53 protein-coding genes (1 of these 53 running past the window's edge) are annotated in these 57671 nt (G+C 65.3%); 30 read left to right on the top strand and 23 right to left on the bottom strand.

Features of this window, described 5'->3' with window-relative positions:
- Positions 1-2079: the 3' portion of a hypothetical protein gene (locus tag C457_RS16130; RefSeq protein ID WP_008096339.1), read on the top strand. It extends 228 nt beyond the left edge of the window; only the last 2079 of its 2307 coding nucleotides appear in the window; its start codon lies beyond the left edge, outside the window; its stop codon occupies positions 2077-2079.
- A gap of 119 nt (positions 2080-2198) precedes the next feature.
- Here C457_RS16130 and C457_RS16125 read toward each other — a convergent pair whose 3' ends face one another.
- Entirely contained in the window at positions 2199-2393 is a 195-nt protein-coding gene (locus C457_RS16125) for a cold-shock protein (protein ID WP_004041873.1), read from the bottom strand.
- A 253-nt stretch (positions 2394-2646) separates the two neighbouring features.
- Between C457_RS16125 and C457_RS16120 the strand changes: the two genes are divergently transcribed.
- Positions 2647-3264 carry a class I SAM-dependent methyltransferase gene (locus tag C457_RS16120; protein ID WP_008096338.1) on the top strand — a complete coding sequence of 206 codons (618 nt, stop codon included), beginning with the start codon at positions 2647-2649 and terminating at the stop codon, positions 3262-3264.
- A gap of 12 nt (positions 3265-3276) precedes the next feature.
- Here C457_RS16120 and C457_RS16115 read toward each other — a convergent pair whose 3' ends face one another.
- On the bottom strand, positions 3277-3993 hold the full coding sequence (locus C457_RS16115) for a hypothetical protein (protein ID WP_008096336.1): 717 nt from the start codon (positions 3991-3993) through the stop codon (positions 3277-3279).
- 156 nt (positions 3994-4149) lie between these two features.
- Here C457_RS16115 and C457_RS16110 point away from each other — a divergent pair, with 156 nt between their 5' ends.
- Both C457_RS16110 and C457_RS16105 read left to right on the top strand, forming a co-directional pair.
- The gene (locus C457_RS16110; RefSeq protein WP_008096334.1) at positions 4150-4575 is read left to right on the top strand and encodes a DUF2178 domain-containing protein; all 426 of its coding nucleotides are present in this window, start codon (positions 4150-4152) and stop codon (positions 4573-4575) included.
- Positions 4572-4793 (top strand): helix-turn-helix transcriptional regulator, encoded by a 222-nt coding sequence (locus C457_RS16105; protein WP_008096333.1) that lies wholly within the window; start codon positions 4572-4574, stop codon positions 4791-4793. Before C457_RS16110 ends, C457_RS16105 begins: the two co-directional genes overlap by 4 nt.
- Positions 4794-4795: 2 nt before the next feature.
- On the opposite strand, the gene C457_RS16100 is transcribed toward C457_RS16105, so the two are convergent.
- Entirely contained in the window at positions 4796-5605 is an 810-nt protein-coding gene (locus C457_RS16100; RefSeq protein ID WP_008096332.1) for a hypothetical protein, read from the bottom strand.
- 162 nt (positions 5606-5767) lie between these two features.
- Between C457_RS16100 and C457_RS16095 the strand changes: the two genes are divergently transcribed.
- Positions 5768-6727, top strand: coding sequence for a hypothetical protein (locus C457_RS16095; protein ID WP_008096331.1), 960 nt, complete (start codon positions 5768-5770; stop codon positions 6725-6727).
- A 33-nt stretch (positions 6728-6760) separates the two neighbouring features.
- Here C457_RS16095 and C457_RS16090 read toward each other — a convergent pair whose 3' ends face one another.
- Positions 6761-7582, bottom strand: coding sequence for a helix-turn-helix transcriptional regulator (locus tag C457_RS16090; protein WP_161611454.1), 822 nt, complete (start codon positions 7580-7582; stop codon positions 6761-6763).
- A gap of 228 nt (positions 7583-7810) precedes the next feature.
- Between C457_RS16090 and C457_RS16085 the strand changes: the two genes are divergently transcribed.
- The 7 genes from C457_RS16085 (at position 7811) to C457_RS16055 (ending at position 15138) form a co-directional block, all read left to right on the top strand.
- Entirely contained in the window at positions 7811-8725 is a 915-nt protein-coding gene (locus C457_RS16085) for a UbiA family prenyltransferase (RefSeq protein ID WP_083864315.1), read from the top strand.
- Between the two features lie 70 nt (positions 8726-8795).
- Positions 8796-9587 carry a helix-turn-helix transcriptional regulator gene (locus C457_RS16080; RefSeq protein WP_152420036.1) on the top strand — a complete coding sequence of 264 codons (792 nt, stop codon included), beginning with the start codon at positions 8796-8798 and terminating at the stop codon, positions 9585-9587.
- Entirely contained in the window at positions 9587-10933 is a 1347-nt protein-coding gene (locus C457_RS16075; RefSeq protein ID WP_083864314.1) for a cytochrome P450, read from the top strand. The genes C457_RS16080 and C457_RS16075 overlap by 1 nt, the downstream gene beginning before the upstream one ends.
- Before the next feature lie 77 nt (positions 10934-11010).
- A complete protein-coding gene (locus C457_RS16070; RefSeq protein ID WP_008096325.1) occupies positions 11011-11742 on the top strand; it encodes a hypothetical protein in 732 nt (243 codons plus the stop codon).
- A 45-nt stretch (positions 11743-11787) separates the two neighbouring features.
- Complete coding sequence (locus C457_RS16065) at positions 11788-12354, top strand: NUDIX domain-containing protein (protein ID WP_008096323.1); 567 nt, start codon at positions 11788-11790, stop codon at positions 12352-12354.
- Positions 12355-12444: 90 nt separating this feature from the next.
- Positions 12445-13218 (top strand): CPBP family intramembrane glutamic endopeptidase, encoded by a 774-nt coding sequence (locus tag C457_RS16060; protein ID WP_008096322.1) that lies wholly within the window; start codon positions 12445-12447, stop codon positions 13216-13218.
- A gap of 48 nt (positions 13219-13266) precedes the next feature.
- The gene (locus C457_RS16055; protein ID WP_008096320.1) at positions 13267-15138 is read left to right on the top strand and encodes an SLC13 family permease; all 1872 of its coding nucleotides are present in this window, start codon (positions 13267-13269) and stop codon (positions 15136-15138) included.
- A 36-nt stretch (positions 15139-15174) separates the two neighbouring features.
- Here C457_RS16055 and C457_RS16050 read toward each other — a convergent pair whose 3' ends face one another.
- The 3 genes from C457_RS16050 to C457_RS16040 form a co-directional block, all read right to left on the bottom strand.
- Complete coding sequence (locus C457_RS16050) at positions 15175-15642, bottom strand: cupin domain-containing protein (RefSeq protein ID WP_008096318.1); 468 nt, start codon at positions 15640-15642, stop codon at positions 15175-15177.
- 70 nt (positions 15643-15712) lie between these two features.
- The gene (locus tag C457_RS16045; protein ID WP_008096316.1) at positions 15713-17233 is read right to left on the bottom strand and encodes a methyl-accepting chemotaxis protein; all 1521 of its coding nucleotides are present in this window, start codon (positions 17231-17233) and stop codon (positions 15713-15715) included.
- On the bottom strand, positions 17230-17511 hold the full coding sequence (locus tag C457_RS16040; RefSeq protein WP_008096314.1) for a hypothetical protein: 282 nt from the start codon (positions 17509-17511) through the stop codon (positions 17230-17232). Before C457_RS16040 ends, C457_RS16045 begins: the two co-directional genes overlap by 4 nt.
- A 186-nt stretch (positions 17512-17697) precedes the next feature.
- Here C457_RS16040 and tgtA point away from each other — a divergent pair, with 186 nt between their 5' ends.
- The 3 genes from tgtA to C457_RS16025 all read left to right on the top strand — a co-directional run bounded on the left by tgtA (position 17698) and on the right by C457_RS16025 (position 20006).
- Positions 17698-19272 (top strand): tRNA guanosine(15) transglycosylase TgtA, encoded by a 1575-nt coding sequence (tgtA, locus tag C457_RS16035; protein ID WP_008096312.1) that lies wholly within the window; start codon positions 17698-17700, stop codon positions 19270-19272.
- Positions 19273-19345: 73 nt separating this feature from the next.
- Positions 19346-19621: a winged helix-turn-helix domain-containing protein gene (locus C457_RS16030; RefSeq protein WP_004041883.1), complete on the top strand. Its 276-nt coding sequence runs from the start codon at positions 19346-19348 to the stop codon at positions 19619-19621.
- 79 nt (positions 19622-19700) lie between these two features.
- Complete coding sequence (locus C457_RS16025; protein WP_042662634.1) at positions 19701-20006, top strand: hypothetical protein; 306 nt, start codon at positions 19701-19703, stop codon at positions 20004-20006.
- A 49-nt stretch (positions 20007-20055) separates the two neighbouring features.
- Here C457_RS16025 and epsC read toward each other — a convergent pair whose 3' ends face one another.
- Complete coding sequence (gene epsC, locus C457_RS16020; protein WP_008096310.1) at positions 20056-20919, bottom strand: serine O-acetyltransferase EpsC; 864 nt, start codon at positions 20917-20919, stop codon at positions 20056-20058.
- A gap of 276 nt (positions 20920-21195) precedes the next feature.
- On the opposite strand from epsC, the gene C457_RS16015 reads away from it, so the two are divergent.
- On the top strand, positions 21196-23175 hold the full coding sequence (locus C457_RS16015) for a DUF7282 domain-containing protein (protein WP_008096307.1): 1980 nt from the start codon (positions 21196-21198) through the stop codon (positions 23173-23175).
- A 133-nt stretch (positions 23176-23308) separates the two neighbouring features.
- On the opposite strand, the gene C457_RS16010 is transcribed toward C457_RS16015, so the two are convergent.
- Complete coding sequence (locus C457_RS16010; protein WP_008096306.1) at positions 23309-23770, bottom strand: hypothetical protein; 462 nt, start codon at positions 23768-23770, stop codon at positions 23309-23311.
- A 133-nt stretch (positions 23771-23903) separates the two neighbouring features.
- On the opposite strand from C457_RS16010, the gene C457_RS16005 reads away from it, so the two are divergent.
- From C457_RS16005 to C457_RS15975, 7 genes are all read left to right on the top strand, one after another.
- Positions 23904-24263: a hypothetical protein gene (locus C457_RS16005; protein WP_049913663.1), complete on the top strand. Its 360-nt coding sequence runs from the start codon at positions 23904-23906 to the stop codon at positions 24261-24263.
- Positions 24264-24387: 124 nt separating this feature from the next.
- Positions 24388-26145, top strand: a complete 1758-nt coding sequence (gene arcS, locus C457_RS16000) for an archaeosine synthase (protein WP_008096302.1) — start codon at positions 24388-24390, stop codon at positions 26143-26145.
- Between the two features lie 313 nt (positions 26146-26458).
- Positions 26459-27343 carry an IS1595 family transposase gene (locus C457_RS15995; protein WP_008096299.1) on the top strand — a complete coding sequence of 295 codons (885 nt, stop codon included), beginning with the start codon at positions 26459-26461 and terminating at the stop codon, positions 27341-27343.
- 128 nt (positions 27344-27471) lie between these two features.
- Positions 27472-27741: a hypothetical protein gene (locus C457_RS15990; protein ID WP_008096297.1), complete on the top strand. Its 270-nt coding sequence runs from the start codon at positions 27472-27474 to the stop codon at positions 27739-27741.
- A gap of 98 nt (positions 27742-27839) precedes the next feature.
- Positions 27840-28148 carry a hypothetical protein gene (locus C457_RS15985; protein ID WP_004976186.1) on the top strand — a complete coding sequence of 103 codons (309 nt, stop codon included), beginning with the start codon at positions 27840-27842 and terminating at the stop codon, positions 28146-28148.
- 184 nt (positions 28149-28332) lie between these two features.
- Positions 28333-28722, top strand: coding sequence for a hypothetical protein (locus C457_RS15980; protein WP_008096295.1), 390 nt, complete (start codon positions 28333-28335; stop codon positions 28720-28722).
- Positions 28723-29318: 596 nt separating this feature from the next.
- Complete coding sequence (locus C457_RS15975; RefSeq protein ID WP_008096293.1) at positions 29319-30221, top strand: DUF7504 family protein; 903 nt, start codon at positions 29319-29321, stop codon at positions 30219-30221.
- A gap of 15 nt (positions 30222-30236) precedes the next feature.
- Here C457_RS15975 and C457_RS15970 read toward each other — a convergent pair whose 3' ends face one another.
- Positions 30237-31280 carry a hypothetical protein gene (locus C457_RS15970; protein ID WP_239640768.1) on the bottom strand — a complete coding sequence of 348 codons (1044 nt, stop codon included), beginning with the start codon at positions 31278-31280 and terminating at the stop codon, positions 30237-30239.
- Positions 31281-31465: 185 nt separating this feature from the next.
- Here C457_RS15970 and C457_RS15965 point away from each other — a divergent pair, with 185 nt between their 5' ends.
- Complete coding sequence (locus C457_RS15965) at positions 31466-32488, top strand: DUF5305 domain-containing protein (RefSeq protein WP_008096289.1); 1023 nt, start codon at positions 31466-31468, stop codon at positions 32486-32488.
- Between the two features lie 33 nt (positions 32489-32521).
- On the opposite strand, the gene C457_RS15960 is transcribed toward C457_RS15965, so the two are convergent.
- From C457_RS15960 to C457_RS15945, 4 genes are all read right to left on the bottom strand, one after another.
- Positions 32522-33133 carry a DUF7344 domain-containing protein gene (locus C457_RS15960; protein ID WP_008096286.1) on the bottom strand — a complete coding sequence of 204 codons (612 nt, stop codon included), beginning with the start codon at positions 33131-33133 and terminating at the stop codon, positions 32522-32524.
- 95 nt (positions 33134-33228) lie between these two features.
- Entirely contained in the window at positions 33229-33849 is a 621-nt protein-coding gene (locus C457_RS15955) for a hypothetical protein (protein ID WP_008096285.1), read from the bottom strand.
- Between the two features lie 42 nt (positions 33850-33891).
- Positions 33892-34623: a hypothetical protein gene (locus tag C457_RS15950; protein ID WP_008096283.1), complete on the bottom strand. Its 732-nt coding sequence runs from the start codon at positions 34621-34623 to the stop codon at positions 33892-33894.
- A gap of 9 nt (positions 34624-34632) precedes the next feature.
- Positions 34633-35325: a hypothetical protein gene (locus tag C457_RS15945; protein WP_239640767.1), complete on the bottom strand. Its 693-nt coding sequence runs from the start codon at positions 35323-35325 to the stop codon at positions 34633-34635.
- A 340-nt stretch (positions 35326-35665) separates the two neighbouring features.
- Here C457_RS15945 and C457_RS15940 point away from each other — a divergent pair, with 340 nt between their 5' ends.
- The gene (locus C457_RS15940; RefSeq protein WP_008096279.1) at positions 35666-36826 is read left to right on the top strand and encodes a signal peptidase I; all 1161 of its coding nucleotides are present in this window, start codon (positions 35666-35668) and stop codon (positions 36824-36826) included.
- Positions 36827-39212: 2386 nt separating this feature from the next.
- Positions 39213-39470: a hypothetical protein gene (locus tag C457_RS15930; protein WP_008096274.1), complete on the top strand. Its 258-nt coding sequence runs from the start codon at positions 39213-39215 to the stop codon at positions 39468-39470.
- A gap of 23 nt (positions 39471-39493) precedes the next feature.
- On the opposite strand, the gene C457_RS15925 is transcribed toward C457_RS15930, so the two are convergent.
- Together C457_RS15925 and C457_RS15920 are read right to left on the bottom strand one after the other, a co-directional pair.
- Positions 39494-39889, bottom strand: a complete 396-nt coding sequence (locus C457_RS15925; protein ID WP_008096273.1) for a response regulator — start codon at positions 39887-39889, stop codon at positions 39494-39496.
- A gap of 99 nt (positions 39890-39988) precedes the next feature.
- Positions 39989-41176 carry a tubulin/FtsZ family protein gene (locus C457_RS15920; RefSeq protein ID WP_049913689.1) on the bottom strand — a complete coding sequence of 396 codons (1188 nt, stop codon included), beginning with the start codon at positions 41174-41176 and terminating at the stop codon, positions 39989-39991.
- 121 nt (positions 41177-41297) lie between these two features.
- On the opposite strand from C457_RS15920, the gene C457_RS20965 reads away from it, so the two are divergent.
- A complete protein-coding gene (locus C457_RS20965) occupies positions 41298-41759 on the top strand; it encodes a zinc finger domain-containing protein (protein ID WP_008096269.1) in 462 nt (153 codons plus the stop codon).
- A gap of 84 nt (positions 41760-41843) precedes the next feature.
- Here the strand turns inward: C457_RS20965 and C457_RS15910 are convergent, their stop codons facing one another.
- The 5 genes from C457_RS15910 to C457_RS15890 form a co-directional block, all read right to left on the bottom strand.
- Positions 41844-42866 (bottom strand): cell division protein FtsA, encoded by a 1023-nt coding sequence (locus tag C457_RS15910; protein ID WP_008096267.1) that lies wholly within the window; start codon positions 42864-42866, stop codon positions 41844-41846.
- Between the two features lie 132 nt (positions 42867-42998).
- The gene (locus C457_RS15905; protein WP_008096265.1) at positions 42999-43901 is read right to left on the bottom strand and encodes a DUF7139 domain-containing protein; all 903 of its coding nucleotides are present in this window, start codon (positions 43899-43901) and stop codon (positions 42999-43001) included.
- Between the two features lie 105 nt (positions 43902-44006).
- A complete protein-coding gene (locus C457_RS15900; protein WP_049913688.1) occupies positions 44007-45389 on the bottom strand; it encodes a pentapeptide repeat-containing protein in 1383 nt (460 codons plus the stop codon).
- Between the two features lie 96 nt (positions 45390-45485).
- On the bottom strand, positions 45486-45845 hold the full coding sequence (locus C457_RS15895) for a hypothetical protein (protein WP_008096261.1): 360 nt from the start codon (positions 45843-45845) through the stop codon (positions 45486-45488).
- A gap of 278 nt (positions 45846-46123) precedes the next feature.
- Positions 46124-46396 carry a PRC-barrel domain-containing protein gene (locus C457_RS15890; RefSeq protein ID WP_008096259.1) on the bottom strand — a complete coding sequence of 91 codons (273 nt, stop codon included), beginning with the start codon at positions 46394-46396 and terminating at the stop codon, positions 46124-46126.
- A 402-nt stretch (positions 46397-46798) separates the two neighbouring features.
- Here C457_RS15890 and C457_RS15885 point away from each other — a divergent pair, with 402 nt between their 5' ends.
- Entirely contained in the window at positions 46799-47029 is a 231-nt protein-coding gene (locus C457_RS15885) for a hypothetical protein (protein ID WP_008096255.1), read from the top strand.
- 489 nt (positions 47030-47518) lie between these two features.
- Here the strand turns inward: C457_RS15885 and C457_RS20400 are convergent, their stop codons facing one another.
- A complete protein-coding gene (locus C457_RS20400; RefSeq protein ID WP_161611453.1) occupies positions 47519-47914 on the bottom strand; it encodes a hypothetical protein in 396 nt (131 codons plus the stop codon).
- Between the two features lie 10 nt (positions 47915-47924).
- On the opposite strand from C457_RS20400, the gene C457_RS15880 reads away from it, so the two are divergent.
- On the top strand, positions 47925-51608 hold the full coding sequence (locus C457_RS15880; RefSeq protein WP_161611452.1) for a PKD domain-containing protein: 3684 nt from the start codon (positions 47925-47927) through the stop codon (positions 51606-51608).
- Positions 51609-51617: 9 nt separating this feature from the next.
- Positions 51618-53048 carry a PKD domain-containing protein gene (locus C457_RS15875; protein WP_008096252.1) on the top strand — a complete coding sequence of 477 codons (1431 nt, stop codon included), beginning with the start codon at positions 51618-51620 and terminating at the stop codon, positions 53046-53048.
- A 267-nt stretch (positions 53049-53315) separates the two neighbouring features.
- On the opposite strand, the gene C457_RS15870 is transcribed toward C457_RS15875, so the two are convergent.
- Positions 53316-57653, bottom strand: coding sequence for a DUF7382 domain-containing protein (locus tag C457_RS15870; protein ID WP_008096250.1), 4338 nt, complete (start codon positions 57651-57653; stop codon positions 53316-53318).
- Between the last annotated feature and the right edge of the window lie 18 nt (positions 57654-57671).

Below are 57671 nucleotides of genomic sequence, written 5' to 3'. Positions count from 1 at the left end.
CGGTCGTACGCGAGCGACCGGGACGGCGAGACGGTCGTCGACGGCTTCGACGCCTTCGACGGCTACCACGCGACACAGGGGGAAACGGACGAGCGAGCGCCGGAGCCGACGGTGTTCTACAACGTGGTCCGATACGAGGACTCGTCGCTGACGGCCGTGCAGTACTGGTTCTACTCGGTGTTCGACCAGTTCACGACGAACTTCCACTGGCACGACTGGGAGGTGCTGCACGTCTTCGTCGACACGGCGGACGACGAGCCGGTCCCCCAACTGTACGTCGCGAGTTCGCACTCGCGGTCGGTCCCGAACAACGAGTTCCTCGACCCGGACCCCGCGCGTCCGCCGCGGGTGCTCTCCGAACTCGGGTCGCACTCCAGCGCGCTGTCGCTCAACGACCGCGCCGACCGGTTCCAGCGGCTCCCGGCGGGCGGGACGTTCGCGGACATCACCAACCGGGCGTTCGACCGCATCGAGGACGCCGCGGAGATACCTATCGCCTACGGCCTCCCGCGGGATGAGGGCGCGCGCCTCCCCTACGTCGTTCCGGAACTCGACGGCGCGCCGGTGTACGAAGACGAGCGACTCCCGTCGGTCACCCGCGACTCTCTCGTCAGCGAGGCGCTCACGGTGCGGTCGTTCGACGCGCTGTCGTCGCCGCCGACGGACCTCCCGGCGCGGTCGACGGGACTGGTGTTCGGGCCCGAGACGGCAGACGACGACCGCGACGCGGACACGGACGCCGACATCGAGTACGCGCTCGTCCCGGCGGGCGAGGTCGAGCACATCACCGAGTTCACCGGGCCGCAACTGAGCTTCGAGTTCGCGGTCCCCGGCTTCGTCGAGGACGCGATTGCGAGCCACCTCACGACGACGAGCACGCCGTGGAGCCAGCCGCGCTACGCCGACCCCGCGGCGGACATCACCGACCCGACCCACCGGAGCGCCCTCGCCGAGCGGTACGACGTCGTCGACGAGCCCTCGGCGCTCAACACGCTTTTCGTCCGGGTGACGGAGGCCGTCACCGACGCAGACGCGCCGGACGGCGAGGGCGTGACGACCCGCGAATCGGGCGTCGAGTCCGTCCTTCTCTTGGAGAGTGACCCGGAGGCCGCGCCGACGTTCGGCGGTCTCGGCGTCCTCCGGGATGTCCCCGCGGGCGAGCATCGGCTCACGGTGAACGGCGCAGGCTCGGCACCCCACAGCGAGACGGTCCGGGTCGGCGACGCGGGGTCCGGGTCGGAGTCCGCGTCGGAGACGGACTCGTCGTCCGGCGACGCCGAGACGCTCACCACGGCCGGCGTGGACGGCGAAATCCCGCTCGTCGCGCGGGAGTCCGCGACGAAGGTCGAGGTGGACGCCGACGGGACGGACCGCGACCTGACGGCGCTCGCGCTCGAAGACGACTTCGCCGGGCGACTGTACGACGCGCCGCTGTCCGGGCCGGACGCCGTCTACGTCCACCGCGGCGGCGCGTACACCGTCGAAGTCCGCGACAGCGACGACGAAATCGGCGCGTTCCGCGTGAACCCCGACCCGAGCGCGAGCGCCGCGGGCGACGACTCCGAGTCTGACTCCGGGTCCGCGCCGGCGTCGATTCCGAGCGTCCGAATCGACGAGCCGCGAACGGGGAAGGCGTCGCTCGCGACCTTCCTCGCCGACATCGCCGCCGAGACGGCCGCGGCGGTCGCGGCGGTCGACGAGAGAGACGGCGGCGACAACGACAACTCGGACGACTCGGACGACTCGGGTACTTCGGGCGACTCGTCGAGCACGGCCACCTCGAACGGCGCGACCCAAACGGCGACGAGCGACGGACAGGCGAACGCGGTCCGCGGGCTGGCGCAGGCGCTCGAATCGGTCGCCGAGGCCGCGAACCGGGCCGCAGAACGCGCCGAAGCCGGCGAGCGCGGCCGGGCGGACGAGAGCCTCGACACCGTCGCGTCGCGGCTCGAACGCGTGGCTGAGCGGTTAGCCGAGGCGCGCGGGGAGCTTCCGGGGTCGCTCTCTCGGGCGACCGACCGGCGACTCGAACAGGCGCGCCGTCGCTCGGAGCAGGCCCGTGCGGCCGACACGCTCTGAGTCAGTCGTTCGTGTCGTAGCTCGCGTGGACGACCGGCCGCGAACGCGTCGCTCGCCGGTCGAATATACGCAAAATGTGAGTTATCGTTCTGCCGCGAAACGCGGCGTACTAAATTAGTTTAAAGGCGCGTGAGGTTCGTCGCGCGCGGGCCCTTGGGGGCCTGCTCGATGTCGAACTCAACATCCGTGCCTTCTTCGAGGTCCGGGCCGCCGATGTCTTCCATGTGGAAGAACACGTCGTCGTCAGCATCGTCCGTCGAAATGAAACCGTAGCCGCCAGTGTCGTTGAAGAAATCAACGTTTCCTTTCGCCATTGCTTTTGAACACACACGCCCTTTACGGATAAGACTTGTGAGGGTCGTGTTGTCACGGGGGTTATTTTATTGAATATGTTTCTGAATCATCGGTATTTGTAGACGAATGTTCTGGTGTGTCGGTTCTACCCGCGCTCGCCTAGTGGTTCGGCGGTGATTCCTCGACAATCTGTGGTATCGGCAGTTCTCCCCGTCGGCCCCGGTCGGTCGCGGCCGACGAGGCTTTACGCGTGGCCGGACGGTCTCCGACACCGTGGATGCTAACGACGTTCGTCGGAAGTGGGCGAATCGGTCGGGAGAGTTCTCGCCGGAGTACTACGCGTACTACGGACCGAACGAGACGAGCGAGTCGATTCGGCGCGTCTTCGAGGAGCGTCTCGACCCCTCGGCGTCGATTCTCGAACTCGGTTGCGGTCCCGGTCGGCACCTCTCGCACCTCCGCGAACACGGCTTCGAGAACCTCCACGGCGTCGACATCAACCCCGACTGCTTCGAGGTGATGGCCGACGCCTATCCCGACCTCGCCGACTGCGGGACGTTCCACGCCGCCGCCATCGAGGAGGTCGCCGAGGAGTTCTCCCCGGGCCAGTTCGACGCCGTCTACTCCATCGAGACGCTCCAGCACATCCACCCCGACGACGCGTGGGTGTTCGAGGCGCTCGCCCGGAGCGCGAGCGACTACTTCGTCACCGTCGAAAACGAGGGCGACCAGTCGGTCCCGCCCGAGGACCGCGGCGTCAACGACGACGAGTACGACTTCCCTCTCTACTACCGCGATTGGGAGGCCGTGTTCGCGCCGTTCGACTTCGAACAGGTCGCCTGCGAGCGCGGCGACCGCGACACCCTCCGCGTGTTCCGCCGGACCGACTGACCTCGTTTCGGCTCAGAACCCGCCGTAGCGGAGGTACACCATGTCGGCGATGAGGACGAGTTGGAACAGCCCCTGCACGCCGCCGAGCATGGCGTTCTGTTTTCCGATGGCCGAGATGACGCCGGGGTCCGGGTCCTCGGAGGTCATCTCGAAGTACATCCGTATCTCGCCGGGCATCAAGAAGCCGAAGCCCTGCACCGAGAGGAGAGTGACGATGACGAGCGCGACGACGATGGCCGGGGTCGTCATCTGGAAGTCGCCGACGGTGGTCGCGACCCACGCGAGCGACCCGATGGTGGCGACGGCGAAGACGACCTGCCAGCGTCGGTCGCGCCACGCGTTCAGCCGGCGTCCGAGCAGGAGGAGAACCGGAATCAGGTTCGCGGCGGTGAACAGCGCGAGCCACGGCTCGGCGTGGGGAAACACACCGAGTCGCTGGGCGAGCGTGATGCCGCCCGCGATGGTGACGAGCGCCATCGACGGGAGGAAAAACGAGGTCTTCGGCGTGAGGCGCTCGAACACCGCGGCGCTCTGTTCGTCGGTCAACCCGCCGATGACCGGCCCGAGAATCGCCCCCATGAACAGGTCGGTGCCCGTCCAGAGCAACCCCGCCATGACGTGGACGAACGTGTGTTGCTGGAGCGACCCAACCGTGACCGCGTACGCGAGCGCGACCACCGAGACGGTGACGATGCCGCCCGCGAACGCCGGGTTCGCCCGTCGTGCCATGCCCCCGATTGTCCCACCAATCGTTGCCCTGTGTTGGCTCATCACATCCGAGACGTGTATTATCGGTGATAAAACCGGCGACGATGTCGACCTCGGCTGGATAGATGAGACGATGGGGAGTAAAGTTATATTGACAGAGTGTAAAGGAACATTCACATGACAACGAAGAACAACGATGCGGTCGATTTCGTCCGGCTCGCGGTGGGGGGCGTGTTCGCCCCGCTCCTCGTCGTCGCTGGGGTCGTTCTCGCGTGGTATTCGTTCCCGGTTGAAGGCGGTATCCTCGCCGTCGCCGGCGGTATCGCGGGGTATTACAGCTACCGGCGCTATCGTGGACTGACGCGGGCAGACACGTTAGAAGACGAGCGCGCCCAGCGCGTGACCGAGAAGGCGGGACTCAACGCCCTGTGGATCGTCATCCTCGTCATGATTGCCGGGGTGTACTTCTACCCGCGGCTCGTCGTCGGCGGTCCGCTCGAATCGTTCGCGTCGTCGTACGGCGGGCTCGGCGGTATCTACCTCGCGGTCGGGTTCCTCGCGTACGCCGGCGGTCGCCTGTACTACAGCCACCGCGGGCCATGAGCGTCCAGAACGAACTCCGCGTCTACCGGGCGAAACACGAGTACACCCAGGCGGAACTCGCCGTCGCGACGGACGTCTCCCGACAGACGATAAACGCCATCGAGACGGGAAAGTACAACCCGAGCCTCGAACTGGCGCTGAAACTTGCCCGGCTGTTCGACGTCGCCGTCGAGGACCTCTTTTGGCTCGACGAGGCGAGCGATGGAGGTTCGAACTAACGCTATACCTCCGCCTGTCCGACCGCGTCGGCGGTCATCTCGAACATCGTCTCCTCGCACTCCGGACACGAGAACTCGACCGCGTCGTACGTCTGACAGCAGGTCTCGCGTTCGACGCGGTCGAACTGAAGGGGCGTCCGGCAGACTGCGCAGCGTTCGAGGAGAACTCGAACGCTCTGGAGAAGTTTCGCCTTCCGAGCCGGCTCGAACGAGGCGAAACCGTCGACCGTTCGTTCGAGCGCGGCCGCCGATTTCGCGTCCGCGACCGCGGCAGTTACCGACGGCCAGCGGGTAACGTGGTTTCTCTTGGGGCCCACCAGCCCGGGCCTTTCGTCTCCGAAGGAGACCGACACGTCGTCGAACACCCGCCGAAAGACCGATTCGAGGGCTTCCCGGTCGTCGCCGACGGATGCCGCGGCTCGCTTCTCGCTGAATTCGGCGGTGAGTCGCACGTCGGTTCCGTCTTCGGTGTCGGTCACGATTCCGCTCGCCGCGAGTTCCGCCAACGGGTCGAACGCTTCGTCCGGCGCTTCCCCCTCGGTGGAGGTCGGTGCGGGCGGTCGTTTACCGAACGCGGCGAGTACCGGTTCGGGGAGGAACCGCTTCGTGAGTTGGGGCGTCCCCGGAACGAGATAGCCGCGGTAGTAAATCGCCGCGCCGGAGGCGGCGAACATCGCAACACCGACTATCGGACTCACCAGCGAAACGACGACCGACGCGACCACCGCGATGACGGCGTTCACGACCGTACAGGGGAAACAGCGGTTTTCACCGGTGTACTCGGGTCGCCGAAGGCCTTGCAGGTTCACCATATGTGGTCCCGTCCGGGAGGACGCCAATCACTTTACCTGCCGAGATATCCCACCTCGTGGGTCAGCTCACACCGTGGTACGCGGCACGCCGCGGGACTGTTCGCCCCGTCCGATATCCCAGTGGGTAAATTGACACGAAAACCCGACGCAGGTCGAGTCGCAATGTCGGACAACAACGACAATGCGGACGAATCGAACGGATTGAACCGTCGTCGCCTGCTGCAGACGCTCGGCGCGACAACCGGTAGTCTCACGCTCGGTCTCACGGGGACGGACCTCGTCGCCGCGACTAAAAGCGGTGGGAAGCTCCCGTTCAGTCACGACGAACTCAAGGGTGGTGCTAAACGGAAGGCGGTCGAACAGGCGGTTGCGGCTTTTGAGGACGCGACCGACCTGCAGTCGACGCTTTCGGACCGGGACCTCGAAATCGTACGAAGCGACGCGGACGCGAAGCGGACCGTTTACAACGACTCTCGCGGCACGGTCGTCCGGGTCGGCCTCCCCCTCGACGGTCTCCCGGGCGACATCCACGGGGCGGTGCTCTGGTCGGACGACGGCTCTCTCGATGTCGTTATCGACGGCTCCGCGAAGTCGGTCGTCGGTCAGTTCAAGAACGTCACGGTCGACGACCTCTCCGTGAAAAACGAAGGTTCACAGGGTATCGAAGTCATCGGTGCGGACCGACACGTCGTTCGGTTCTACGGTGAGTCGACGTCGAAGGTCTCGACCGACAGCGTCTCTACGGACGGCGCGGTGCCGACGAGCGAGACGTTCGCCGTCGATGGGAGAGAACTCTCTCCGCAGTTCACGACGCAGTCGGTTTCGAGCGCGATCGAGTGCGCCCTTCGGTGTTCGGGCGGCGGGAGCGCCGTCCTCGGATGCGCGGCCGGCTGTGCCGCCTGTCCGACCGCGCCCGCGACGTGGGTTGCGCTCCTGTCCTGTCTCGCCTGTGCGGGGTGCGCCTGTAAGGTCGGGTGTTGTGTCGGCGACTGTATCGGAGACATCGAGTGTACGACGGCGCACTACTACTGCGTCGTCGGTGGCGTCGTCTCGCCCGGCCAGGCCGCCGCCGCGTGCTGTATCGACTACGGCTGTGGCTCCGCCGACTGTTCCCTGGTCTAACTCTCCGTTCGGTCCAGTTTTTGACAAAACTGCTCAGGCGATGCTCTCTACCCTCCGGTCTTCGAAGTTCGACTTATAGGCGATTGTCGCCCACCGGTCGAACAAACAACAGTCGCGCGACGTTTCGAGGAGACCGCAGGCGAGATTCTGGTTGTTGTACGCCGTCACGAGGGCCTTGTTCGGGGTCAAAAACAGTTCGTACGAGGGCAGTTCCGATGCCACGAAAAAGCGACTCTTTTCGCCGAACATCGTGTCTCGACCCCTCCGAACACCCTCTGAGACACGGTTGGCGACGCTCGGCGTGACGAGCAACTCGATTTCGGAGTCACGCTCGATGAACCGCTGGATGAGGTCGCCGTACAGCGGGTTGTACACGGGCATGAATCCGTAGAGCCGGTCGGCCTCGGTGAGCACCTCGAGGACGCGCTCCGCCGGGGCATACGGTTGCTCGGGGGTTCCGACGGTCATGGAATACTGGTCTGTCAGCCGGAGGAACGTCTCTGCCTGTACATCCCCGAACAACTCCTCGTGAACCGACTGCGGTAGCTGGTCGAGCACCTTCGAGAGGTCGACCAGTTGATTGACGCGCGAGACTGACGAATCGAGGGCGGTCGCGAGAAGTCGACCGCCGAAGGTGAGAGAGAACACCTGCTTCGCTCCGGACGTGATCCAGCCGCGGTCCTCAAGTTCGTTCAGCGTCCGTCGAAGGGTCGTTCGCGGGATATCCAACGCCGTCTGTAACTCGTCTGCGGGACGCGGCCGCTCGGCGAGTGAAAACAGGATGTTCAGTCGGTTCTCCGTCCCGAAGAGGTACTGGAGCTCCCCGATACACTCTTCCAAGCAACGCTCAGGCATGTTCGAGTCTCTGTTACAGCCATCCATTATGTCATCTAATAACAACGACACCGTCGCGTGAACGAACTCCCGTCTCGGTGACGAGGCCAGAAACCAGGGTACGTCGCGCAGTCACGTGATTACTCTCGCCTCCCACAGTTTTTCGCAGACGAACGCGTTCGGGCAGCGGTGATTCTCCCGTTCGGTGAGATAATTTACGTCGTTTCACGAGTCGTACGTGACTAACTCATGTCAAACACAGTGGAGACGTCCGCGGGCGCCTCTGCGACACACACAGTTCGATGTTTCCTGCGAGTCAACCGCGTTCCCGAGACAGTCGGGTATAACGTTACCTACGTCGCTATCGGCGTCGGTCTCGCGTCTCGGTGGCCCGTCGACTCCGGAACGACAGCCCTCGTTGTCCTCTTCGCGGCGGTCATGCTATCGAAGATGCAGGCGTCGGTCGCCGACGCGCTCCACGACCGCGAACTCGACGCGGAGAATCCGTCGAAGTCCGTCATCTCGAACGCCGTCTCGCAGCTCGGATGTGAAGTCACTCGGACGCTCCTCGTGACGGAAATCGTCGTCGCGCTCGCCCTTTGGGGCTGGCTGACACACGTCACCGGGACGCTCCTGTTTCTCGCATGCGGTGCCGCCGTCACGGTCCTAGGCTACGTGTACTCCTACCCGCCGCGGCTCAAAGAGCGCGGCGTCGTCAACCACGTGACGACGACCGGCGTCGACGTGATCGGAATCATCTTGCCCGTCGTCGTTCTCTCGGGTTCCGCGCTCACTCCTTCGGTCTGGGCCACGCTCTTTGCCGTGTTTCTCTACGGCTTCGGGTATCACGTATTGCATCAGGCCGGCGACACCTACTACGACCGGGAGTTCGGCGTCACGACGTTCACCCAACGCCTCGGCGTTACGCGGAGCGTTCGGGTTGCGTCCGTGGCGACGATTCTCGCCGGCATCGTACTGTGCGCTTGCGGGGCCGTCCTCGGTGGGGCTGCAGCCCTTGCGGTCGGTGTCGGCTACGCGGTGCTCGCGGCACGAGTGGTAGGTCGGTCGGAGCGAGCGCAGTCCGACGCGGTGTCACGGTGGTTTCACATCGGATGGGTCGCGACGTTTCTCAACGGCTCTCTCGCCGCCAGTCTGTTCCTGTGATATAATTTCGGACAACTCGGTCCGAAACCAAATGCCGAACTTTATCAATTTGTAATCATTTCTCTGTGATATGTCTGATGATATTTCGGGCCGGGACGTTCGGGTAACGATGCAGAAGCGACACGATATTCTCGTCGCCCTGGCGACCGAGCCTCAGACGAAGCCCGAACTCGTCGAATCGGTCGGCCCGTCTCGTTCCACGGTCGACCGTGCAGTACACGCCCTCCAAGAGATCAGGTGCGTCACGCGGTGTGACGGTGATTACTGCCTTACCCCGGCCGGTCGCATCGCTCTCGCCGAGCACGAGCGCTACGTCGAGACGATGGACGGAATCGCTAGTGCGACCGACGTGTTGAACGCCCTCCCGAACGACGTTCGTATCGCTCCCGAATTCCTCAGCGGTGCCGACGTCCGGGTCGCGTCGGCGCACGCGCCCGAGTCGGCGCTGCAACCGAGTCTATCCCGACTGGACGCCCCCGGTCGTTTGGTCGGGTTCGCACCGGTCGTGCTTTCGCTTTACACCGACACGCTTACCGACCTCGTCACCGAACACGATATCGACGTCGAGATCGTCCTTCGGCGGGGAACGCTCGATTCGCTCCTCGAGTACTACCGCGACCGGTTCGACGACGCGGCGGTGGCCGGCCACTTCGAGTTCCACGTCTCGGACCGACCGGTTCCGTACGCGCTCTGGATCAAGGAACGCGAGGAGTCCCCCGTGGCCGGCATCACGGTCCACGAGCACGGCGGGGTCCGCGGTGTCCTGATGAATGATGAGCCGCGGGCGGTCGAGTGGGCTCGGGACACCTACGAACACTACCGCGAAGAGGCACGTCACGTCACGACGGAACTCCAGCCGTGATGCCGCCGAACAGTCCCCCGTCGGCCGCCGATGCGCCGCTTCCGCCAAGCCCGCCGAGCGTGCCGGTTCTCGGTCACACTCACCGGCTCCTCCGAACGAACCCGCTCGACTGGTTCACCGACCTCTCGGAGGCCTACGGCGACGTGGTTCGGGTTCGAATCGCCGGGCAGTCGGTCATCGCGCTCTCGAACCCCGACGATATCGAACGGGTCCTCATCGAGCGCAACCAGCACTACCGGAAAGGGGGGTTCCAGAAACTCGTGACCCGCTCGCTCCTCGGAAACGGCCTCGTCCTCGCCGAGGGAGACGCGTGGCGTGCGCACCGTCACGACCTCGAGCCCGCGTTTCACCCCGACCGGCTCTCCGCGTACGCCCGGACCATCCGGTCGCACACCCGCTCGTTTCTCGACGGAATCACGACGGGCGACGTGATCGACCTCGAGTCGTCGATGAAACGACTGACGCTTCGAATCATCGCCGACGCGTTGTTCGGCGTCGATGTCGCCGACGACGCGACCGAACTCGGATCGGCGTTCGAGCGGATTCTCGACCACTTCGAGCGAATCAGCCGGACGTACGTCTATCTGCCCGAATGGATCCCGACGCCGGAGAACCTCGGATATCGGCGGGCGCTGACGAGGCTCGAAGCGGCCGTCGACGAGATTCTCGACGCCCATCGGGACGGGAGCGTCGACCGGCGAACCGTCGTGACCGGGCTCCTCGAGAGTGATTCCGAATGGAGTCGGACGGAGCTGCGAGACGAAATCGTGACGCTACTGGTGGCGGGACACGAAACCACGGCTCTCGCGCTGACGTTCACGGGGTTTCTCCTCGGTAGTCACCCGGATATCGCCTCGCGGGCCGCGACCGCGGTCCGCCGTCTCGAGGAACCGAACTTCGCCGAAGCAGTCGCGGACTGCGACGTGTTAGACCGGGTTCTCAAGGAGTCGCTCCGGTTGTATCCGCCAGTCTATGGCATCTTCCGCGAGCCAGCGACGGACGACGTACTCGGCGGCTACCGGATACCGTCCGGGTCGATTCTCGCGCTCAATCAGTGGGTCGTCCACCGCGACGACCGCTTTTTCCTCCGACCGACGGAGTTCCGTCCGGGGAGGTGGACGCCGGCGTTCGAACAGTCGCTCTCTCTGGGGGCGTATTTCCCCTTCGCGGCGGGACCACGGCGGTGTCTGGGTGACCGCTTTGCGACCCTCGAAGCGAAGCTCGTCCTCGCGTCGCTACTCCGGCGGTTCGACATCGAACTGGTGTCCGAGGGGTCACTCGACGTCGTCCCGTCGCTGACGACACAGCCCAGAAATCCGGTCCGAGTTCGCTTGACTGAGGCGTGATTGGGTCAAAGTACCGTCGGTCGTGGTGGCGCCCCAGCACGGGTGCACTTATCCCCTCCAGCGCCCACCCTCCGACAATGACTGACGCCCTCTCGTTCGATATCACGAGCGCCGACGACGTCGCGGCCAACCGCGACGAGGTCGTCGCCGCGGTCGAAGCCCACGCGGGTCCCATCGCGCGCGAACTCGCCATCCTCCAGGGTGGCGACTACGGACAGGAGACGTTCAAGACGCGCCGCGGGACGTGGACGCTCAAGTACGAGGCGGGCGCGCTGCAGTACCTCCGGTTCAAGGGAAAGTCGGGCGGCGAGACGTACGTCGTCTCGACCAAACAGCCCCCGGAGCCGACGGCGCTCGGAACGGCGATGCAGGACTACCCGGCGTTCGTGGAGGCGTACAACGAGCACGTCGAGTCGCTCGACGGCGTCCTCGACGACGTGCCGACGGCGTTCCCCGCGGTGACGACGACCGAGGAAATCGTCGCCCAGCGGGACCAACTCGTCTCGACCATCCGCGAGGTGGCCGACACCATGGCGGGCGAACTCAACCGCTTCGACGGCGAGTACGGCACCTTCACCCAGCGGGTCGGCGGCACGCGCTGGGAGCTGAAGTGGGACGGTCCGCGGGCGTCGTATCTCCGCGTCGGCGGCGAGGGCGGCATCTACCTGCTGTCGCAGTACGAACCCCCCGCCGCGCCCGACGTGCGCGAACTCGCCGGCGACTTCGCCGCGTTCGTGGAGGCGTACAACGACTACGTCGACGACCTCGAAGCCGACCTCGCGACCGTCTCGTTCGACGACGCGGGGTAGCAGGGTATCGCGACGCTTTTGGAATCACCGCCGTCACGTGATGTCATGAGCGACGACCCCGAGACGGGTGACGGCGGGTCCGAGCCCGCCGCCCCCGCCGACGACCTCGCGTGGGAGACCACCGACACGCGCATCGACTACTCGTGCCCCGGCTTCGACATCCGCATGGACGACGTTCGGCTCCCCGACGGGACCGAGACCGACTTCCACTACGTCGACGAGCCGGCGGCGGTCGTCGTCCTGCCGTTTACGCCCGACGGCGACGTGGTCGTCATCGACGAGTGGCGACAGGCCGTCGGCCGGACGAACCGCGGACTCCCCGCCGGCGGCACGGAACCGGACGACGACGACTACGCCGCGGCCGCCCGGCGCGAACTCGCGGAAGAGACCGGCCACGAGGCCGAGGCGGTCGAACCGCTCGTGACCGTCGAGCCGGCCAACGGTATCGCCAACTCGGTCCACCACTACTTCGTCGCGCGCGGGTGCGAGCCGAGCGCCGACCAGAACCTCGACTTCAACGCTGTCTCTTATACACANGATGTGTATAAGAGACAGGTCCGCGACGCGCGGACGGTTCTCGGCGTGCTCTACTACGAACTCGCCGGCGAGTAGCCCGGTCGGTTCCGCGCACCCCGCGTTCGCGTCTCGAACCCCCTTCCGAGGCGAGAAGGATTTTGACGCCGGCGCCCCAAGGGGTCGATTGTGGCTACTACGACGCGCCTCCCTGACCCCGTTCGGTCCTTCCTCGCGGCCATCGCCCTCGGCGGCGGCGGTCTCGCGGTGGGGACCATACTCGTTGTCATCACGCAGTTCGCGGCGTTGAGCGCGGGCATCGAACTGACACCGCTCGCGCTCGTCGTCATGTCGCTGGTTCTCCTGCAGGGCATCGCCTTCGGCGGCGTCGCCGTCGCCTACAGTCGGTACCGCGGTCTCGGACGCTCGTACTTCGGCGTCTCCGTCCCGTCGCTCCGCGACATCGTCGCGGTCGTCCTCGGCTACGTGACGGCGCTCGTCGCGGCGTTCGTCGGCGCGTTCCTCGTCTCGACGTTCGGCGTCCAAGCGGGGTCGAACCAAGTGACCGAAATCGCCGCGCAGGACCCGGAAGTGCTGTTGCTCCTCGTCCCGGCGTCGTTCCTCCTCATCGGCCCCGGCGAGGAACTGCTGTTCCGCGGGGTCGTCCAGAACCGCATCCGAGAGTCGTTCGGCCCGGTTCCGGGCATCGCCCTCGCCAGCGCCATCTTCGCGGCGATTCACTACGTCGCGCTCACCGGCGGCGCGGGCGGTCGACTCGTCACCATCGGCATCCTGTTCTTCCCGAGCGTCGTCTTCGGTACGGCGTACGAGCTGACCGACAACATCGCCGTGCCGGCGCTCATCCACGGCGCGTACAACGCGACGCTGTTCTCGCTGGCGTACCTCGTGTTCAAGTTCGCCGAGATGAACCCCGGCGAGGTTCCGACCGGACTGCTGTTCTGAGCGGCCGGCGATACCAGCCTTTTTCCTTCGCTGTCTCCTCGAACAGACGTGTTCTTCTCCACACTCGTGTCGGCCGTCCAGGGGCTCGTTCCGGCGGCCGTCACGGTGGACATGCTCGTCGTCTTCGCGCTCATCCTCCTCTCTCTCGTCTTGTTCGCCACCGAGTGGCTCCCCATCGACGTGACCGCCATCATCGTGATGGTCCTCCTGATGGTGTTGGAGCCGTGGACGCAAATCCCCCCGCAGGAGGGGCTCTCGGGATTCGCCAGCCCTGCGACTATCACCGTGTTGGCGATGCTCATCTTGAGCACTGGCGTCAACCGAACCGGTATCGTCCAACTCATCGGCCGGAAGATGGCCGAGTACGCCGGCAACAGCCAAACGAAGCAACTCGCCGCGACGATTGGCGTCACCGGCCCGGTGTCGGGATTCATCAACAACACGCCGGTCGTGGCCATCCTCGTCCCGGTCGTCGCAGACCTCGCGCACAAGGGCAAGACCTCCCCGTCGAAGCTCCTCATGCCGCTTTCGTTCGCCTCGATGCTCGGCGGCACCCTGACGGTCATCGGGACTTCGACGAACATCCTCGCCAGCGACATCGCAGCCCAACTCGGACGGGAGTCGCCCGGCCTCGGGCTCCACGCCTTCGGCATGTTCGAGTTCACCAAGCTCGGCGTCATCGTCTTCGTGGTCGGCGCGGTCTACCTCATGACGGTCGGCGTCCGCCTGCTCCCGAAGCGGGTGCCCGCCGAGGACGACCTCCTCGAGGAGTACGCGCTCCAGGAGTACCTCGCCGACGTGGTCGTCCCCGCGGACTCGTCGCTCATCGGTCAGACCGTTCAGGAGGCCCTCGGGAACGACGACCTCGACATCGACGTGTTACAGCTCATCCGCTACGGCGAGCAGTTCTTGGAGCCGCTGGCCCGCAAGGAGATTCACGAGAACGACACGCTCCGACTCCGCACGAACCGGGAGACGCTCGAACGAATCATGCGCTCGGAAGGGCTCACGTTCGTCGGCGGGCCCCGCTCGGAGAGCGAGCTCCACCCGGGCGAAGAAGAGCCGGTCATGGTCGAGGTCGTCATCCCTTCTGGTTCGTTTCTCGTCGGCGAGAGCCTCGCCAGTTCGACGTTTCGACAGCGCTACGACGCGAACGTCCTCGCCTTCCGGACCCGCGGGAAGGTCGTCCGCGACCGGTTCGAGGACATCGACATCCGCGTCGGCGACACGCTGCTCGTGCAGGCACCGCCCGACAGCCTCACGCGACTCGTCCAAAACGAGGACTTCATCGTCGCCCACGAGTTCGACGACACCGACTACCGAACCGAAAAGACGCCGTTCGCCGTCGCCATCATCGCCGGCGTCGTCGCGCTCCCGGCGTTCAACGTCCTCCCAATCGTCGTCTCGGCGCTCGGCGGCGTCGTCGCGATGATTCTCACCGGCGTGCTCAAACCGAACGAACTGTACAAGTCGGTCGAGTGGAACGTCATCTTCCTGCTCGCGGGCGTCATCCCGCTCGGTATCGCGCTCCAACAGACGGGGGCCGCGGCGCTCCTCGGTGACGCCGTCGCCTCGACTTCGGCGTTCCTCCCCGCAATCGGCGTCCTGTGGGTGTTCTACCTGGCGACCGGGTTGCTCACGAGCGTCATCTCGAACAACGCGAGCGTCGTGCTCATGATTCCGGTCGCCGCCAGCGCCGCCCAATCAATCGGCGCGAACGCGTTCTCGTTCGTCCTCGCCGTGACCTTCGCGGCGTCGACGGCGTTCATGACTCCCGTCGGCTACCAGACGAACCTGTTCGTCTACGGTCCCGGCGGCTACAGGTTCTCCGACTTCCTCCGCGTCGGCGCGCCGCTGCAGTTGCTCCTGTCGGTCGTCACCGTGGCCGGCATCGCCTTCTTCTGGGGCGTCGGCGCGTAGGCGCGCCACCCCACACGCGAGTCGGTCGCCGCCGACTCAGTCGTCGCCGTCGAACTCGCGGTCGTAGAACGCCGAGACCGTTCGGTCCGCCGAGCGCCCCGGCGGCGCGCCGACGTAGACGCCGACTTTGTCGATGGACGGATGTATCGTCACGTCGGGGTCGCGCATGGTCGACATCGCCAGATACCGGAGCGGTTCGTCGCCGTCGTTGACGACGCAGTGCGCCCCTGACTCGTCGGTCGGACAGGGGACGTAGTCGCCCTCGCAGAGGGCGTGGACCTCACCGCCGAGGCGGACCTGCCCGCGCCCGGAGAGGACGTACAGCGCCTCCTCGTTCGCGGCGTGGTAGTGGTACGACCACGGCTGTGTGCCGGGCGGGAGTTCGTAGAGGCTACAGCCGAGGTCGTCGCTTCCGGCGGCCGCACCCAGCCGCTTCTGTTTGAACGTGCCTTCGACGCCGTCGCGGACCGTCCAGTCGAGGTCGGACTCGTTGACCGGTTCCATATCGGGCGTTCGGTGAGTCGGCGGAAAAACGTTCGTTGGGGTCGCTCGCCGCGCGGTCGCCGGGCGTCGGTCAGTTCGGACGGTCGTCGCCGCGCCCGTCGGCCCGCATCGCTCGGTTGGGGGTCGAGGCCGCGGTCGTCGCCGTCTCGCGGCCCGGTGCGCCGCCCGCCGCGCGTCCGGACTCGAACTGCGAGACGAGCGACTTGAGCTGTTGTGCGCGCTCCGAGAGCGACGAGGACGACGCCGCAATCTGCTGGGTCGCGGCCGTCTGTTCTTCGGCCGCGGCGGAGACGTTCTGGGCCTCGGAGGCCGTCCGGTCGCTGAGGTTCGTTATCTCGTCCATCATCGTGACGACCTCTTGGGTCGACTGCGCCTGCTCGTCGGTGGCGCTGCTGATGGACTGGATGGAGTCGTTGCTGTCTTCGATTTTGTGGACGATTTCTTCGAGCACCTCGACCGTCTCACCGACGGTCTCGCGGCTCGCTTCGACCTCGTCTTGGGTCTCGAAGGTGTCTTCGGCGACGTTCTCGGTCGATTTCTCGATGTCGCGGATGAGCGAATCGACCTCCTGGGTCGCCTCGGCGGTCTCCTCCGCGAGCGTCTTCACCTCGCTGGCGACGACGGCGAACCCCTCACCGGCGTCGCCCGCGCCCGCCGCCTCGATGGAGGCGTTGAGCGCGAGGATGCTCGTCTTCTCCGCGATGTCGTCGATGAGGTCGACGACTTCGCTGATCTGCGTGACCGACTGCTGGAGGTCCTCGACCTCGCTGACGGTCTCGGTCGACCGCGACTCCAGTTGCTCCATCTTCTCGATGGTCGAACTGGCGGCCTCCTGGCTCTCTTTAGCGCGCCCGACGGTCTGTTGGGACTGCCGCGCGATTTCCTCGGAGGAGGAGGCGATTTCCTCGATGGTCGCAGAGAGGTTGCTCAGTTCGGACTCCGCGGCGTTGAGGTTCCGGTGCTGCGTCTCGTTGCCCGCCGAAATCTCCTCGATACTGTTCGCCACGTCCGTGCTCGTCGTCTTCACGGCGTCTGCGCTCGCGGTGACTTCGGAGCTCTCGTCGTCGACCTGCTCGGCGAACGTCTGTATCTGGACGATGACAGAGTCGATGGCCTCCAGCATTTCGTTGAACCCGCGGCCGATGCGACGCATCGCGTCGTTCTGGCTCTCGGCGTCGACGCGGACGGTGAGGTCGCCGTCGGCGGCCGTCTGCATCGCGTCACCGTAGTTCTCTGCCTGCCGTTCGAGGTCCGTCGTGAGCGCGTCGAGTTCGCGCCGCCGTTCTTCGGCGCTGTCGACGAGCTCCTTCATGTCCGCGACGATGGCGAGCGTCGCCGTGCCGCCGATGGCGAAGACGGCGACCGTGGCGGTCATGAGCGGCGAACTCGCGAGGTCGAACACCTCGGGATAGATGCCGACCTTTTCCAGCGTGAGGCTGGCCATCCACAGAATCGCCAGCACGGAAGCGAACGCGTACGTCAGCCAGAACGACGCTTCCGCGTCGGTGTCGCGGTAGTTGAGCCACGCCAGTACCGCCGCGCCGATGAACCCGAGGGTTCCGATAGCGTCGAAGAACGCGTCGATTATCACGAGCCCTCACCGCCTTTGATGACGTTTTTCCGGCGGATGTACGCGGCCGCGAAGAACGTCACGCCCGCGAGACCGATGCCGACCGCGTGCTCGACGAAGTTGAGCACCGACCCGAGGAAGAGCGCCTCGACGTTCGTGGCCACGATGCCGATTACGAGCATGACGTACCCCGCGGCGAACAGCTTCGTCTCGTCTCTGTACTGCGTGATAACCGGTATCAGCCCGACGAGCGCGACGGCGAGCGCGGTTACTTCGAGTGGCGATAGGTTGGCTAACATCTGGTTTCCCAGTTCTGCTAATCTCTTTGTAAACTGTTCGCCCAAAAAATCACGTTTGATACCCTTGCTGTATATTTTCTAGAACATTTCAACGCATGCACCGATTTCCGGTCGTGCGTCTGTTTTTGCGCGCACGGCCGACCCGCGAACGCAACCCTTACCGCCGCGCTCGGGAAACGCCACTCCATGCGCGACCACTTCGAACTCCGCGACGGGGACCTCGCCGGCCGAATCGGCCGTCTGTCGGTCCCGCGTGCGGGGGTCACCGTCGAGACGCCGGCCCTCCTGCCGGTCGTCAACCCGAACATCGACACGATTTCGCCCGCGCGGTTGGAGTCCGAGTTCGGCGCGGACATCCTCATCACCAACTCCTACATCATCAAGACGAACGAGCACCTCCGCGAGGAGGCGCTCGACGTGGGCCTCCACGAGATGCTCGATTTCGACGGGGCCATCATGACCGATTCGGGGTCGTTCCAGCTCGCCGAGTACGGCGAAATCGACACGACGACCGAGGAGATTCTCCAGTTCCAACGCGACATCGGGACCGACATCGCCACGCCGGTCGACATCCCGACGCCGCCGGATGCCGACCGCGAGCAGGCCGAAGCCGACCTCGAAATCACGAAGCGAGCCCTCGCCGACGCCGAGGCGGCCGACACGGGTGAGATGCTCGTCAACGCCCCCGTTCAGGGGTCGACCTATCCGGACCTCCGCGAGGAAGCCGGCCGTCACGCCGACGCGACCGACCTCGACGTGTTCCCCGTGGGCGCGGTCGTACCGATGATGAACGCCTACCGCTACGACGACATGGTCGACGCCGTCGCGGCCGCCAAGCGCGGCCTCGGCGTCGACGCCCCGGTCCACCTGTTCGGCGCGGGCCACCCGATGATGCTCGCGCTCGCCGTCGCGCTCGGTTGCGACCTCTTCGACTCCGCCGCCTACGCACTCTACGCCCGCGACGGCCGGTATCTCACGGTCCGCGGGACCGAACACCTCGAAGACCTCGAATATCTCCCGTGTACCTGCCCCATCTGTACCGAGTACTCGCCCGACGACCTGCGCGCCGCGGGGTCGAAAGAACAGGAGCAACTGCTCGCCGAACACAACCTCCACGTCACGTTCGCCGAACTCCGCCGCATCAAGCAGGCCATCCGCGACGGCGACCTGATGGAACTCGTCGAGGAGCGCGCCCGCTCGCACCCGGCGATGCTCGACGGCTACCGCGCCCTCCTCGACCACGTCGACCAACTCGAACGCGAGGACCCCGCTTCGAAGGGCGCGTTCTTCTACGCCTCCAACGAGAGCGCCCACCGGCCCGAGGTCGCACGCCACCACGCCCGGATGGACCGCCTGACCGCCGAGGGCCACGTCCTCCTCACCGAGGGCGGCACCCCCTCCGGCGACGACTTCGACGCGACGTGGCGGGTCGTTCCGCCGTTCGGCCCGTTCCCGCGGTCGCTCTCCGAGACGTACCCGCTCACCGCCGAGGTCCCCGAGCGACTCGACCGCGACGCCTACGAGCAGGCCGCCCGCGGCGTCTCGCGGCTGGTCGAGGAGAACCCCGACGCGACGTTCACGCTGGCGCACGACGACTGGCCCGAGTCGGCGCTCGCCCGCGTCCCCGAGTCGGTCGAGCTGGAGTCGCTTTCGACGGTCTCCGAGCGGTTGGGCGACGAGGCGTCGTCCGAGGGAGACGACGAGGGTGACGCCGGCGACGAGCGCGACGAGGGCGACTCGGACGGACTGTCAGACGAGTAGCGCCGACCCGGTCGGTCGCGTCGGCGTCTGTCGGTCGATGCTCTTAGGTTCACCCGACGTATCAACGAACACGATGGAGGCTGTCCTCTGGTACGTGCTCACGGGAACCCGCGGCGGCGAAAACCGTGTGCGTATTCTCAAGACCGTAGAGGAGCAGCCGCGAAACGCCAACCAACTGGCCGAGACGCTCGACCTCGACTACAAGACCGTCCGGCACCACCTCGACGTGCTCATGGACAACGACGTGGTCCAGCGAAGCGGCGACGACTACGGCGCGGTCTACCTCCCGTCGCCGCGGTGTCGCGCCAACTGGGAGACCGTCGAGACGATCGTCGAGCGGATGGACTGAGCATGCGAGTCACAGACGCGGTGATTATGGAAAGATTTGGGAAAGCGTATATCAGGATGACGGGGAAAGGAGAGAACGAATGAGTATCTGGGTGGACGTCGCGACGGTCTCCTCGGGCGTCAACGTCGTCGTGCTTCTCGCACTATCGGCGGTGTGGGCCCGAAACTACCTGACCTTCAGGTCCAAACACGCCGTCGGACTCCTCGTGTTCGGGGTGTTCCTCCTCGCCGAGAACGCGCTGGCGTTCTACATGTACATCCTCGACCCGACGCTCTCGGGGTGGTTCAGCACCGACGTGCCCGTCATCGCCTGGCGGCTGATGATGCTGTTGCACGTCTTCGAGACGTTCGGCCTCGTGTTCCTCGCGTGGATCACGTTCGACTGAAAACACGATTTTCCCCGCTCCCGTCCGGTTTTGACGCACCTTCGCCCGCTCAGTCGCGGTGTTTCCGCTCGTGGGTCGGGTGTTCGGAGATGAAGACGCTCGTGTGGTCCGGCACGTCCTCCGTGACCCACGAGTTCGCGCCGATGCTCACGTGGTCGCCGACGGAGACCGCGCCGAGCACCTTGGTCCCCGCGCCGATGACGACGCTATCGCCGATGTCCGGGTGGCGCTTGTATCCCTTCTTGAGCGAGTGCTCGTCGTCTTCGTCCTCCTCGAAGTGGAGCGCGCCGAGGGTCACGTCCTGATAGATGCGCGCCCACTCGCCGATGGTCGTCGTCTCGCCGATGACGACGCCGGTGCCGTGGTCGATGAAGAAGTAGTCGCCGATGGTCGCGCCGGGGTGGATGTCGATTCCCGACTCCATTTTCGCGTACTCGGCGAGTTCGCGGGCGTATTCGGGCGCGCCGGCCTCGTAGAAAGCGTTGGCGACGCGGTGGACGATAATCGCCTGCACGCCGGGGTACGACCGGATGATTTCGATGTAGCTGCGCGCGGCCGGGTCGCCTTTGTAGGCCGCCTCGACGTCCTTCTTCAGCGTCTCGCGGATGTCGGGGAGCCGCCTGACCACCTCGTCCACGACGGGTGCGGGGTCCTCGTCGGCGTAGGGGTCGATACCGGAGTGACAGAGCGCGGCGAAGTTGGCGACCGCGTCGCGGAGGAGTTCCTCGTCGCCGACCCACGGCCCCGCGTTCCAACAGCGCGGGAACAGGAGTCGCTTGATGAGGTCGACGTCCTCTCGCAGGTGATTCCGCCGCGGGAACGAAAGCGACGTGTCCGTGGGGAAGGGGTCGTCGTCGGCGTGGTAGGACGCCGCGAGCCCGAGGTGCGCGTCGCCCGAGTAGGTGTAGGACATCCGATAGCGATAGTTGGTGGACGAGCGGTATTTAACCCCGTCTCATCGGGCCCGATTCGCCGCCTTCGAGTCGCGGATTGTGTGTTCGAACTGGCGCTCGGCAGCCGGCGTGTTCGCTCTGTCGAACCGGCGTGAGCCAACCGCCCGATAAGGCTTCTGGCCGGCGAAATCGGGCGACTGGGGGCACATCGGGGAGAGATTTGGGTGACAGTTCGGAAAATCTTCTTTTAAATATTCGTCCCCCTCTGAGACATGCGACGCACACTCGCAGTGTTGATGACACTCGTCGTGGTCGTCGGGGGCATCCCGGCGGCCGCAGCGGCACAACAGGAGACCGCGTCCGTCTCCTTCGAGAACCAAGCAACGGGCGGCACGACCGTGACGGTCGACTCCGTCACGCTCCCCGACGGCGGCTTCGTGACGATTCACGACGCCTCCGTCACGGACGGCAACGTCCTCGGGAGCGTCGTCGGCTCGTCGATGTACCTCGACGCCGGCACCCACGAGAACGTGACCGTTCACCTCGACGAACCGGTCGGCGAGTCCGGCACGTTCGTCGCCATGCCCCACATGGACTCCGACGGCGACCGCGTCTACTCGTTCGTCGCGGCTAACGGCGAGGCCGACGGCCCGTACACGGCTGACGGGAGCGCCGTCGTCGACACCGCGATGGTCAACGCGAGCGCGACCGTCTCGATGTCCGACCAGCCCACGACCGGCGACTCGGTCGTGGTCGACCGCGTCGAACTCTCGCAGGGCGGCTTCGTGACGATTCACGACGCGTCCGTCACCGAGGGTGCGGTGTTCGAGAGCATCCGCGGCACCTCCGCGTACCTGCCCGCCGGCGTCCACGAGAACGTCCGCGTCGAGCTGGACGCGCCCGTGACCGAGAACACGACGCTCGTCCCGATGGCGCACATGGACACCGACGGCGACGAGATGTACACGTTCCCCGAGTCGGAAGGCGAGACTGACGGCCCGTACACGGCTGACGGGAGCGCCGTCGTCGACACCGCGATGGCCATGCCCTCCGACACCGCGAGCGTGAACTACACCGCGAAGGCCACCGGCGGCTACTCCGTCGTCGTCGATTCGGCGTACCTGCCCGACGGCGGCTTCGTGACGATTCACGACGGCACCGTCACCGACGGACAGGTCTTCGAGAGCATCCGCGGCACCTCGATGTACCTCGAACCCGGCCTGCACCACGACGTGCGGGTCACCCTCGACTCGCCGCTGAACGAGACGACCACCGTCGTCCCGATGGCCCACATGGACACTGACGGCGACGAGACCTACACCTTCCCCGAGTCGGAAGGCGAGGCGGACGGTCCGTACACGGCTGACGGGAGCGCCGTCGTCGACAGCGGCAACGCGACCGTCTCCGCCAGCGTCGACTACACGATGAAGTCCTCGGACGGTGCGACCGTCGTGGTCGACCGCGTCGAACTCTCGCAGGGCGGCTTCGTGACGATTCACGACCCGTCGCTGTCGGGCGGCGCGGTGTTCGATAGCGTTGTCGGCACCTCGATGTACCTGCCCGCCGGCGTCCACGAGGACGTCGAAGTCACCCTCGACGAGCCGATTCGCTCCTCGCAGGTGCTCACCCCCATGGCACACATGGACACCAACGACAACGAGGCCTACGACTTCGTGACCAGCGAGGGCGAGTCCGACGGCCCCTTCACGGCTGACGGCGGCGCGGTCGTTGCCAGCGCCCACACCTCGGTCAACGCGGTCGTGACCGCGATGGACCAGTCCGGCGACGGCACGACCGTCACCGTCGAGTCCGTCACGCTCCACGACGGCGGCTTCGTGACGGTCCACGACGCGACGGTCACCGAGGGCCAGGTCTTCGAGAGCGTCCGCGGCACCTCCGCGTACCTCGAACCCGGCACCCACGAGAACGTCGAAATCACCCTCGACACGCCGCTCGAGGAGTCCGGCACCGTCGTCCCGATGGCGCACATGGACACCAACGGCAACGAGGCCTACGACTTCGTGACCGGTGAGGGCGAAAACGACGGGCCCTACGTGGCCGCCGGCGGCGCGGTCGTCACGACCGCCGACTACACGGTCGAAGGCACGATGACCGAGACGCCGACCGAGACGATGACCGACGAACCCACGACCGAGATGACCGACGAGTCGATGGAGACGACGAGCGAGTCCTCCACCGACGCGCCCGGCTTCGGCCTCGTCGTGGCCCTCGTCGCGCTCGTCGCGGCGGCGCTCGTCGCCGCCCGGCGTCGGTAATCCCGCTGACGACGCACCGGCCCCCAACTACACAGAGGCACCCTTTTTCGTACGCCGCGCGGGCCACAAGCCACCCCCGCGCGGCACGCGCCCCGCTTTGGGGTTATTTCGCGCTGTCGAGCGTGAGCACCGACTATTCCGACGAACGCATTCGCGCCGCGTAGTCCCACGTGTGCACCCGCTCGGGTCGGATCCGAATCATCACCTCGTCGCGCTCGGGCGAGAGCAACCGCTCTGCCAGTTCCGAGTCGGTGCCGCCGAGATACCGGACGATGAGTCGCCGCAGGACCGTCTTCTCCGCGTCGGGCTCGACGGTCGCGGTTCCCCGGCCGCGGACGCCCCGGTACGGCGGGTCGTTCGTCGAGATTTCGAACGCCACGTCGTCGTGGGCGCGGAGGAACCGCACCACGTCGGCGTCGGCCGCGGTGGCACACCGGAGTTCGGTCGCCTCGGCGTCCCACTCGTACCACAGCGAGAGCATCCAGAGGTCGTCCGTCGGGGTGCGACACGAGAGCCGAATCGGGACGGTCGCGTCGGCGAGGAAGTCGTCGACGCGGTCGCGCGACCACGGACCGGTGGGGTCGGAGGCGTTCATAGTGGTCGTTCGGGCGGGGCAGGCTAAATTCGGTAGGCTCGGTGGAAGTAGAGCGGCCGAAGCGGTGCGACTCGGTTGCCGGCGCGTTCGCCGTGCCACCAGACATACGAGTGTCTGGACACAAGTACACGTGATGACGGACACAGACCTCGGTACGGCGGTAATCGTCTACGACGACCCCGACGAGGGAACCGTCGAGAAACGCGTCGAAAACGAGAACATCGCCTACTTTCAGGACCACTGGATCGTCAAACTCGACGAGGACGCCGGCGGCAACGACGTCGTCCGCCGGATTCCGATTCAGCGAGTCCACTACGTCGAGCGCTCCGTCGAGGAGTTCGAAACGGAGGTCAAGACGCTCCGAAACCAGGTCGAGTCGTTCGCGAAGAACCTGCAGTCGTCGCTACTGGGCGGTACTGACGACGCCGACGCCGACGCGCGAACGGAAGAACCCCAGCGCATCGAAGTCGAAGACGGTCGGTCGAGCGAGTAACCCGGTTCCGGTTCGTTGCCGCGTTCTTCGCGCGGTGTGCCTCCGGCGAGAGCCCGCAGTCACCCCCTGTCTCGGCGCGCCCGCAGAAGACAAGTTAATTGCCTATCGGGGGCCGAAAGCGGGTATGACCGACTACTTCGAGGTTCACGCCCGCGACGGCGCCGCCCGAATCGGGGAGTTGCGGCTCTCCGACTCGGTGACGACGCCGGCGGTCGTGGACGACGCGCTCGCGGACGCTGGCAGCCTCTGGGCGGCCGAGCGCGAGTTCCCCGACGGCTCCGACGACGTGCTGACCGTGCTCCCCCACCGCTCGCTTCCCGCGGGGAGCGCCGACGAGGTCCGCGAGTCCTTTTCGGTGGACTACCCCGACGTGGACTTCCCCTCGGCCGCCGTCGTCACCGCCGACACGGCCGCCGACTACGGCGCTGACGCCTACATTCTCTCCGACGCGCAGGGCTTCGTCGGCCACGCGCGCGCCTTCCGCGACAACGTCATCGAGGCGAAGGAGAACCTGCCAGCCGACACGGCGCTCATGCTCTCGGGCGTCGCCACGCCCCGGAACGTCTCGCTTCTCGTCTACGCGGGCGTCGACCTCGTCGACGAGAAACTCGCCCGCGCCCGCGGTCTCGAAGGGTTCTACCTCACGAGCGACGGCGAGTACTTCCTCGAAGACCTCGACGAATTCCCCTGTGCCTGCGAGGTCTGCCGCAAACCAGCCTCCGAGTTCACCCGCGCCGACGCGGCCGACCACAACGCCAACGCCCTGCGCGCCGAACTCGCGCGGGTCCGCCGCCGCGTGCGCGACGGTCGGCTCCGGGACTACGTGGAGGGGCAGGCCCGCCACGACCAGTGGCTGACCGCCCTGTTCCGACGGTTCGACCAGCAGTACAACTTCATGGAACAGCGGGTTCCCGTCATCCGCGACTCGGAGCTCACCGCGGCCTCCGAGGAGTCCATCGACCGCGTGGAGATTCAGCGGTTCGCCGACCGCGTGACGAAGCGCTATCGGAATCGCTTCGACAACCCGCTCGTGCTCCTGCCGTGTTCGGCGAAGAAACCCTACAGCGAGTCCCAGAGCCACCGGCAGTTCCAGGAGGCCGTCCAGTACCGCGCGCACATGGTGTCGATGACCTCGCCCATCGGCGTCGTCCCGCAAGAACTCGAACTCACCTACCCCGCCCAGCACTACGACTCGGTCGTCACGGGCGACTGGTCGGAAGACGAGAAGTCGTTCGTCGCCGAGGTGCTCCGGCGCTATCTGGAGCGCAACGACTACCCGCGAATCATCGCCCACGTCCCGCCGGGAGCGTACACGGAAATCGTCGAGCGCGTCGCGGACGACCTGAACCTCGACGTGGAGTTCACCGTCTCGGAACACCCGACGACCACGGAGTCCATCGGGAATCTCATGCGGACGCTCGACGGCGCGCCCAAGTTCACCCGCGAGGAGCGCGAGCACAACGTCGTGAAAGCTCTCGCAGACTACCAACTCGGCCCGGGCGCGGGCGACGCGCTCTTCTCCGACGTGGAGTTGGAGATGACGAGCCGCTACCCCAAACTGCAGGTGTGGAACGACGAGGGCGAGCAGCTGGCAACGATGGTCCCGCAGTACGGCGTGCTCTCCTTTACGCTCGAAGGTGCGAAGGTGTGGCGCGACAGCGACGCGCCGACGAAGACGGTCGAAATCGACGGGTTCGTCCCGCACGGGTCGGTCCTCGCGCCGGGCGTCGTCGACGCCGACGAGGACATCCGGCCGGGCGACGAGGTTATCGTCGAGGGACCGAAGGCGTTCGCCATCGGCCGCGCCGAGATGGGCGGCCGCGAACTGGTCGAGTCCACGCGCGGTATCGGCGTCGAGATTCGACACGTCGAAGAGCGGTGACGCGAACGCGGGGCGGGTGACGCGTCCCCGACTCGCCTCGGAAATCGCAGGACATCTCGTCGCCACCGACCGAAGTTACTTAACTTTGATATACTTATCGACGTCGTTAATCGGCTCCGAAACGCCAGTACGCTCTTCTGTAGGAGATTGTTGATACAGTTCAGCTGCTGCTCTGAAATCGAAGAGGGCAAGGACACCGCGCTAGCGGTGTCCGACACGAATGATTCCGCTNGTAGGAGATTGTTGATACAGTTCAGCTGCTGCTCTGAAATCGAAGAGGGCAAGGACACCGCGCTAGCGGTGTCCGACACGAATGATTCCGCTGGATGTGTTTGGCTCGGAATCGCTCGCAGCGGACCTGCTGGAACAGGTTCGCTGGCGTGACGGCGTCGAATGCCCCCGCTGCCGTTCTGACCGAACGGTCAAGAACGGCAGCTATGGGGCGTTTCAACGCTATCTCTGTAAGAATTGCGACCGCACGTTCAACGACAAGACGGGCACAATCTTCGCTCACTCGAAGGTTGCGCTCCGCAAGTGGTTGTTCTCGATTTACGCGTTCTTGCGGTTCAACACGAGTCTTCGCCAACTTCAGCGAGAGATCGGTGTGACCTACAAGACGATGCATCGGCGCGTCGAGCGCTTTACCAGAGCGCTCGACGCGCCTCAACTCGACCTCGTTGGACCGGTCGAAATCGACGAAGTGTACGTCTCTGCGGGGTTGAAAGGCCGCGAGCGCGACCAACCGTCGCGCTCGCGTGGCCTGTCCACGCGTGGACGAGGTTCGTATGAGGGAGACAAACCACCCGTCTTCACCATCGTTGACCGTGGCACGGGACAGCGATACGTCGTCCCAGCGAAATCCGCTGACGAATCGACAGTGCGACTCCTCCTCGCTGGCCACGAGGAGGAGTCGCTGACCGTCTACACCGACGGATTTCGGGCATACGATCCACTTGAGGACGACGACGAATTCCACCGCGAATACGTCGTCCACGGTGACGGCGAATACGCTGATGGAGACGTTCACGTCAACACCTGCGAGAGCCACGCGTCGCTGGCGCGACGGTGGCTCTCGCCGCATCGAGGCGTCTCGAAGGACAAGTTGACACAGTATCTTCGCGCCTTCCAGCTACGCAGCGAACTCTTCAGAAAACCCGGTCGAGAAGCACTCAAACACGCTGTCGAAGCGACTCTCTGAAATCAACAATCTGCTACACAAGAGCGACGCCAGTAAATGGTACGTATAGTGGGTTTCCTATCGAACCCGAAACGTCGGAATTATCACGTCGCTATAACTTTAAATAGTATCACGTCCCAACGTGGGCCATGATGGCAGAACGATACGAGGGGGAGCGGTTGGAGTTCGACGAACTCCCCGACGACGGGACGGTAGACTGGACGATTACCCAGGCGCTGTTGGCGGCGAGTGACTCCACGTCGCGGGCCTTGGAATCACACTTGTTGCAGGCGCAGTACCACGATGACGCCGGAGCCGACACGGCGGCGACGGCGCGGCATATCGACGACGCAATCGACCGCCACACGCGGATTATCGAGGACTTGCGCCTCGCACGCGACGCGCTCGACCATCGGTAAGACCCGAAATCGCCGCCCTGTCGCCCCTCGCCGCGCGAACCCGACCGCACGACCTCCCGATAAGCTGTTTATTTAACAGCGGCTGCGAACAACCATGTATGAAGTTGGCCGTCCCAACTGACTTCGATATCCTCGAGGCACTCTCGGACAGGAGGCGGAACACCGCCGTGAATCTCTCGTATATCCTCGATAAGAACCGTTCGTACATCAACACGCGACTGCCGATTTTAGCGGACTACGACCTGTTGGCGCGAGTCGGGCCCGCGCCGAACTCCGGGTTGTACGAAATCACAGACAAGGGGCTGGTCGTCATCGACAACCGCGACCAGTACCGGACAGACGGCGTCGACTTCGACGCCCTCGTCGAGTCCGAACTCAGGGCGCGGACCGACGAGACGAACGCGTAACAGAGCAACGCGCCGCAACCGGAGGTCGGGACGGCCTTCGGAGGCACCCCGGCGCGCTGTTCTCGGTGACGAGTGGCGACGCTGTTCGACACCGCCATCCCGACGGCGTCGTGGTGTCGGAGTACGTCCGCGCCGTGCTGCGACCGTCGCCGCCTTTTTGCCGCCTTGCCGCCCAGTTCGAGGTATGGCTATCGAACCACTCTCGCTCGGCGTTCCGAAGCCCATCATCGACTCGCTTCCGGAGGCCGACGGCACGGCGGCACAGGACATGCAACGCGCCGTCGAGGGACTCGAAACCCGACTGAACCGGGCCATCGACGGCGCGGAGACGGAAGCGGAGGCCGCCGGCTACGTGGTCGACGCTCTCGAACGCCTCGAAGGCCACTATGAACGCTACGACGAGTTCATCCCCGAACTCCGCGCGTGGGGGCAATCGCCCATCTACGCCATCGCGTGGCGGAACCTCCAAGCGGACCTCATCCTCCAAATCGAGGAGTACGACTGGCTGAAGCCGCATATCGACCGGGAACGAAACCTCCGACTGGTCGAAGACGGCATCAGATTTGGCAAATAGCTAATACAGTACATTTTCTGACTAGATTGGTCGACTCTCCCGCCCGAGTCGCGTTTTACCTAACAATAGTATTGCTAAATATAGACACATCTACTACGCAGTTGTGCGACCCCACGTCGCGCCCAGAACAGAATCTACGGCGTGACAACCCCTACGAACTAGACAAAAACTGTCCAATCAGGTTCTCATTCGAACCTACCGGGAAGAAACCCACGCACCTGTACTCATTTGGATTATCGCGTATTCTGTATCCTTGTCCACCGATTCTGTGAACCGATTCCAGAAGCCCCCAATATTGTCCAAATATAGCAATACTAATACCTCGAGTTCTACCATAAATTCGAACAGACGAAACATCCACTTCGATATCGATTCCCCTTACCATACGAAATTTGTTAGTTTACCTGCTTTCCCCTGAGACGGGATATAATGCGATGCTGTCTTTCGCCGGCAAAGCCCCATACATTAAGTGAACCCCCTACGAGTTCAAAACAGTGAAACACGTCGGGAACAGAGCACGTTCTCGCTCTCGTTCCCGCTCAGTCGCCACCGCTTCACGAACTCCCTCGCAACCATGCTCACACCCATCGGCCACTATGGCAGACCGTGACGATGCGGAGTCGGGAGACTCCGACACCGAGATACAGGACTCGCCGTCGTTATCTGACCTTGCGGACCGCGTGGAAGACGGGACGCCGACCTCGGATAAATCGGGTGACACCGTTTCGCCGGCGGGAGAGGACGGGCCGACGACCGACCGGACGCCATCGGCGCTCTCCGAACTGGCGGAATCGATTCGGCGGAAGCAGGGTTCGTCGGCGTCGCTACCGGACGACGAGGCGTCCGAGTGGGACCTCATCGACGACCGCTCGGACACGCCGTTCGACGAGGCGAACTTCGACGAGAAGGCGGAGGCGGTGTTCGACCTCGTGTCCGAGCAGTCCAACATCCTCATCGTCGGCCCGGCGGAGACCGCAGCGGAGTACAGCCTCTGTACGCAGCTCATGACCGGTGATTCGGGGGCCGCAAACCAGCTTCTCGTGTCTATCGAGACGACGCCCGAAGAGCAGCTCAACATCCTCAACAACTATCGCGTTGGGAGCGTCGAAAACCAGACGCTCATCAGCGTCCAGTCGTACGACGCCTCCGGGACAATCGACGCCGCCGACCTGCCGATAACTATCAAGACCGTCACGAAGGCGACGGACCTCCGTCGCATCGGACTCCTCATCACGAAATCGCTGAACGAGTGGGGCGAGTCGTCGGTCCAATCGACGCTCTGTGTGCACTCACTTTCGAACCTTATCACCGCGGTGAACAACAACCAGCGCCTCTTCCGGTTCCTCCACATCCTCACGAATCGCATCTCCTCGGCGGGCGCACGCGCCCATTACCACGTCGACCCGGCGCGACACGACGACCAGACGCTCCGGACCTTCAAATCCCTGTTCGACGCGGCGATAGAGTTCGAGGCCGACGGGTCGCTATCGCTCGGCTGAGGCGGGCGTCGCGCCTCACCGGAAGTCGTCTTCGTTCCACTCGAACGTGCTCTCGTCGGCGTCTATCGCCGCGTCCGGGTCGATAGCCCCCGTCGCGTCCGACGTCTCGTCGGTCCCGGTCGTCCCGTCGTCGCCGGTCGATACCGACTCGAACGAGTCGATTATCTCGTTGACCGCCGCCCGACTCTGGCTCACCGTGTGGTCGGACGTTCCGGGCGCGTCGCGCTTCGGTTCGGACGTTTGGCCGCCGGAGTCCGCGGGGTCCCGCGCGCCGTCGCGGTCGGGTCGAGCGGTCGTCTCCGACGCGCGCCGCGTGCCCCCGTCGCTACTCGCGACCGTCACGGTGTAGTCGGTGAGCACGAGCCACTTGGTCTCTTTTTCGACGCCGTGCAGCGGGCGCTGACAGTTCGGACACTCCGGGCTGGTGAGAAGCGCGAGGTCGATGCTCTCCCCGCAGTGTTCGCAGTCTCCCTCGTGGGTATCGGCCTCCTTTGCGGCCTGTTTCACCCGACGCAACTGCTCGCGTTCGGCCCGTATCTCGCGTATCTCGGCCCCGTACTGCGTCTCGATTTCCTTGAGTTTCGTCTCGACGCGGTCGTCGGTCTCGACGAGGTGTTCGAGAATCGTCTGGAGGTTGTCGAACTCGTCGTCGAACCGCGCGTCGAGCGTCTGATGTCGCTCACGGAGCGCCGATTCGACCTCGTCGAGTTCGGCCGATAGGTCTTCGACCTCGTCGAGTGCGTCTTCGACCTCGTCCAGTCGCGTCGTAAGCGTCTGAACCGACTGTTCGAGGCGCGCGCGCCGCTGTGCTTCCGTATCGACCTCCGATTGAAGTCCCTCGATGAGTTCGAGGACCTCGGCTAGTTCGTCGTCGCTCACGGGCTTGTTCGGTTCCGTATCATCTCTGGACGGCGAGCGCGTCGCGCTCTTCGCCTCGCTGGGTCTCTCGTCCGAGGCGTGGCTGTCGCGACCCAGAAGTTCCGTGATCTCGTTGAGTTGCCAGTGCGACGCGAGCAACTCCTGGCACAACTGGTCGCGCGACTTACCGGTCTCGCTCATTCGCTGGTCCAGCCAGGCTTCGAACGACGACGGAGTCTCGTTCGCTCGGTCGTTGTCGACGGGGTCCGAGACCATGTACTGTACTGCCTCGCAGAATCTATCGCTCGCTAGGACAAAAGTTTTCTTGCGCCTCGAACTATCTGCCCGTATGTACATCCCGCGAGTGCCGCGCTCCCCTCTCGATAATGGGATTTGACGACCGCCTCGAACTCTTCGTCACGCAGCAGGCTCGGGTGCTGGTCGCCGTCCTCGCCATCGCGGGCGTCGCGTGTCTGGTCGCCGCCGGCTACGTCTTTCTCACGCCGACGACGCAGACGGTGACCGAAGAGACGAACGTGCAGTCGGTCGAGACCGGCGTCGACACGCGGGCGGTCGTCACCCAGAACACGACGCTCTACGAGCGCGGGTCGACGCTGGAGAACCGCTCTGTCTACTTCATGACGATTTCGCCCGACGTGTCGTTCCGCGTCCACACCGACGTCCCCGCGAACCAGTCGGTCAACGTCACACAGCAGTTAGTCCTTCGCACCGTCGGCGTTCGGGACGGCACGCCGTTCTACGAGAACGAGACCGTTCTCCTCGACGAACAGACGCTCGTCACCGACGGGACCGTCGTCGACGCGCCCTCGCTCAACGTCTCCACGCTCGACCGCGACCTCCAGCAAAAGCGGACCGAGACCGGCGGCGTCGGTCAGTTCAGGACGAGTCTCAACCTCACGGTCACGTACCAGACGGGCTCGTACAGCGGCACGCTCGAAGCGAGCACGCCGCTCGCGTTCTCCGGGCGGGCCTACTACCTCGAACGGTCGCTGGCCGACGACCGGCGGCACTCGACGACCGTCGCGCGGACCGTGACGCGACCGCCGAACCCCGTCGAGTACGGCGGACTCGCCGCGGCCGCGTTGGTGCTGTTCGGACTCGCGGGCCTCGTCATCCGCACCGAGTACCGAAGCGACCCCGAGGAACTCCGCACGAGAATCTCGCACAGCCGCCACGAGGAGTGGATTTCCCGCGGCGAGTTCCCGACCGACGCGAACAAGCCGTACATCTCGATTCTCACCCTCGAAGACCTCGTCGACGTGGCCATCGATACGAACCGGCGCGTCATCTTCGACCCCGAAATCGAGACGTACGCCGTCATCGACAGCAGCGAGATATACTACTACTCGCTCGACGAGACGAACACGCACGCGTGGCTCAACCTCTGAGCCGGACCTTCGGGCGTGAACCCTCCTACGGCGCTACGGCGGCCGTTCGAGGTTCTCGAACTGATAGCGGCGGTTCGTCACGGTGTGGTACGCCGCCGAGAGGCCGAACGCCGCGACGATGACGGTCGGGTAGGCGAGAAGCGGGACCGTCCCCGTCGGGAGCACGTCGGCCCACAGGGCCGCCACGATGAGACTCGACAGGACCGAGAGGCCGAGGTAGTACACCCCCCACGGAACCGAGTTCTCGGGGACGATGTCCATGTAGATGTCGAGGCGCTCCATGCGCTCCGTGAGTTCGACTTCGCCCCGGTCGTAGCGGAGGACGCCGGCCTGTTCGAGCCGCGGTAGGTGCGTCTGCTGGAGCGACGTGTAGACGGTTTTTCGCTCGGCGGAGGTCAGCTCCGAAATCTCCTTGTCCTGTTCCCACGCCGCGACCTGCTCTGCGAGGTCTCCGAGTTCGACCGCGCCGTCGGCCCGCTTGCAGTAGTGGAGGGTGTACCGCCGGCGGTGGTTGCTCATCAGGTCGAAAATTTCGTCGCGCGTCAGCGCGTCGTCGGCCTCGCCGCCGTCGTCGGCCTCGCCGCCGTCGTCGCGCTCCGAGGGTGACGCGCGGCCGAGCAACCCACCGGCACCGCTGGGACTCATCTATCGACCGTCGATACTGCCCCACCGCACATAGTTCCTCTGCTGTCAGCGGCTGCACAGATACCGCCTCGCGCGGCGTGCCGACGGCCCGCCCGTCAGTCACCGGCCGACGACGACTCCCGCTCGACGTGAATCCGTAGCGTGGCGCTGTACGCCTCGGGGTCCGGAAGGTCCTCCAGCGTGCTCGGCCCGGTCCACGGGATGAGGTTAATCTGGAGGCCGAACGGGACCGACTCACCCGGCCCGAGGACCCCCTCCGGCCCCGACACCGCCGTGCTCACGTCGAGCAGGTCGTCTCCGTCCGTGCCCGGGGCGAGCGCCTCGTCGCCGGCGGTGATTTGGAGCGCCGCCTCGACGTCTTCGAGCGTCGAGTCCGAAAGCGAGTCGCTCGCCACGTCGAACTCGAAGTAGACGCCGTCGATGTCGGCCTCGCTGACGTTGGTGAGGCGGACGATATCCTCGAAGCGCGTGATAGCGCGCTTGTTGACGCCATTCTCGTCGCCGCCGGGAGTAAGCCGCGTCACGTAGCCGGACGCGTTCGTTTCGACGTGAATCGGGGGGTCGTTCGCCGCCGTGAGAGAGAGGTAGTCGGGTGCGACGATGCGAAAGCTCGCCCCCGACGTTGACTGGGTCGTCGTCGTGGCGCTCACGCCGAGGACGCCGCCGACGATGAAGAAATTGCTGAGAACGAAGAGGGTCTGGCGGCGTGTGGGCATGGATGGGAGCGACGTATTTGGTTCAGTCGCGTGAGCGCGTCGTTACTGCGTCGGTTCTGCGACTGCCGTGACTTCCTCGATGAGGGTGATGTTCTCGCTTACGTCTCCGAACGTCCCGCTCGTGTCGAACTCGCTGGAGATGTTTCCGAGCGTCGCGTCTGTCTCCAGCGACACCGGAACTCTGCTACCCGAGTCCGCCGACGCTGCCACGGTGACGAAGTTCTGAGGATTGTGAGTGGACTCGTTCGGGTCCGACGAGATGACGTTGCCGTCCGAGTTGACGAACTGGAACGCCTCCTTGGCGGTCGCCGGAGTGACGGTTCCGCCGTTCGTGGTGACTGCGTTCCCGAACGTGGTGAACTCGAAGCCGACGTCGTACGCGGTGTCGGGATTGTTGTTGACGATATCGAATATCTTCCCAAGGTCCTGTGCGCCGCTTCCCTTCTCGATGGCGACCTGAATCTCTATCATGCCACCGCTGCTGTTCGAGTTATCGATGACGTGGACCGCCGGGAGGTCCATCTGTTCGAGGCTCCCGAAGTCGATACCACCGGCGGCCGCGTCGCCGTCGGCGTCATCGTTGTCGTCTTGGAACACGGAGACGTTCGCTCCCGGGTTGTCCGGAACCGTAATCGAGATGTTCGCCCCCGGCGAGACAACGCGGAAGCTCCCGTCCCCGTTCGACGAGAGGACTTCGGTCGCGCCCGTCCCGAGGACCGTTCCGGTCCCGATTGCGAGCGTTCCAATCGCAGTGATGACGTTGCGTCGTTTCATGCTCTCAGTTTAGGCGCTGTCGTCGACGGCGAAGATGCTCAGTTCGCCGGTGGCATCAGCATCACTCGAGGTCAGAGTCGTGTCGATTTCGACATCGACGGTAACCGAGGACCCTGCGGAGAGAGACGGTGCAGAACCGTTGCTGCCCGTCTCGCTGAGCGTGAAGGTGATTTCCACGTCTTCGCCGCCGTCACTACCGACGGTCAATGTGACTTCCGTATTGAGATCACTTGCGCTGGGGACGTCGGGGCCCGACCCGGACCCGAGACCGACCTGAACGGAGTTACCCTCCGCGGAGTTGTTCGCAATCGTGAAGACGCCCGTGAGCGTCGTCACCGCGTTCTCGTTGAAGCCGGAGTCGTTTCCGTCGTTTCCGTCCGCGTCCAGCGTCAGCGTCAACGTATCTCCGGTGTTGTCCACGTACGGGCTGTCAGAGGTCAGCTGAAGGAACGCACTCCCGTCGCCAGCCGTACTCACACTCACTTCACGCGCCGCGCTCACGGTCGTAAACGCGCCCGTTCCGACGAGTGCGCCGCCGCCGCCGACGAGTGCTCCGAGTCCGATCAAGATGTTGCGTCTGTTGATTGCCATGGTTGTGTTCTCCCTGACACAGGTGACTGCGTCGTTGTCTCTCCCAACAGAGCCTACCCACTTTGTATTCCGGTGCTTGAACGAGTTCTCGGTCGTCGTTCCGTTCGACAAGCCCGGCTTTCTCCCCGTCGAGTCGGGTTCAAGCCCACCTTTCGGGGCGCATTTTCGACGTTCAAGCGAGGGTTTAACACAGAAAAAATCGGCTCGTAGTCTATCGATTTCCGTTCGCCCCCGACACTCGTGGGTCGAATTTTCGTGGGCATTGGTAACTCGGTCCTCTACTCATGGTACCATTGAACATGATATACTAGCACATCGAAATCGATGGTCCCCGACTCGTGACGCGTCGCGACCCCGCCGACGCCTGCGCGCGCAGCGTTCGCGGGCGCTGTCGGGTGGGCGAGACGGCGATAGGTAATTACGGATTCGCGCGTAGTGTCTCATACACGCCGTGAAACTCAGCGACGTCCTCGAATACGCGGTGCTCGGCTTCCTCGTCCTCGCCGTCGTCGCGCTGCTGTTCGGGCAGGCGCTCGGCCAGCCGGTGCTCCTCGGCTACGTCGAGACGGGGAGCATGTCGCCGACGATGGAGCCCGGCGACGGCTTCATCGCGGTTCCGTCGGTGTTCCTCGAAGACCCCGAATCCGGCGACGTGGTCGTGTTCAACGCGCGAGAGCTCCACGGCGGCGGGCTGACGACCCACCGGGTGGTCAGGTGGACCGAAGAGGGGTACATCACGCGCGGCGACGCCAACCCCTTCACCGACCAAGAGAGCGTCGAGCCGCCGGTCAAGCGGTCCCAAATCGTCGCCGAGGCGCTCCAGGTGAACGGGAACGTCGTCGTCATTCCGCAACTCGGTGCCGTCGTGGGGGCGGTGAACGGGCTCGCAACTGGCGCGTTCGACCTCCTCGGGAGCCTCCCGGGGTTCGAGAGCGCCGCCGACGGGGAGCCCTCCCCGATGTTCCTCGTCGCTATCGGTGGGATTCTCATCGCGCTGAGCCTCGTGTTCGACGGCTCCGGCGGCGGCCGAAAACAGAGCTCGCACAGCCGTCGCCGCCCGGACTACTACACGAGCGGCGTCGTCCTCTTCCTGCTCGTCGTCATCGTCGTCACGCCCGCGACGTTGAACATGGTTCTCGGGTCGGGGCCGACGGAACTGACCATCGTGAGCTCCGAGTCGCCGAACGAGAACCCGCTCGTCGTCGGCGTCGGCGAGACGGCGACGGTCGACTACCGCCTGACGAACAACGGCTACGTTCCGGTCATCACCGTCGTCGAATCGCGCGACCCGGGCGTCTCGTTCGGCCAGTCCGTGTTTGTGGTCCCCGGGAAGGGGTCGAAAAACACGACGCTCACCATCGAAGCGCCGGACCGAACCGGCGCGTACGACCGCGAGATACGCGAACAACTGTACGTCCCCGCGCTTCCGCAGACGGTTATCCTCGGTTTACACGAGGTTCATCCGTTCCTCGCAATCGCGGCTATCGACGCCGTGTTGGCGTTCGTGACGCTCCTCGTGAGCGTCCTCGCGCTCGGTCTCGGCCCGATTCGGTTGCGCTCGACCGGCCGGAACGTCTCGCTCGTCGAACAGTTCAGACGCAAGTATCTGTGAGTGCGCTGGACGCCGGGGGTCTGCAGCGTACGCGCGCGCCTGACTTCGACTACCCGCGAATCTGTCCGGCGCTCGGCGTTCCGGTCACTCCCGCGCCGCCGGGGTCGTAGTCGAGGGTGTCGTCTCGGTCTCGGATTTCGAGGCCGTCGACCGAGAGCGTCGCCGACGCGTCGCCGAGTTCGACGGCGAGTTCGGCGTTCGTGGTGCGCAGGTCGGCGTCGCGGAGGAACGCGTCGCCGTCGGCCGAAAGCGACACGTCCGCGTTCGTCGTCTCGAAGACGCTCTCGTTCGCGCGGAGGTCGCCCGCGGATTCGACGGTAATCTGCGCGTTCTTCGTCTTGACCGTCGCGCCGTCGAGCGTCACGTCGCCGACCCCCGACTGGAGGTCGATCTGGGCGTTTTTCGTCTTGATAGACGCGCCCGCGGCACCGATGCGTTCGCCGGTGAGGTCAATCTGTTTTTCCCCGTGGACCGTCGCGTCCTCGATGTCGAGGAGGCCGTCGTCGGCGTCGAGCGAAATCTGTCCGTTGACGACCGTAATCGAGGCGTTCCGGGCCGACACCGTCTCCCCGCCCACCTCGATGTCGCGGTTCCGGTTCTGGAGGCTCGCCTCGCGGATGTCCACGGGACCGTCGTCGGCCGCGAGGTCGATTTTCCCGTTTCGCGCGCTGATGCTCGCGCCGCGAGCCTGAACCGACTCGCCCGAGACGGTGACCTTGCCGTTCTNGTCGGCCGCGAGGTCGATTTTCCCGTTTCGCGCGCTGATGCTCGCGCCGCGAGCCTGAACCGACTCGCCCGAGACGGTGACCTTGCCGTTCTGGTTGTCGAGCGTCGCTCCCGTGACGTTCACGGGACCGTCGTCGGCCGCCAGTTCGATTTCGTCGTTCGTGTTCCGGATGGTCGCGCCACCGGCCTCAATCGTCTCTCCAGTCAGTTCGACCTTGTCGTTCTTCCCCCGGACCGCGCTCTCGCGCACGTCGAGCGTCCCGCTGTCGGCCGCGAGNTCAATCGTCTCTCCAGTCAGTTCGACCTTGTCGTTCTTCCCCCGGACCGCGCTCTCGCGCACGTCGAGCGTCCCGCTGTCGGCCGCGAGTTCTATCTTCCCGTTTTTCGCGTCTATCGTCGACCGACGGAGCGTTATCGACTCGCCCGAGAGCGTGACCTGGCCCCAGTCGGAGTTGACCGTCACGTCGGTGAACTCGATGCTCGTCTCCGCCTCGATGTCGACCGAATCACCGCTCGTGAACGTCGTGTGCGTGACGACGACGCGCTTGGCCGAGATGTCGATGGAGCGCCAACTGTTGTCGATGGTGCCGTTATCGGTCCCGACGACGAGCACCGCGTCGTCGTCGTTGAACGTCGCGACCTCCTGTTCGGTCAGGACGCGTTCGCCGTCGTCGTAGGCGATGTCCTCGTCACTGTCGACGTAGGCGACGCCGTTCGACGGCCCCGGTGGGGTGCCTTCGCCGCCATCGCTCCCGTCGCCGCTATCTCCGTCGTCGTTGCCGCCGCCGTTCCCGGGGTCGTCGTCGCCGTTCCCGGGGTTCCCGCCGCTGTTCCCGCTCGTGCAATCGTACTCGACTCGCGCTTCGAGCGTCGCACCGGAGATAGAGACACCGTCCGCCTGCGCGGAATCGACTTCGACGACGAGTGTCGCCACGCCGCTCCCCGCGTTCGGTCGCCGGCAGTAGGCCGTCACCTGGTGCTCGCCGCTCCGGCTGAGCGTCGGAGAGCCGCCCGACTGCGCGAGCGAAAGCGCGTTCACGTCGAATCTGGCGGTGTAGTCGACGGTCACGTCGGTGCCGAGGTTGTTCACGATTGACCCGACCGCCACGGCGTTGCCGCGGCCGGGGCTCGTCACGACCTCGCCGGTCGGTTCGAGCGCGACGAGGGCTCGGTCGTCGTCGACGACCGAGACGTCGACCGGCCGCTGTCCGGAGACCGAACTAAAACTGCCCGTCGGAACCGCGGCGAGGGTGACGCCGAGCACCACGATGAGGACGCCGGCGTACCAGAGATTCTGATTCATGCGACGGTCTCCAGAGCCTACTCGTCCGTAGGACGTGGAGCGCCTTGTACACACCGACTGACGGCGGTTCGGTCGGCCGCGCTTCTCGTCCGGCGGATGTGACTCTTGAGAACAGTTTCGCCCCGTAAAGGGGTGACCGAACCTAAGGGGAAGGGGGGAAGGGGGGATGAGTTCGGTCAAGTGGATGCGTCCGAGGGGTTACTCTGTACGGTGCTGCATCCAACTAAACACAATCACTTCGAATATATAAATGGTTCTGATTGTCAATCTGAAGAACAATCTCTCAGAAGATGTAACGATGTTACATCTATTACATCTATTGAAACGACTATGCTCCTCGGTATCGTATTCCCTGTTATGGCGGGACACACACCGGCACGACGGCCCAGCGACGCACTCGAACGGGCGACGGCTCACGTCGACCGCGCCGAGGAACTCCTGTGGGAGTGCGCTCGCGACCTCCCGGACGACGCGGACGACGAGTTCGACCGGCTCTTCGAGCGGTTGTGGGCCGTACAGAACGAACTCGGACGGGTCTCGCTCCCGGCCGCCGACGCGGCCGACGAGGCGGAGCAGACGCTGGGCCCTTTCGACTTCCCGTCGACCGACGACTGACCGGTCCCGACTGGGTTCGGTGACTACTCCGCTTGCCGTTCTAACCACTCTCTCGCGTCGGTGACGAGGTCTAACAGCGCCTCCTCAATGGGGCCCTCGCCCGCGAGGTTCACGCTCCAGGTGACCTGCGACTGTACCGCTTGGAGGTTGAGCATCGTGTTCTGGATTCGCGACGCCAGCACCACCGGGACCGTCGCGTCGAACCGCCGGATACCCTTGACCGCCTCGACGCCGTCGAACACCGGCGGGGCGTGGAGGCAGATGACGAGGTGGGTCGGTGCCTCGGTCAACCGTTCGAACAACTCTCTGCTCGACTCCACGAACTCCACGTCCACGTCGGACTGTGCTATCGCCGAATCCGCGGGTTGCGGGCCGTACGCGAGGATGCGCGGCGTCGCCGCTATGCTGGTCTCAGACACGCACCTAGCTGTTCGCCGAGAGAGTATTTGACACTTTCTCCGGAACGAACCGCCGCCGGCCGCACCCCTGCTTCGGCGGCGGTCTGCGACGCGACCGGGTTAAAACAACGTATCGAGGCGCTCGTCGACGACGCCCTCCGCATCGCCGCCGGCGTCGGCGCTCGTCTCGTCGGCCTCGCGGTCACGGCGGTCCCGCTCGGCCTCGACGGCGGTCGACCGGACCTCGGCCACGCGGTCGCTCCGCGACACGTCGCCGAGGAGGACGAGCACGCCGACGTGGTTCGACTCGGGGAGCGGGTAATCGCCGCCGCGGACCTCCATGCTCCCGGTCTGCTCTTCGACCCACGTCCGACTCCGCTCGATGGCCTTCCGGTTGAGCCACTCGGGCGGGCCGCTGACGACGACCAACCCGCGGGACGCGGAATCCACGTCACACGGGAGGGTGAGCCGACCGAGCACCGCCTTCCGCGTCTGGGTCGTGATGCGGTTGATGGAGTCGAGTTCGTCCACCGACGACGACCCCCCGCCCAGCAGTCCCTTGATGCTGAACCCGCCGCCGTCGTCGCTCTCGGGGAGTTCGCTCGCCGCGTAGCCGATGGTCGAGATGCCGCCGCCGCGGAGGGTGTTGATGACCTCCGAGGAGTCGACGACGCTTTCGCCGACCGTCCCCGACTCGCTCACCTCGCCCGAGGCGAAGAGGATGCCGAGGCGTCGCACCAGCTCTTCGTTCATCGAGTCGTGGGCCGCCGAGACGTCCTCGCCGGCGTTCGCCCACGCCCCGTTGTCGAACGCGAACACGTGGTCGGTCACGTCCACGAACGTCTTGAGCGACCGCGCGGCGTTGCGCGAGTAGAGCGCCCCCTCGTCGGCCGCGGGGAGGATGCCGACGCCGTAGATGGGCTGTTCGTAGATGCGCTGGAGGTGCTTCGCGAGCACGGGGGCCGCACCGCTTCCCGTGCCGCCGCCGAGACCGGCGAAGATGAGAAACGCGTCGGCCGTGGAGGTCGGTGCGCCGTCGGTGCCGCGAAGGAGCTGTCGGCTGTCGCGCTCGGCGAGTTCGGCGGCGAGTTCGTTGTCCGCGCCGACGCCGTGACCGCTCACCTCGTCCGCGCCGAAGAGGATGCGGTTCTCCTCGGGGACGAGGTCGAGGCCGCGGAGGTCCGCCGACGCGGTGTTGTACGCCACCGCGTCGACGACGTAGTCGGCGTTCGTGCGCTGTTCGTACCGAAGGAGGGCGTCGAGAACGTTCCCACCCGCTTGTCCAACTCCGAAGCAAAGGACCTTCATCGTCTCTTTGTGGCACGCCATTAATGGTGAATCTTCTGTTAGCGGACTGTCACACGTGGTTCTTCGGCCCCGCCAACGGGGTAGTTCTATACGACCCGGGCGAGAACCACCGGCAAACTGCATGACCTGTCCGCGGTGTTCACAGCCCCTCTCGACGCTCTCGCTCGACGGCCGCGCGGCGCGCTACTGCGAGCGGTGCGGCTTCGTCGGCGTCGAGACGGTCCACGAGCGTGACGCGCCGAACCGAGAGTCGTGGGACGACGCGATAGCCCGCTTTCACGCACGGGCGGTCCGCGGGGCGCGCGAGCGCGACGAGGGCGTGGCGGCTGGAGACGAAGGCGGTGACGACGAGTCCGCTGACGGCGACAACGAGTCCGAACCCGGGGGCGACGAGGCTGACGACGCCAACGGGGCGGACGACGTCGCCACCGACGAGAGCGACGCGACTGAAGGTGTCGCTGAGTCCGGAGCCGTCGAGGCCGACGAGACGGGTGACAGCGACGCCGCTGACCGCGAGCCCAGCGACTACCAGCGCAAAAACGGGGAGGACGGCGACCGCGGGGACCGCACGGGAGACGAGTAACGCGCTCGCTCGCGCGCTCCCGGCGGCGCGTCGACCTCGGTCGTGACGTACTGTCCGGTCGGGTGCGTCAGTTCGGGTCGGCGCTCAGTTCGATTCCGGCGCGGCTTCTGCTTCGGGTTCCGGTTCGGGCTCTGGTTCCGAGGCGCTCCCGCCGGACTCCTCTTCGGAGCGGGCGGCGACGAGCGACCCGCGGGCGACGCTGTACAGCGGGCGGTCGATGCTCCGGACCTCGTTGACCGAGAACGGAATCGTCGAGTCTTCGAGGTGGTGTTCGAACAGCTCCTCGAAGCCTTTCGGACTGGAGGTGCCGCCGGTAACGACGACGGGCACGTCGAGGCCCTCCTCGATGTCTTCCTCGTCGACCTCGCGCTCGATGTTCTCGATGACGTAGTCGAGGAGGTTCTCGTAGTAAATCGACAGCGCGCCCTCGACGCCGCCGACGTCCGTCCGGAAGTCGAGTTGGAAGTCGTCTTCCTTGATGGACGTGACCTTGTCGACGGCCGTGCCGGTGGCCTGGGCGGTCTGCTGGTCGATCCAGTCGCCGCCGCGGGCGATGGAGAACTGCATGACCGGCACCGCGTAGTACGCCAGGCAGATGTTCGTCATGCCCGCGCCGAAGGAGACGCCGAGACCGGTGAAGTTGTTGTCGGCGAGTTCGCTGTAGATGACCGCCATCCCCTCGTTGATAGGTTCGGGGTCGTAGCCCATGTCGCCGAGCATCGATTCGAGCGTCTTGTCGTGATACAGCGTCGAGAGGTCCGAGTCGATGGGGTCCGCCGGACTCGAATAGAAGAGGCGCTCGTTCGGCCGGGAGGGCGAGCCGACGACCTGCTCGATGATGAGCTTGATCATCGGAATCGCGGAGGACTCCTCGCTGGAGAGGATGCCGTGTTGCATCGGTCGGCGCGTCTCCTTGCCGAAGATGTTCGCGAAGTTGAGCGCGTCGTCGCCGACGACGTACACTTTGTCGTCCTTGCGGATGTGGAGCACGTCGCTCCGCGAGAGCATCTGCTCCGCCATGTCGCTGTAATCGATTTCGACGAACGAGTTTCGCTGCTGGACAAATACGGTCTCACTTCCATCCTGGCTCGCGGACAGGATGTTCATGGTACCTACGTCAAGGCCTTTCGCCATACCTCACGCGTCGTAGGGCTGTCGCATAAATCTGTATGCGCTTTTGACATTCACTTCCGCCAATGAATCCAACGCCGAACCGATGGCCCGGCGTCCCGAAACGACTCAGGAGAACAGTCCGCGAATTCGGTCGACCACGCCGTCCGAGTCCTCGCGTTCGGCCTCCGCCTGCTGTTGCTTCCGAAGCTCGGCCAGCGCGGCGGCCTGGTCGTCCGTACTGTCGCCGACCGCCGTGTCCTTCTTCCCGCCGCGGAGCCCCTGTAGCCCGGCGACCGCGTCGTCGACCCCGCCGCCGCGCGTCTCGGTCACCTTGGCGTTCTCGAAGCTCGCCCGGTCCACGTCGTCGACGGCGGAGGTATCGAGCTTCAGGCGGGTGGTCTCGGTCTTGCGGACGCCGCCCCACGACAGTTCAGTGTTCGACATCGCCTCGTCCATGTCGCGGCGAACCTGCGCGGAGACGGCTTCCTCGTCCTCGCCGTCGTCGGTCGCCTCGGTCTCCGCGTCGCTCCCGCCCGCGGCGGGGCCGCTCGTCCTCGCGCGGGCGAGTTGGAAGCCGACGAGCGACGTGCCGCTCGCGGCGACGACCGCCACCGCGCCGAGCGAGTAGATGCCGACGATGCGGCCGCTCTGGTCGGCGCTCGCGGAGACGTTCCAGTTGTGGGGGTACGCGCCGACGAACTGGACGACGGCGACCGCGCAGACGAGGAGCCCCGCGCCCGCGAGGACCGTCGGGAACCGGTACTGGGAGGGAAGTAGGACCACGACGGAGACGAGGAGAAGGGGAATCCCGAGCGCGCCGGTGACGCCCGCGACCTCGCGGAGTTCGTACTTGAAGATGTTCTCGGGCGGGATGCCGCCGCTCCACACCACCGCCGCGAGCGCGACGGCGAGCAGTCCGATAGCCGTAAAGAACAGCGCGAAGCCCGCATAGACGGTCGTCTCGTCGGGGTCGGCGTCGACGTACCGCCGGTAGAGGGCGATGAGGGTGTTCTGCCCGTCACTCGACATGCCTCAGACCACTCTCCCGCGCGACATATAATGTTCGCCGGGTTCGGGGTTCGTACCGCCGTCGGCGTCCGACCCGACGCCCCGTCACGACCCGCCGGCGCACCGTTACTGTCCGCCGGCGTGCTCGACGGACATGTCGTAGGCCGCGACCGTATCGCCGAGGGTCGCCTCGGTGAGCGTGGGGTCCGCGTCGAACCGCGCGCTGGTGAACCGAGCGGGCCCGCGGACGACGGTGTCGCCGAAGGCCGCGGCGTCCGTCACGTGCGTGTACGCGAAGTCCAGTCGGCCCTCGATTTCCACCCCGAAAACGAGCGAACCCACGGTGCAGTCGGAGAAGTCCACGTCGCGCGCGACGCGGACGCCCGAACAGAACACCTCGTCGCCGAAGCGCGCGTGGTCGCAGACGACGCTCCCGCCGACCGTGGTTTCGACCACGCGCACGGGTGACTCGGCGGAACAGACCGCGTCGGAGAGGTCGAGGCCGCCGGTCACGGTCACGCGGACGAACGACGCCGGTCCCGACTCGAACCGCGCGCTCCGGAACCGGAGCGCCCGCCCCTCGACGGTCGCGTTGTCGAAGTAGACCGGGCCGTCGAACGCGCTGTGCGTGAAGTCGACGGTCCCGTCGCGGGCGGTGAGCCCCGTGCAGTCGACCCGGCCGCCGAAGCCGGCGCTCGTCGCGTCGATGCCGCCGTCCACCGTGAGTCGCGTCGCGTCGAGTTCGCCGTCGACCGTCAGGTGTTCGAGCGAGAGGCCGTCGTCGACGGTCGCCGACGCGGCGACGATGTTCCCGCGGACGCGGCAGTGCGCGAGGGAGAGCCGACGGTCGCACGCGACGTTCCCGAGGTCGAGGCGACCGCCCAGTCGGGTGTGGGAGAACCACGCCGGCCCGCCGAACTGCGCCTCCGCGACGGACACGTCGTCGTCGACGACGCCCTTCCGGAACGTCGCCCCGCCCTCGAAGCGCGCCTCGGTCGCGACGACCGCCCCCGCGCTGAAGCCGGTCGCGTCGAAGCGCTCGCCGAAGCGCGACTCGCAGAGCACCCAGCGGTCCCCGACCTGGAGATTGCGACAGGTGACTGTCGCGAGCGCGGCGAGCCGCTGCATGCACACCGCGCCGCCCACCGAGACGCGGTCGAGCCGCAGCGGGCCCTCGAGCGCCGCGTCGCGCAGGTCGATATCTCCTTTCACCATCGCGCCGCGGAAGTCGAGCGGCGCGTCGTCGTCGAGCGCCAGCCCTGCGAGGTCGATGCGTTCGAACGACCCGCCGACGAACGCCGACGGCCGTTCGGGGTCGGCAATCGTCTCGCGGAGCGCCTCGGTGACGGCCGCGGGTCGCGTTTCGCCGACGGGGCGGTGAAAGAGACAGCGGTCGGCCGCACCGCTCGCGGGGTGCGGACAGCGCCACACCGATGGCGATTCGTCGGCACCCGTCTCGTCGTCGGCGTCGAAGACGTGCTTGTAAGCACAGCGAGCGGGGCGTTCCACGTCGCTCGACCGTTCGTCGTTATCACGTAAATAGGTTGTCACGATGTCGCGAACGTCCGATTTCACCTTCGTCGCCACCTCAGCCGGCTGCTCTGATTACCGCTCGATGAAGGGCGCGCCGGCTTCCGCGTCGCCGACGACAGCCGAGAACGTCGCCGCGAACTCGAAGTCACGGACGGGAAGCGTGACCAGCCGAACCGTCTCGCCGGCGCTGTCGTGGAAGCCGACGACGGTCCGGTCCGATTCGAGTTCGACCGAACAGCCGGCGAAGATGGGGCGGTTGAGCTGTATCGTCCGCACCTCCCGGACTTCCTCGGGGGTCGCCTGCTCGCCGTCGTGTCGAATCTGCACGAGTCGCGTCTCGGTCAGAAGCACCGTCATCTCCTCGTAGTGGCTGACCGACCGGAGCGTCTCGTGTTCACCGACGAACTGGTGAATCGACTCGTAGAGGCTCATACGTCGCCTACTCGACCCACTCCTATCAACGTATCTACAACAGTTTTTCGGCGTCTCTCGACCGTCAGCGCGGGTCGCGGACCTCGCGACTCGCGGCCTGAACGGTCGGGGCCCGACCGTCTGTCAGAGGCGTGCAGGCGGGACGGGCCGCCGTGACTGGGCAATCGCGCTGTCCACATCCTGACCAACACGACCGCCCGCTATACGGTCGTCGTCGGGAGTATATCAACGTATGTGCCCGTTGGCTGCGTGGACGGTCGAAAAACCGGTGTTCGAGATCAGTCGGCGGCCTCGATACCGGGGTCGCCCGTCAGGACGATGATGTCGGCCATCCCCCGCACGGACCTGAACGGGACCCGAATCCCCCGAGGGCCGACTTCCATTCCCTCGGGAGGCTCTTCGACCGAGACGAGAAGCGCGGTCACGCGGTCGTCGTCGAGGTCGACACAGAGGTCGACTGCCTCGCCCAACCGGTTCCCCGAGGCGGTGTACACGGGGCGGCCTTCGATGCTTGGAATCGGTTCGATGCCCGTCGGTGACTGGGGGACCATACCTACGCCATCGAACGTGTCAATCAAAAATACCTCGGTCGATGCGGACGGTTCGGTCCCGAGGGTATCGAGAGTGTGATGCGTTCCGGTCCAGACGCGTACTGCGCGATAGTCACCGAGAGACGACGCGAGCGCTGAATATTCTCCTACGTCGATATGTATTTAGGCACGCCTAATGGATATGAATCTGGTCAGGACAAACCGAGCCTCGGTGTTCCTTCCACAGACCCACCACCACTACCGAGGCCGACTGACCATTTTCTCACGGACAAGCGGTCGGTCGTGTTTATCCCGCTGTCGTCTCTCCCGCCGAGCGCTGTCGCCGCCTGCACTGTGTACAGTCCCGTTGTCATAATGCAAAGCAATCTTCACATTTATGTTTTTGAATATACATTTCTCCGTATGGTAGACAGTCCGGTCCGGGCGTATGGTGCGCTGTTCGTCGTCGTCGCGGCGGCGGTCAGCGGTGCCATCATCCTCTCGGGCTTCGTCGCTATCGATTTCGTGCTCGACGCGCTCACCGTCTGGGGCTACATGGCCGCGGTCGGCGTGATGGTCGTCTGTGCGGCGGTCAGTTGGCTGACCGACCTCCCCGGCATCCTGTCGAGCGAGTTCGGAAGCGGCGGACGGTGAGACGACACGGTAGCGACCGCTGACGTATCTCCCGCTGTTCGCTGCGCCAATTCAGTCACCCGCTTTTCCGTGTAGTCGAAATCGCGCCGGCCGTGTGCCTCCCCGCGGCACGCTCCGCCGTTCTCGGGGGGTCGTTTGTGTGCAGTATGTGGACACACCCTGACATTTATATCGGCCAAACTGTATTTAGTCAACCATGACTAGTGGGTATAAAACGCTCTGGCAGGGTACCGTTTCGCTCATACTCGCAGCAATTGTTCTTTCCGGGGGAGTCGTCGGTTTCGTCTCACCGACTGTCGTATCCGGGGCTCCGACGGATTCTGTGCAGTCGGCGAACCTCGCGAGCGACGGCGCCGGACAGGGCGTGGTACATACGCAGAACGGCTCGAACACAACACAGTCATCACCGCCAAATACGACCAACTCGTCCCTCTCTCCTTCGACAACAACCAACTCGTCGCTTTCTAACGAATCGAATTCGACTCCGAATCAAACTACGACGCCAGTCAACCAGACCGACGAGTCGCAAGATTCGGAGGGAGTGACTGAACACAACGAAACATCCAATTCTTCGACTCCGGTAAACGAGACCGAGACATCGGAGTCGAATTCCACAGAAACACCTGTGAACGAGACGGAGACTCCGGAGTCGAACACCACCGAAACACCGGTGAATGAGACGGAGACTCCGGAGTCGAACACCACCGAAACATCGGTGAACGAGACGGAGACTCCGGAGTCGAACACCACCGAAACATCGGTGAATGAGACGGAGACACCGGAGTCGAATTCCACCGAAACCCCGGTGAATGAGACGGAGACGCCGGAGTCGAACACCACCGAAACCCCGGTGAATGAGACCGAGACACCGAAGTCGAATTCCACCGAAACTCCGGTGAATGAGACCGAGACACCGGAGACGAACGAGACTGAAACACCACGGGCAAACGATAGCGACATTCAAGCGCAGGCGACGAACGGGACGGTCGAGGCGGCGCTATCCGGCTCGGTGAGTATCACGTCGGTCAACACGACGGTGTACGACGTACCGGTCGATTCGATTGCGAGCGGCCAGCCGGTGTCCGTTACTGTGGACTACTCGCTGTCCGGACAGAGCTCCTACGAAATCTGGATTTACGAGGAAGACGTGACCGAGCTTTCGGACGAACAGTTAGCTTCCAAGACGGTGACGTCGGACTCGGGAGAGACGACCATTCGCGTTCCGGGGGACGAGCTGGACGACGCCGCCAGTGACGAGTCGTTTACCGACCCCGGCGTCGAACTTCGGGCGGTCGTGTTGCGGGGATTCCTCAAGGACGATATCGAGTCCACGTCGGTCAACAAGGGCAGAACGAGTAGCACGATCTACCTCGCCGACGACTCGGTCGAGACGCCCGTCGTCGAAGGAGACACGACTCGCGTCACGCTCTTCGGCTGGGGTTCGGACACGTTCGCGGGGTGGGAACTGAGAGAGGACGACCTGCTTTCGAACCCGCTCGTGGCGTCCGGCAGCGCCCGAACCAACAGCTCGGGCTACTTCGAACAGGACGTGCAGTACACGCCCAGTGAGTACCGAAGCGGAGTCGGCGACCCGCCGATCGAGATATACGCGGCGTCCGACGACTCCTCCGACACCACGCGGCAGTTTACCGTGGGCGTCACCGAGTCTGACGACCCGCCGGTCATCGACGACATCAGCTTCGACCCGTCGGTCCCGAACCCGGACGACAGGAACGGGAACAACGGCGAGACAGTCACGATGACCGCCTCGGCGAGCGACGATAATCGAATCAGGTCGTACGACTGGGACGTCGACGGTGACGGCCAGTACGAGTACTCCGGGGAGTCTATCGACATCGTCTACCGCGACGGCGGCGACTACGACGTGACCCTCCGGGTTACCGACTCAAGCGGACAGAGCGTCACTGAGGGAGAGACGCTCCACGTCAACAGGCGTCCGTACCCGCGAATCGACGGTCCGGGGTCGGTCGTCTCGGCCCCGGCGGGCGGCAGCGCGACGGTCACGCTCGATATCTACGACTCGATGGACCCCGACGGGAACATCGATTATTCGGGAACGACGTGGGTCGTCGCCGGTATCGACGGCACCGACTTCGCGACGGAGACGTACACCGACCGCGGCGGTGAACTCCGACTCGATCTCCCGGCGGGGGACTACCGCGTCGAGGCGTACGTCGAGGACGACAACGGGTTCCGAGCGCTGACGAACCGCGTCGGCGAGTCGGTTGAGTTCGAGGTCAATGCCCGTCCGTCGGTTGCGGCGTCCGGCCCGAATGAGGTCAACGAGGGTCGGTCGTTCACTCTACAGGCGTCTGGGAGCGACGATAACGGCGACTCCCTATCTTACTCGTGGACGCAGACGAGCGGCCCGGGAACGGCGGAGGGAAGCGGCAGCTCGGTGACGTTCGAAGCGCCCGAAATCGACAGTAGCAGCCGTCAACTAACGTTCGAAGTCACCGCCGACGATGGCCACGCCACGGCGAGTGACACGGTCACCGTCACCGTTCAAAACACGAACGCACAACCGACTGCGGAGCTCGCCGCGACGCCGACGGAAATCGACGAGGGCCAATCGGTTACCTTAGACGCAAGCGGGTCGTCTGACCCGGACGGAACGAGCCTCTCGTACGCGTGGGAGGTCGTCTCCGCCCCGACGAGCGACGCGCCGACGCCGTCCGGTGCGAACGGGGATGTCACGCTGACGACGCCGGGCGAGTACACCTACGAGGTGACGGTGACTGACCGCGGCGGAAAGTCAGATACGGCGACAGTCACGGTGTCCGTTGCCGACGTGAACCCGGCTCCGACCGCTTCACTCACCGCCTCGTCATCGACTATCGACGAGGGACAGTCGGTCACGCTCGACGCCAGCGATTCGTCCGACCCGGAGGGCGAACAACTCGCCTACTCGTGGCGCGTGCTCTCCGCACCGGCGGGCGATGCGCCGACACCGTCCGGTGCGAGCGGGTCGGTGACGCTGGCGACGCCGGGCGAGTACACTTACGAAGTGACGGTGACTGACCGCGACGGTGACGGGAAGTCCGACACGGACACCGTGACCGTGACCGTCGCCGACGTGAACCCGACACCAACCGCTTCGCTCACGGCCTCGCCGTCGGCTATCGACGAGGGACAGTCGATCACGCTCGACGCCAGCGATTCCTCGGACCCTGAGGGCGAGGCGCTGACGTACTCGTGGGAGGTTGTCTCCGCACCCGTCGACAATGCTCCGACACCATCGGGCTCCGGTGGGGATGTCACGCTGACAACGCCGGGAGAATACACCTACGAGGTGACTGTAACCGACCGTGGTGGTGACGGGAAGTCCGACACAGCTACGGTCACCGTGAACGTTGGAGATGTTAACGAAGCGCCGACGGCGGAAGTAGAGGCGTTCCCATCGACTATCGACGAAGGCCAGTCGGTCACACTCGACGCCAGCGACTCCTCGGATCCCGAGGGATCGCGCCTCACGTACGACTGGCGAGTCCAGTCTGCTCCTGTCGACAATGCTCCGACACCATCGGGTTCCGGCGGCGATGTCACGCTGACGACGCCGGGCGAGTACACCTACGAAGTGACGGTGACAGACCGTAGCGGCGATGGGAAGTCCGACACGGCCACCGTCACCGTGAACGTCGGAGACGTCAACAAAGCGCCGGCCGCTTCGGTCACGGCGTCGCCCGACGAAGTTCGCGTGGGGTCGGATGTGACGTTTGATGCGACTGACTCGTCGGACCCGGAGGGCGAACAACTCGCGTACGACTGGGAGGTCGTCTCGGCACCGACGAGTGACGCCCCGACGCCGTCCGGTGCGAGCGGGTCGGTGACGCTGACGACGCCCGGTGAGTACATCTATGAGGTGACCGTGACCGACCGCGGTGGCGATGGGAAGTCCGACACGGCCACCGTCATCGTGACCGTCTCGAACGAGACCGGAACGACGGTCGACCTCCGGTCCGATTCGGTCGCGACGACCGGCCAGCGGACGAACGTCAGCGTCGTCGTGCAGCAGGCCACGGACGGGGTTCGCTCGTACGACGTGACGCTGTACGTCTCGAACGCGTCGGTCGCGGCCGTCGAGGACGTCTCCTTCGCCGGCGACCCGCAGTTCTCGAACGCGAACGTCTCCGACGGTGGCACATCCGTTCGGGTGACCGCGGGCGCCGCGAACACGGCCGACAACGGGTCGGTCGTGATTGCAAACGTAACGCTCCTCGCCGACGCCGCCGGAACCACGGACGTGCGTGCGACCGTCCAGGCGCTCGGTGACGAGAACAACGACGCGTACGTGGTCACAGCGGTCAATAACACGACGGTCACCGTCGAGTCCGGACCGCCCGCGATAGGGTCCGACCGTAACTCGCCGACCGACCCGGACGACGACGGCGTCTACGAGGACGTCAACGGAGACGGTGAGTTCAACGTCATCGACGTCTCTGCGCTCTTCGATAACCGAAACGACGCGGCCGTACAGGAGCACGGTCGCTTCTTCGATTTCAACGGAGATGGCGCGTTCAACGTCATCGACGTCTCCGCGCTCTTCGACCAACTCTAACCACTCACGATGTCATTCCACACTCGCGCGCTGCTCGTCGGGGTCGTGTTGCTCGCTGCGGTCGCCGGGAGCCTCGCGTTCGCCCCGCTCGCACAGGCCGCAGGTGAGACGACCGTTCGTCTCTCACCGGTAAACCAGTCGGTCGAAGCGAACGACACCGCGACGGTCGATATCGTCGTCGAGAACGCTTCGGAGGGCGTCCGGTCCTACGACGTTTCGGTCCTGCTTGAGCGGGACGGCGTCGCTAGCGTTGCCGACGTCGAACTCAAGGGTGACCCGGGGTTCTCCGACGTCACCCCGGGAGACGACCGCCAGCGGGTTCGTATCACTGCCGGGACCGCTGACACCGCAACCGGGTCGAACGTGACGATTGCGACCGTGACCTTCACCGCCAACGGCACGGGCACGACGCCGGTCGCGCTCCGTGTGAACGCCCTCGGCGACAGCAACAACGTCGCGTACTCGGTGTCGCGGACCGTGAACGGGTCGCTGACGGTCGGTGACGCCGACGCCGGCGAAGATACGTCCGCTCCGGTCGCAGACGCCGGCGACGACCTGACGACACCGGTCAACACGACCGTGACGCTGAACGCGAGCGGTTCGACGGACAACGTCGGTATCGACACCTATCAGTGGGACCTCGATGGGGACGGAGACGTCGAGCGAACGACCGAGACCCCGACGGTGACCACGTCGTTCGCTCGCCCCGGAACGACGGCTGTCGAACTCAGAGTAACCGACGCCGCCGGGAACACCGACTCGGACACCGTGAACGTGACCGCGGTGAGCGACTCGGAGGGCGTTACGGTGCGGTTGGACCCCGAGTCGACCCGTATCTCGCGGGATAACGAGACTGCGGTCGATATCGTCGTTGAGAACGTCACGAACGGCGTCCGGTCGTACGACGTCTCGGTTTCGACGGCTGACGGCTCGCCGGTCACCTTCGAAAACGCGACGCTCGCCGGCGACCCCGGCTTCCAGTCGGTCGATATCGCCCCGAACGGAGACCGAATCTCTATCACCGCAGCGGCGGCCGACACGCCTGACACCGGCGCGGTCACCGTTGCGACGGTGACGGTTCGCGGGACTCGCAGCGGAACCGCGACGCTCGAAGCGACCGTCACGGCGCTCGGCGACGAGGATAACGAGCCATACACCGTCGGGACCGTGTCTAACACGTCGGTGACCGTTGGACAGCGCACCGGACCGCCCGCAATCGTCGCGGACCGCCTCCCGACGGACGTTGATAACGACGGCGTCTACGAGGACATCAACGGCGACGGGAACGTCTCGGTCTCGGACGTGCAGGCGATGTTCGCGAACCGAGACGACGACGCGCTCCGACAGCAGCGCGGCGCGTTCGACTTCACCGGGGACGGTGACATCAACATCGTCGACGTGCAGCGTCTCTTCGCCGACGTTCGCGGCCGTCCCGCCTGACACCCGACACGCCGCTTCCACGGTCGCTCGTGGCCGTGCCGTCGGCGACCGGTTGGTTCTCTTTCTTCCGCCACCCTGTCCGAACGCTGGGTGTGACCGCGTTCCAGTCCGCCGTTGCATCCCCACGCTCGGCTCGCACCCGTGGTGAGCGGTCGCCGTTCGAACGCTCGTGGTGACGGAGGCTCCACACGCCGACCCACGAGGACGAGCGACCGGTGGCCCGCAGAAAAAACGTCCCGTCGCGGGGGCTCCCGCGAGGGTGCTGTCTCAGTCCCGAATATCGACGAACAACCGCTGTACGTCGACGATGTTGACCTCGCCGTTACCGGAGAAGTCGAACGCGTCGGCGTTGTCCGTGATGGCCGGACTGTTCCGGTTCGCGAACATGGCCTGCACGTCGGAGACAGTCACGTTTCCGTCGCCGTTGACGTCTTCGAACGTTCCGTCGCCGTCCGGGTCAGTCGGCACGTCGTCCGATGCGCCGACCGGCTCTAGCGCAACCGCGGTGAGGCTCACACCGCTCTCGGAGCCGATGTCGTACTCGGTTCCGGGTTCGCTTCCCAGCACCGTCTCCGACACTGCGAGTTCGGACGTTCCGGTGGACGTGAGCGTGACGTTCACGCGAGCGAAGGTGACGGTCCCGTTCTGCGCCGTGTCCATGCCGAACGCGTCGATTGCGACCGAGTCGTTCTCCGGGCCGCGATTGACATCCGTCCCGTTCGGCGAGCCGAGGACGGTCACGTCGGTAATCGTTCCCGCCGTGCCGTTCGTCAGGTTGAGCGTCGTTTCGAACGCGCCGACGCCGTCGGTGACGTTCGTCGCGACGAGGTCGACGGTCACCGTCTCGTTCACGCTCGCGGTCGTCGGCGTCGCGAGCGCGCGAACGTCGACCGCATCCGGCGTTGTGTTGCTCTCGTCGTCCTCGTCGTCGTCCAACTGGACGGTCACGGTTCGGTCGTCGTCGAGCGAGAGCGTCTCGGTGGTCTCGAGACCTTCGAGGTCGGTCGCGTTCGGCGGCGCTTCGACGGTCAGCCGAAGGTCGCCGACGAGTTCGACACCGGGGCGACCGGTCGCGTCGAGCACCATCGTCCCGTTCGGGAGGGTGCTTCCGGAGACGAAGCCGACCGAACCGTTGTTGCGGTGATCGACGGTAACGCGGGCGTTCTCGACCGGGTCACCGCTCGCGTCGACGACAGAGACGTTGAGCCGGTGGGCCTCGGGGAGCGCGACTGTTCCGGCGTCGTGCGGGGCGGTCCCCACGTTGATCGACGTCGCCGCGTAGACGTCCGGGACGGCGTCACGCGGGAAGCTCGTTCCCTCTTCTGCGTAGCGTTCCTGTCTGAACTTCAGGCTGTAGGTTCCGTTTTCCGCGACTGCCACGCTGAACGACCCGTCGTCGGCCGTGCGAGCGAAGCCGCCGCCGGACGTTCCGTTCGTATCGCCGAGGACGACCGCGGTCCGGTTGACCGCCGGTTCGCCGTCCGCCCGGACGAACTGTCCGGTGACGTCTACACGGTCAGTCAACCGGAGCGTGAGGTCCGTATCCGACGTGACGTTCAGCCGTGTCCCGACGAACGTCTCGTTCGGCCCGTACACTTGGACCTGCACGTTGCCGCCGTAATCGTTGGGGACCGCGTCCGGGCCGGCCACTTCGACACCCTGCGTCTGGCCGAAGATGAGGCGGCCGTCGTTGTCGGTCTCCCCGCTGACGGAGTCGAACACGCGGTTTCCGCCGTAGGCGACGACGACCGTCGCGTCGTCGACCGGGTCACCTTGCCGGTCGAGTACGGTCACGTTGAGGCGGTTGGCATTCGGTAGTTCATCGCTCCCGAGGTGCATCGAGTCGTCGGCGTAGACGCGGTGGAGCGGGTAGAGGTCCGGCACCCCGTCGACTTGGCTACTCGGCTGGACGAACGAAACCTGATACGCTCCGCGGGCGGCCGTCAGGTCGTATTCGCCGCTCGGTCCGAGCGACGACACGTCGCCGTCGGGTGCGCCGAGACGAGTGTTGAGCGCGACCTCACCGGGCGGAACCGTTCCGTCGGCGGCCTCCACGAATCCCGTCAGGTTCGACTCCGACCCGTCGGTCTCGTTCGGCGCGAGCGTGAACGAGAGTTCGGTGTCGCTCGTCACGGTGGCGCGCTGCTGTTGAATCGTCTCCTCGTACGCGTCGGAGTCCGCCGGCGGCAGGACCTCGACGGTCACGTTGCCGGTGACTTCCACGCCGGGACGGGATGCATTACTGAGGGTGAGCAGTCCGTCACCGTTCGTCTGCCCTCCGGACACGGCCTCCGCGGGGCCGTTGGCGTGTGTAATTCGCAGCCGCGCATCTTCGACCGTGGTCCCGTTTTCGGCCGTCACAGAGACGTTGAGGACGTGGGCCTCGGGAATCTCACCATCGACGGTCGTCGTCTGTGACGTGTTGATTCGGTCGACCGCGTAGACGTCCGCGACGCCGTCGCGCGGCCACGCGTCGGCTCCGGCGGCCGACTCGCTCCCGTTGAACTGATAGAATCCGACGTGATACTCGGTGTCCTGAAGCACCGACTGGTCGAATTCGGCGATGGCCTGCGTCGTGTTGTAGAACCCGGTATCGTTCGTCGTCGCGGCGGCCGCCGGCGTGTTGGGCGACTCGTCGAAGAACGCGACCGTGTCGTTGACCAGCGGCGTCCCGTCGGTCGTCGTTATGCGACCGGAGACGGACGTGGTCTCGCGGACCGGCTCCGCGTCCTGATTGACGTCGATGTAGCCCTCGTCCGACGAGAGCCGACCGTCTGCGGTGACGGTCTGGACCATCGCGGAGTAGCCGTCTGCTTCAGTCGTCGCCGGAATCGTGACCGACGCGTTCTCGCCCGGTTCGAACGTGCGGGTCATGAGAACGCGTTCTTCCGCCTCGTTATCCCACGAGTAGACGGTGAGAACGCCGCCCTCAACCGTCTCGTCGGGGACGTCGTAGTTGATTGTCACCGTCTCGCCGGGGGCGACTTCGGTGTAGCCGTTCCCGCGGTCAGTGACGTTGACGTCCACGACGTACTGGCTCAGCGACGGCGACGTCCAGTAGTTGAAGTCCCGCGTTCGGCTGTCGGCCGCGAGGGCGACCGAGAGCTGCGCGTCCGCGGGCACGTCGTAGGTGAACGACGCCTGCCCGCTCGCGTTCGTCGTCACCAGTCCGGTGGCGAACACGCCGGCTCGCAGGCCGTCACGCGCACCGACGTACGCGACAGGTGCGTTCGAGACGGGCGAGCCATCCGCGTCGGTGAACGATATCGAACCGTTCGCCGACTGGCCGGCTTCGGCTCCGAACGCTCCGTCGAGTTCGGTTTCGCCCTGTGAGATGTCGGTGTAGCCGTAGCCGACGACCGTGCTACCGTCGACAGTCGTCGTCGCGCGCAGTCGGATGTTCCTGTTGTGGTAGTTCGCAAGCGACTGCGGCAGGTCGAACGAGACGCTCGCCGCCCCGGTGCTGTTCGTCGTTACGGTCCGGTAATCGAGGACCGTCGCGTCGACTCCCGAGAGCACGCGAACATCCTGGTTACTCACCGCCGTGCCGTTTTTCTCGACGATGACCGTCGCCGTCGCGCTTCCGTCCGGGCTGACGTCACCGCCTGTCCGGACTTCCACCTCGGCCGCCGGCTCGTCCGGCACCGGTTCGTCGTCCTCGCTCGTTCGGTTTTCGACTTCGAGTTCGGCGTCCTCAGCGATTCGGACGCCGTTCGTCTCGAGGGTGACGTCGTAGTGGACGCGGTACTCCGTCTGGTTCGCCGGCACGTCCCACGACGTCACGAACTGGCCGCCGGCAGTCGTCGTGAGCGTCTGGGTCTCCAGAACTGCATCGCTCTCGTTTTCGACGCGCAGCGTTATCTCTTCGTTCGCCAGCGGTTCGCCCGTCTCGGTGAGGACCGTTCCGGAAATCGACGCGCGCTCGCCCGGCCGAAGCTCCCACCAACCCGGGATGTTGACAGTACTGATGTACGCCGCCGAATCGATGGTCGCACGCTCGGTTTCGCCGTTCGGCCCGGTCGCGCGAACGACGTACGGCCCCGTCTGCGTCGTCGTGAACGTGAGTTGAGCGAAACTGTCGGTCCCCGTCGTCACGTTCCGCTCAGTTACGCTTCCGTCGGGTGCCCGAATCTCGACGTGGACCGGGTCGCCGGTCGTTGGTTCCCCGTCGACGCTCGTGTGGACCGCAACGTCCACGGTGCTGTTCCGCGGCGTCGTCTGGCGGTAGTACTGCGGAACGAGCTGGGCTCTCGCGCCCGCGGTGAAGCTCGCGTAGCCCGAATAGCCGCTCACGTCCGACGTAACGAACACTCGATACTCGCCGTCGTCGCGGCCGGTGAGGTCGTAGTCGACGACCGCTGTCCCGTTTTCACCGGTCGTCACGTTGAACGTGTCCGTGCCGTTCGGCGTCTCGACTTCGACCGTGAGCGACGTGTTCGCCGGCACGTACTCCTCGGTCGTCACGTTCACCGCACTCACGCGGATGTCGACAGTACCGTCGCTGTCGTACGACGGTTCGCCGTACTCGTAGGCGACGCTCGCGGCCACTTCTATCTCCGCGTTCGAGTCGTGATTGAACGAACTGAGGCTGTCTCTTATACACATCTCTGAGCGGGCTGGCAA

Source organism: Haloferax prahovense DSM 18310, assembly GCF_000336815.1.
GTDB classification, from domain to species: Archaea; Halobacteriota; Halobacteria; order Halobacteriales; family Haloferacaceae; genus Haloferax; species Haloferax prahovense.
The sequence above is the reverse complement of the archived record's forward strand: the minus strand, read 5'-3'. Positions and strand labels throughout refer to the sequence as shown.

Coding starts and splice junctions, on each gene's coding strand:
- tgtA (WP_008096312.1), top strand. CDS start 17,698: ATGCGCGACCACTTCGAACTCCGCGACGGGGACCTCGCCGGCCGAATC.
- C457_RS15975 (WP_008096293.1), top strand. CDS start 29,319: ATGGCAGACCGTGACGATGCGGAGTCGGGAGACTCCGACACCGAGATA.
- C457_RS16070 (WP_008096325.1), top strand. CDS start 11,011: ATGACTGACGCCCTCTCGTTCGATATCACGAGCGCCGACGACGTCGCG.
- C457_RS16075 (WP_083864314.1), top strand. CDS start 9,587: ATGCCGCCGAACAGTCCCCCGTCGGCCGCCGATGCGCCGCTTCCGCCA.
- C457_RS15875 (WP_008096252.1), top strand. CDS start 51,618: ATGTCATTCCACACTCGCGCGCTGCTCGTCGGGGTCGTGTTGCTCGCT.
- C457_RS15910 (WP_008096267.1), bottom strand. CDS start 42,866: ATGAACATCCTGTCCGCGAGCCAGGATGGAAGTGAGACCGTATTTGTC.
- arcS (WP_008096302.1), top strand. CDS start 24,388: ATGACCGACTACTTCGAGGTTCACGCCCGCGACGGCGCCGCCCGAATC.
- C457_RS16010 (WP_008096306.1), bottom strand. CDS start 23,770: ATGAACGCCTCCGACCCCACCGGTCCGTGGTCGCGCGACCGCGTCGAC.
- C457_RS16025 (WP_042662634.1), top strand. CDS start 19,701: ATGAGTATCTGGGTGGACGTCGCGACGGTCTCCTCGGGCGTCAACGTC.
- C457_RS16105 (WP_008096333.1), top strand. CDS start 4,572: ATGAGCGTCCAGAACGAACTCCGCGTCTACCGGGCGAAACACGAGTAC.
- C457_RS15905 (WP_008096265.1), bottom strand. CDS start 43,901: ATGTCGAGTGACGGGCAGAACACCCTCATCGCCCTCTACCGGCGGTAC.
- C457_RS16125 (WP_004041873.1), bottom strand. CDS start 2,393: ATGGCGAAAGGAAACGTTGATTTCTTCAACGACACTGGCGGCTACGGT.
- C457_RS15995 (WP_008096299.1), top strand. CDS start 26,459: ATGATTCCGCTGGATGTGTTTGGCTCGGAATCGCTCGCAGCGGACCTG.
- C457_RS15980 (WP_008096295.1), top strand. CDS start 28,333: ATGGCTATCGAACCACTCTCGCTCGGCGTTCCGAAGCCCATCATCGAC.
- C457_RS16095 (WP_008096331.1), top strand. CDS start 5,768: ATGTCGGACAACAACGACAATGCGGACGAATCGAACGGATTGAACCGT.
- C457_RS16040 (WP_008096314.1), bottom strand. CDS start 17,511: ATGTTAGCCAACCTATCGCCACTCGAAGTAACCGCGCTCGCCGTCGCG.
- C457_RS15890 (WP_008096259.1), bottom strand. CDS start 46,396: ATGGTCCCCCAGTCACCGACGGGCATCGAACCGATTCCAAGCATCGAA.
- C457_RS15870 (WP_008096250.1), bottom strand. CDS start 57,653: ATGTGTATAAGAGACAGCCTCAGTTCGTTCAATCACGACTCGAACGCG.
- C457_RS15930 (WP_008096274.1), top strand. CDS start 39,213: ATGGCGGGACACACACCGGCACGACGGCCCAGCGACGCACTCGAACGG.
- C457_RS16015 (WP_008096307.1), top strand. CDS start 21,196: ATGACACTCGTCGTGGTCGTCGGGGGCATCCCGGCGGCCGCAGCGGCA.
- C457_RS16085 (WP_083864315.1), top strand. CDS start 7,811: ATGTCAAACACAGTGGAGACGTCCGCGGGCGCCTCTGCGACACACACA.
- C457_RS16110 (WP_008096334.1), top strand. CDS start 4,150: ATGACAACGAAGAACAACGATGCGGTCGATTTCGTCCGGCTCGCGGTG.
- C457_RS15950 (WP_008096283.1), bottom strand. CDS start 34,623: ATGAAACGACGCAACGTCATCACTGCGATTGGAACGCTCGCAATCGGG.
- C457_RS15985 (WP_004976186.1), top strand. CDS start 27,840: ATGAAGTTGGCCGTCCCAACTGACTTCGATATCCTCGAGGCACTCTCG.
- C457_RS15970 (WP_239640768.1), bottom strand. CDS start 31,280: ATGAGCGAGACCGGTAAGTCGCGCGACCAGTTGTGCCAGGAGTTGCTC.
- C457_RS16090 (WP_161611454.1), bottom strand. CDS start 7,582: ATGCCTGAGCGTTGCTTGGAAGAGTGTATCGGGGAGCTCCAGTACCTC.
- C457_RS15885 (WP_008096255.1), top strand. CDS start 46,799: ATGGTAGACAGTCCGGTCCGGGCGTATGGTGCGCTGTTCGTCGTCGTC.
- C457_RS15965 (WP_008096289.1), top strand. CDS start 31,466: ATGGGATTTGACGACCGCCTCGAACTCTTCGTCACGCAGCAGGCTCGG.
- C457_RS16050 (WP_008096318.1), bottom strand. CDS start 15,642: ATGGAACCGGTCAACGAGTCCGACCTCGACTGGACGGTCCGCGACGGC.
- C457_RS15895 (WP_008096261.1), bottom strand. CDS start 45,845: ATGAGCCTCTACGAGTCGATTCACCAGTTCGTCGGTGAACACGAGACG.
- C457_RS16005 (WP_049913663.1), top strand. CDS start 23,904: ATGACGGACACAGACCTCGGTACGGCGGTAATCGTCTACGACGACCCC.
- C457_RS15920 (WP_049913689.1), bottom strand. CDS start 41,176: ATGAAGGTCCTTTGCTTCGGAGTTGGACAAGCGGGTGGGAACGTTCTC.
- C457_RS16115 (WP_008096336.1), bottom strand. CDS start 3,993: ATGGCACGACGGGCGAACCCGGCGTTCGCGGGCGGCATCGTCACCGTC.
- C457_RS15990 (WP_008096297.1), top strand. CDS start 27,472: ATGATGGCAGAACGATACGAGGGGGAGCGGTTGGAGTTCGACGAACTC.
- C457_RS16100 (WP_008096332.1), bottom strand. CDS start 5,605: ATGGTGAACCTGCAAGGCCTTCGGCGACCCGAGTACACCGGTGAAAAC.
- C457_RS15955 (WP_008096285.1), bottom strand. CDS start 33,849: ATGCCCACACGCCGCCAGACCCTCTTCGTTCTCAGCAATTTCTTCATC.
- C457_RS16080 (WP_152420036.1), top strand. CDS start 8,796: ATGTCTGATGATATTTCGGGCCGGGACGTTCGGGTAACGATGCAGAAG.
- C457_RS15960 (WP_008096286.1), bottom strand. CDS start 33,133: ATGAGTCCCAGCGGTGCCGGTGGGTTGCTCGGCCGCGCGTCACCCTCG.
- C457_RS20965 (WP_008096269.1), top strand. CDS start 41,298: ATGACCTGTCCGCGGTGTTCACAGCCCCTCTCGACGCTCTCGCTCGAC.
- C457_RS16030 (WP_004041883.1), top strand. CDS start 19,346: ATGGAGGCTGTCCTCTGGTACGTGCTCACGGGAACCCGCGGCGGCGAA.
- epsC (WP_008096310.1), bottom strand. CDS start 20,919: ATGTCCTACACCTACTCGGGCGACGCGCACCTCGGGCTCGCGGCGTCC.